General features: G+C 70.4%; 52 protein-coding genes (2 of these 52 only partly in view). 32 read left to right on the top strand and 20 right to left on the bottom strand.

Features of this window, described 5'->3' with window-relative positions:
- The 3 genes in view from ACZ6Z4_RS19720 to ACZ6Z4_RS19710 are tightly spaced (at most 46 nt apart) and all read left to right on the top strand, a layout consistent with a single transcriptional unit that may run on beyond the window.
- Nucleotides 1–767, top strand: the 3' end of a protein-coding gene (locus ACZ6Z4_RS19720) for a helix-turn-helix domain-containing protein (RefSeq protein WP_465566002.1). Its footprint begins 1630 nt before the window's first position; only the last 767 of its 2397 coding nucleotides appear in the window; its start codon lies beyond the left edge, outside the window; it ends in the stop codon at nucleotides 765–767.
- Between the two features lie 46 nt (nucleotides 768–813).
- On the top strand, nucleotides 814–3183 hold the full coding sequence (locus tag ACZ6Z4_RS19715) for a helix-turn-helix domain-containing protein (protein WP_465565999.1): 2370 nt from the start codon (nucleotides 814–816) through the stop codon (nucleotides 3181–3183).
- 39 nt (nucleotides 3184–3222) lie between these two features.
- Nucleotides 3223–5598: a helix-turn-helix domain-containing protein gene (locus ACZ6Z4_RS19710; protein WP_465565996.1), complete on the top strand. Its 2376-nt coding sequence runs from the start codon at nucleotides 3223–3225 to the stop codon at nucleotides 5596–5598.
- On the opposite strand, the gene ACZ6Z4_RS19705 is transcribed toward ACZ6Z4_RS19710, so the two are convergent.
- A complete protein-coding gene (locus ACZ6Z4_RS19705) occupies nucleotides 5584–6486 on the bottom strand; it encodes a LysR family transcriptional regulator (protein ID WP_465565993.1) in 903 nt (300 codons plus the stop codon). The genes ACZ6Z4_RS19710 and ACZ6Z4_RS19705 overlap by 15 nt on opposite strands.
- A 262-nt stretch (nucleotides 6487–6748) precedes the next feature.
- Here ACZ6Z4_RS19705 and ACZ6Z4_RS19700 point away from each other — a divergent pair, with 262 nt between their 5' ends.
- Complete coding sequence (locus ACZ6Z4_RS19700) at nucleotides 6749–7618, top strand: LysR family transcriptional regulator (RefSeq protein ID WP_465565991.1); 870 nt, start codon at nucleotides 6749–6751, stop codon at nucleotides 7616–7618.
- Here ACZ6Z4_RS19700 and ACZ6Z4_RS19695 read toward each other — a convergent pair.
- On the bottom strand, nucleotides 7611–8435 hold the full coding sequence (locus ACZ6Z4_RS19695) for an aldo/keto reductase (RefSeq protein WP_465565988.1): 825 nt from the start codon (nucleotides 8433–8435) through the stop codon (nucleotides 7611–7613). The two genes, ACZ6Z4_RS19700 and ACZ6Z4_RS19695, sit on opposite strands and share 8 nt — an antisense overlap.
- 62 nt (nucleotides 8436–8497) lie before the next feature.
- Nucleotides 8498–9583: a winged helix DNA-binding domain-containing protein gene (locus ACZ6Z4_RS19690; RefSeq protein WP_465565984.1), complete on the bottom strand. Its 1086-nt coding sequence runs from the start codon at nucleotides 9581–9583 to the stop codon at nucleotides 8498–8500.
- 44 nt (nucleotides 9584–9627) lie between these two features.
- Here ACZ6Z4_RS19690 and ACZ6Z4_RS19685 point away from each other — a divergent pair, with 44 nt between their 5' ends.
- A complete protein-coding gene (locus ACZ6Z4_RS19685; RefSeq protein ID WP_465565979.1) occupies nucleotides 9628–10677 on the top strand; it encodes a hypothetical protein in 1050 nt (349 codons plus the stop codon).
- On the opposite strand, the gene ACZ6Z4_RS19680 is transcribed toward ACZ6Z4_RS19685, so the two are convergent.
- Nucleotides 10575–11066, bottom strand: coding sequence for an RDD family protein (locus ACZ6Z4_RS19680; protein WP_465565976.1), 492 nt, complete (start codon nucleotides 11064–11066; stop codon nucleotides 10575–10577). The two genes, ACZ6Z4_RS19685 and ACZ6Z4_RS19680, sit on opposite strands and share 103 nt — an antisense overlap.
- A gap of 324 nt (nucleotides 11067–11390) precedes the next feature.
- Here ACZ6Z4_RS19680 and ACZ6Z4_RS19675 point away from each other — a divergent pair, with 324 nt between their 5' ends.
- Genes ACZ6Z4_RS19675 through ACZ6Z4_RS19660 form a run of 4 tightly spaced genes read left to right on the top strand, consistent with a single transcriptional unit; the run spans nucleotide 11391 to nucleotide 15381 of the window.
- Nucleotides 11391–12365 carry an ABC transporter ATP-binding protein gene (locus tag ACZ6Z4_RS19675; protein ID WP_465565973.1) on the top strand — a complete coding sequence of 325 codons (975 nt, stop codon included), beginning with the start codon at nucleotides 11391–11393 and terminating at the stop codon, nucleotides 12363–12365.
- Nucleotides 12362–13195, top strand: coding sequence for a hypothetical protein (locus ACZ6Z4_RS19670; RefSeq protein WP_465565968.1), 834 nt, complete (start codon nucleotides 12362–12364; stop codon nucleotides 13193–13195). The genes ACZ6Z4_RS19675 and ACZ6Z4_RS19670 overlap by 4 nt, the downstream gene beginning before the upstream one ends.
- Nucleotides 13196–13231: 36 nt before the next feature.
- Entirely contained in the window at nucleotides 13232–15196 is a 1965-nt protein-coding gene (locus tag ACZ6Z4_RS19665) for a hypothetical protein (protein WP_465565965.1), read from the top strand.
- Nucleotides 15196–15381 carry a hypothetical protein gene (locus ACZ6Z4_RS19660; protein WP_465565962.1) on the top strand — a complete coding sequence of 62 codons (186 nt, stop codon included), beginning with the start codon at nucleotides 15196–15198 and terminating at the stop codon, nucleotides 15379–15381. The genes ACZ6Z4_RS19665 and ACZ6Z4_RS19660 overlap by 1 nt, the downstream gene beginning before the upstream one ends.
- A gap of 149 nt (nucleotides 15382–15530) precedes the next feature.
- On the opposite strand, the gene ACZ6Z4_RS19655 is transcribed toward ACZ6Z4_RS19660, so the two are convergent.
- Nucleotides 15531–15671: a hypothetical protein gene (locus ACZ6Z4_RS19655; protein WP_363669738.1), complete on the bottom strand. Its 141-nt coding sequence runs from the start codon at nucleotides 15669–15671 to the stop codon at nucleotides 15531–15533.
- Between the two features lie 56 nt (nucleotides 15672–15727).
- Between ACZ6Z4_RS19655 and ACZ6Z4_RS19650 the strand changes: the two genes are divergently transcribed.
- From ACZ6Z4_RS19650 to ACZ6Z4_RS19620, 7 genes are all read left to right on the top strand, one after another.
- On the top strand, nucleotides 15728–15913 hold the full coding sequence (locus ACZ6Z4_RS19650) for a hypothetical protein (protein ID WP_077018662.1): 186 nt from the start codon (nucleotides 15728–15730) through the stop codon (nucleotides 15911–15913).
- A 92-nt stretch (nucleotides 15914–16005) separates the two neighbouring features.
- On the top strand, nucleotides 16006–17922 hold the full coding sequence (locus ACZ6Z4_RS19645) for a TOMM precursor leader peptide-binding protein (protein WP_465565957.1): 1917 nt from the start codon (nucleotides 16006–16008) through the stop codon (nucleotides 17920–17922).
- 85 nt (nucleotides 17923–18007) lie between these two features.
- Complete coding sequence (locus ACZ6Z4_RS19640) at nucleotides 18008–19624, top strand: SagB/ThcOx family dehydrogenase (protein ID WP_465565954.1); 1617 nt, start codon at nucleotides 18008–18010, stop codon at nucleotides 19622–19624.
- Entirely contained in the window at nucleotides 19621–22389 is a 2769-nt protein-coding gene (locus tag ACZ6Z4_RS19635) for a lantibiotic dehydratase (protein WP_465565951.1), read from the top strand. Before ACZ6Z4_RS19640 ends, ACZ6Z4_RS19635 begins: the two co-directional genes overlap by 4 nt.
- Nucleotides 22379–23431, top strand: a complete 1053-nt coding sequence (locus ACZ6Z4_RS19630) for a thiopeptide-type bacteriocin biosynthesis protein (RefSeq protein WP_465565948.1) — start codon at nucleotides 22379–22381, stop codon at nucleotides 23429–23431. Before ACZ6Z4_RS19635 ends, ACZ6Z4_RS19630 begins: the two co-directional genes overlap by 11 nt.
- Before the next feature lie 65 nt (nucleotides 23432–23496).
- Nucleotides 23497–24678: a hypothetical protein gene (locus tag ACZ6Z4_RS19625; protein WP_465565945.1), complete on the top strand. Its 1182-nt coding sequence runs from the start codon at nucleotides 23497–23499 to the stop codon at nucleotides 24676–24678.
- Nucleotides 24678–24941: a hypothetical protein gene (locus ACZ6Z4_RS19620; RefSeq protein WP_465565942.1), complete on the top strand. Its 264-nt coding sequence runs from the start codon at nucleotides 24678–24680 to the stop codon at nucleotides 24939–24941. Before ACZ6Z4_RS19625 ends, ACZ6Z4_RS19620 begins: the two co-directional genes overlap by 1 nt.
- Here ACZ6Z4_RS19620 and ACZ6Z4_RS19615 read toward each other — a convergent pair.
- The gene (locus tag ACZ6Z4_RS19615; protein WP_465565939.1) at nucleotides 24938–26134 is read right to left on the bottom strand and encodes a glycine C-acetyltransferase; all 1197 of its coding nucleotides are present in this window, start codon (nucleotides 26132–26134) and stop codon (nucleotides 24938–24940) included. The genes ACZ6Z4_RS19620 and ACZ6Z4_RS19615 overlap by 4 nt on opposite strands.
- Nucleotides 26134–27183: an L-threonine 3-dehydrogenase gene (gene tdh / locus ACZ6Z4_RS19610; RefSeq protein ID WP_465566788.1), complete on the bottom strand. Its 1050-nt coding sequence runs from the start codon at nucleotides 27181–27183 to the stop codon at nucleotides 26134–26136. Before tdh ends, ACZ6Z4_RS19615 begins: the two co-directional genes overlap by 1 nt.
- Nucleotides 27184–27289: 106 nt before the next feature.
- Here tdh and ACZ6Z4_RS19605 point away from each other — a divergent pair, with 106 nt between their 5' ends.
- The 5 genes from ACZ6Z4_RS19605 to ACZ6Z4_RS19585 all read left to right on the top strand — a co-directional run bounded on the left by ACZ6Z4_RS19605 (nucleotide 27290) and on the right by ACZ6Z4_RS19585 (nucleotide 32897).
- Nucleotides 27290–27913, top strand: coding sequence for a class E sortase (locus ACZ6Z4_RS19605; protein ID WP_465565936.1), 624 nt, complete (start codon nucleotides 27290–27292; stop codon nucleotides 27911–27913).
- 16 nt (nucleotides 27914–27929) lie between these two features.
- Entirely contained in the window at nucleotides 27930–28475 is a 546-nt protein-coding gene (pyrE, locus tag ACZ6Z4_RS19600; RefSeq protein WP_465565933.1) for an orotate phosphoribosyltransferase, read from the top strand.
- Between the two features lie 73 nt (nucleotides 28476–28548).
- Nucleotides 28549–29292, top strand: coding sequence for a LemA family protein (locus ACZ6Z4_RS19595; protein WP_465565930.1), 744 nt, complete (start codon nucleotides 28549–28551; stop codon nucleotides 29290–29292).
- A 200-nt stretch (nucleotides 29293–29492) separates the two neighbouring features.
- Nucleotides 29493–32483 (top strand): AfsR/SARP family transcriptional regulator, encoded by a 2991-nt coding sequence (locus ACZ6Z4_RS19590; RefSeq protein ID WP_465565927.1) that lies wholly within the window; start codon nucleotides 29493–29495, stop codon nucleotides 32481–32483.
- A 36-nt stretch (nucleotides 32484–32519) separates the two neighbouring features.
- The gene (locus tag ACZ6Z4_RS19585) at nucleotides 32520–32897 is read left to right on the top strand and encodes a hypothetical protein (RefSeq protein ID WP_465565924.1); all 378 of its coding nucleotides are present in this window, start codon (nucleotides 32520–32522) and stop codon (nucleotides 32895–32897) included.
- A gap of 9 nt (nucleotides 32898–32906) precedes the next feature.
- Here the strand turns inward: ACZ6Z4_RS19585 and ACZ6Z4_RS19580 are convergent, their stop codons facing one another.
- Nucleotides 32907–33623 carry a DedA family protein gene (locus ACZ6Z4_RS19580; RefSeq protein ID WP_363670566.1) on the bottom strand — a complete coding sequence of 239 codons (717 nt, stop codon included), beginning with the start codon at nucleotides 33621–33623 and terminating at the stop codon, nucleotides 32907–32909.
- A 27-nt stretch (nucleotides 33624–33650) separates the two neighbouring features.
- Here ACZ6Z4_RS19580 and ACZ6Z4_RS19575 point away from each other — a divergent pair, with 27 nt between their 5' ends.
- From ACZ6Z4_RS19575 to ACZ6Z4_RS19565, 3 genes are all read left to right on the top strand, one after another.
- Nucleotides 33651–34319 carry a TrmH family RNA methyltransferase gene (locus ACZ6Z4_RS19575; protein ID WP_465565921.1) on the top strand — a complete coding sequence of 223 codons (669 nt, stop codon included), beginning with the start codon at nucleotides 33651–33653 and terminating at the stop codon, nucleotides 34317–34319.
- Between the two features lies 1 nt (nucleotide 34320).
- Nucleotides 34321–35121, top strand: a complete 801-nt coding sequence (locus ACZ6Z4_RS19570) for an endo alpha-1,4 polygalactosaminidase (protein WP_465565918.1) — start codon at nucleotides 34321–34323, stop codon at nucleotides 35119–35121.
- 137 nt (nucleotides 35122–35258) lie between these two features.
- Complete coding sequence (locus tag ACZ6Z4_RS19565) at nucleotides 35259–35522, top strand: hypothetical protein (RefSeq protein ID WP_363669705.1); 264 nt, start codon at nucleotides 35259–35261, stop codon at nucleotides 35520–35522.
- Between the two features lie 135 nt (nucleotides 35523–35657).
- On the opposite strand, the gene ACZ6Z4_RS19560 is transcribed toward ACZ6Z4_RS19565, so the two are convergent.
- From ACZ6Z4_RS19560 to ACZ6Z4_RS19535, 6 genes are read right to left on the bottom strand one after another with little or no spacing between them, the layout of a single operon-like run.
- Nucleotides 35658–37397, bottom strand: coding sequence for an FAD-dependent oxidoreductase (locus ACZ6Z4_RS19560; protein WP_465565912.1), 1740 nt, complete (start codon nucleotides 37395–37397; stop codon nucleotides 35658–35660).
- Entirely contained in the window at nucleotides 37394–38266 is an 873-nt protein-coding gene (locus ACZ6Z4_RS19555) for an intradiol ring-cleavage dioxygenase (protein ID WP_465565909.1), read from the bottom strand. Before ACZ6Z4_RS19555 ends, ACZ6Z4_RS19560 begins: the two co-directional genes overlap by 4 nt.
- Nucleotides 38263–39468 (bottom strand): thiolase family protein, encoded by a 1206-nt coding sequence (locus tag ACZ6Z4_RS19550; RefSeq protein ID WP_465565906.1) that lies wholly within the window; start codon nucleotides 39466–39468, stop codon nucleotides 38263–38265. Before ACZ6Z4_RS19550 ends, ACZ6Z4_RS19555 begins: the two co-directional genes overlap by 4 nt.
- Nucleotides 39465–40523 carry a maleylacetate reductase gene (locus ACZ6Z4_RS19545; protein ID WP_465565903.1) on the bottom strand — a complete coding sequence of 353 codons (1059 nt, stop codon included), beginning with the start codon at nucleotides 40521–40523 and terminating at the stop codon, nucleotides 39465–39467. The genes ACZ6Z4_RS19550 and ACZ6Z4_RS19545 overlap by 4 nt, the downstream gene beginning before the upstream one ends.
- Entirely contained in the window at nucleotides 40516–41268 is a 753-nt protein-coding gene (locus ACZ6Z4_RS19540) for a CoA-transferase subunit beta (protein WP_465565900.1), read from the bottom strand. Before ACZ6Z4_RS19540 ends, ACZ6Z4_RS19545 begins: the two co-directional genes overlap by 8 nt.
- On the bottom strand, nucleotides 41261–42091 hold the full coding sequence (locus ACZ6Z4_RS19535; protein ID WP_465565897.1) for a CoA transferase subunit A: 831 nt from the start codon (nucleotides 42089–42091) through the stop codon (nucleotides 41261–41263). The genes ACZ6Z4_RS19540 and ACZ6Z4_RS19535 overlap by 8 nt, the downstream gene beginning before the upstream one ends.
- A gap of 60 nt (nucleotides 42092–42151) precedes the next feature.
- Between ACZ6Z4_RS19535 and ACZ6Z4_RS19530 the strand changes: the two genes are divergently transcribed.
- Nucleotides 42152–42934 (top strand): IclR family transcriptional regulator domain-containing protein, encoded by a 783-nt coding sequence (locus tag ACZ6Z4_RS19530; protein WP_465565894.1) that lies wholly within the window; start codon nucleotides 42152–42154, stop codon nucleotides 42932–42934.
- A 615-nt stretch (nucleotides 42935–43549) separates the two neighbouring features.
- Here the strand turns inward: ACZ6Z4_RS19530 and ACZ6Z4_RS19525 are convergent.
- Nucleotides 43550–44569 carry an SIS domain-containing protein gene (locus ACZ6Z4_RS19525; RefSeq protein ID WP_465565891.1) on the bottom strand — a complete coding sequence of 340 codons (1020 nt, stop codon included), beginning with the start codon at nucleotides 44567–44569 and terminating at the stop codon, nucleotides 43550–43552.
- A 140-nt stretch (nucleotides 44570–44709) separates the two neighbouring features.
- Between ACZ6Z4_RS19525 and ACZ6Z4_RS19520 the strand changes: the two genes are divergently transcribed.
- Complete coding sequence (locus tag ACZ6Z4_RS19520) at nucleotides 44710–45432, top strand: GntR family transcriptional regulator (RefSeq protein WP_363669685.1); 723 nt, start codon at nucleotides 44710–44712, stop codon at nucleotides 45430–45432.
- A 162-nt stretch (nucleotides 45433–45594) separates the two neighbouring features.
- Nucleotides 45595–46620 carry a class II fructose-bisphosphate aldolase gene (gene fbaA / locus ACZ6Z4_RS19515; RefSeq protein WP_363669683.1) on the top strand — a complete coding sequence of 342 codons (1026 nt, stop codon included), beginning with the start codon at nucleotides 45595–45597 and terminating at the stop codon, nucleotides 46618–46620.
- A gap of 81 nt (nucleotides 46621–46701) precedes the next feature.
- On the opposite strand, the gene ACZ6Z4_RS19510 is transcribed toward fbaA, so the two are convergent.
- Together ACZ6Z4_RS19510 and ACZ6Z4_RS19505 are read right to left on the bottom strand one after the other, a co-directional pair.
- A complete protein-coding gene (locus ACZ6Z4_RS19510) occupies nucleotides 46702–48054 on the bottom strand; it encodes a type IV toxin-antitoxin system AbiEi family antitoxin domain-containing protein (RefSeq protein WP_465565886.1) in 1353 nt (450 codons plus the stop codon).
- An 88-nt stretch (nucleotides 48055–48142) separates the two neighbouring features.
- A complete protein-coding gene (locus ACZ6Z4_RS19505) occupies nucleotides 48143–48592 on the bottom strand; it encodes an HNH endonuclease (RefSeq protein ID WP_465565883.1) in 450 nt (149 codons plus the stop codon).
- 145 nt (nucleotides 48593–48737) lie between these two features.
- Here ACZ6Z4_RS19505 and ACZ6Z4_RS19500 point away from each other — a divergent pair, with 145 nt between their 5' ends.
- From ACZ6Z4_RS19500 to ACZ6Z4_RS19490, 3 genes are all read left to right on the top strand, one after another.
- Nucleotides 48738–49145: a DUF3151 domain-containing protein gene (locus tag ACZ6Z4_RS19500; protein ID WP_465565880.1), complete on the top strand. Its 408-nt coding sequence runs from the start codon at nucleotides 48738–48740 to the stop codon at nucleotides 49143–49145.
- Between the two features lie 43 nt (nucleotides 49146–49188).
- A complete protein-coding gene (locus tag ACZ6Z4_RS19495) occupies nucleotides 49189–49926 on the top strand; it encodes a 2-phosphosulfolactate phosphatase (RefSeq protein WP_465565877.1) in 738 nt (245 codons plus the stop codon).
- A gap of 168 nt (nucleotides 49927–50094) precedes the next feature.
- The gene (locus tag ACZ6Z4_RS19490) at nucleotides 50095–51303 is read left to right on the top strand and encodes an MFS transporter (protein WP_465565874.1); all 1209 of its coding nucleotides are present in this window, start codon (nucleotides 50095–50097) and stop codon (nucleotides 51301–51303) included.
- On the opposite strand, the gene ACZ6Z4_RS19485 is transcribed toward ACZ6Z4_RS19490, so the two are convergent.
- Nucleotides 51300–51734 carry a hypothetical protein gene (locus ACZ6Z4_RS19485; RefSeq protein ID WP_465565869.1) on the bottom strand — a complete coding sequence of 145 codons (435 nt, stop codon included), beginning with the start codon at nucleotides 51732–51734 and terminating at the stop codon, nucleotides 51300–51302. The two genes, ACZ6Z4_RS19490 and ACZ6Z4_RS19485, sit on opposite strands and share 4 nt — an antisense overlap.
- A 60-nt stretch (nucleotides 51735–51794) precedes the next feature.
- The gene (locus ACZ6Z4_RS19480; protein WP_465565866.1) at nucleotides 51795–52613 is read right to left on the bottom strand and encodes an AraC family transcriptional regulator; all 819 of its coding nucleotides are present in this window, start codon (nucleotides 52611–52613) and stop codon (nucleotides 51795–51797) included.
- A gap of 57 nt (nucleotides 52614–52670) precedes the next feature.
- Here ACZ6Z4_RS19480 and ACZ6Z4_RS19475 point away from each other — a divergent pair, with 57 nt between their 5' ends.
- Together ACZ6Z4_RS19475 and ACZ6Z4_RS19470 are read left to right on the top strand one after the other, a co-directional pair.
- Nucleotides 52671–53159, top strand: coding sequence for a VOC family protein (locus tag ACZ6Z4_RS19475; protein ID WP_465565863.1), 489 nt, complete (start codon nucleotides 52671–52673; stop codon nucleotides 53157–53159).
- A 331-nt stretch (nucleotides 53160–53490) separates the two neighbouring features.
- Entirely contained in the window at nucleotides 53491–54783 is a 1293-nt protein-coding gene (locus ACZ6Z4_RS19470) for an adenylosuccinate synthase (RefSeq protein WP_465565859.1), read from the top strand.
- Nucleotides 54784–54826: 43 nt separating this feature from the next.
- Here ACZ6Z4_RS19470 and ACZ6Z4_RS19465 read toward each other — a convergent pair whose 3' ends face one another.
- On the bottom strand, nucleotides 54827–56042 hold the 3' portion of the coding sequence (locus ACZ6Z4_RS19465) for a protein kinase domain-containing protein (RefSeq protein ID WP_465565856.1). 866 nt of this gene lie beyond the right edge of the window; only the last 1216 of its 2082 coding nucleotides appear in the window; the start codon falls outside the window, past its right edge; it ends in the stop codon at nucleotides 54827–54829.

Raw genomic sequence — 56042 nt, 5'->3', positions numbered from 1 at the left:
ACCAGATGGGCTTCTCGTACAGCACTCTCGGTTTGTACGAGCAGGCCGTGCCGTGGCGGCTGCGCGCTCTTCCGATGGCTCGGGAGCTCGGTGACCCGTGGGCGCTGGCGGCAGTGCTGATCGATCTCGGCTACAACCTGGGCCGTTCCGGACGGGCGGCCGAGGGACTGCCGTACGCCGAGGAGGCGCTGACTCTGGTCGAGAAACACCCGGAGGCGAGCATGCTCAGGGTCGGTGCCCTGATCGGTTTCGGCGCGCTGAAGGGGTGGACGGGCGACCTCGACGGGCAGTGGGCGGCGTTCCAGGAGGCGATCGAGCGGATGCCAGCGAGGGGCGCTCCGAGAGCCGACGCCGTGCATCGCAACCTGATCGGGCACGCGCTGACCGAGAGCGGGAATCACCAGGCGGCGGTCGCGGTGCTGACCGACAACCTCGATCAGGTACGCCGGCTCGGCGCGGAGGTGGTCGAGTGCGACGCCCTGGAGGTGCTGGGCCTCACCTGGTTGGCAGTCGGTGATCACCTCAAAGCCCGCGAGGTCCTCGAGGCCGGGATCGCAGTCGCGGTGCGGTACCCGGCGGACCTGCGGGAAGGGCGGCTTCGGCACTATCTCGGTCGCGCGTTCGCCGGTCTCGGGCTGGTCGACGACGCCCGCGAGCAGTGGGAGCTGGCGCTGACGCAGTACCGGCGGGTCGCAGATTCCCGCGCCGAGGAGGTCTTGGAACTGCTTTCCGAGGTTCAGACGGCCAGCGAACAGTACGACGGCTGAACGCTCATCTCTCGGCCACCGCGCCAGGCCGCCGTACGATGCGCAGGTGCCCGCCCCTCTGGCCGCTTTGCTGCGCCAACTCCGCCGACGAGCCGGCCTCACCCAGGAGTCGCTGGCCGACCGCGCCGGGCTCAGCACGCGAGCCATCAGCGCCCTCGAAGGTGGTCGCCGTCAGTACCCCCGGCCCACCACCATCCGTCAGTTGGCCGAAGCGCTGGACCTCGATGAAGCCGACGCTCGCCGGCTGACGGAATCCGCCCGCCGCCCCAGTGCGGGCGATCGCGGTGTGTCGCGCCACCTCCCACCAGCGATCCCCGACTTCACCGGCCGCGTCACCGAGCTCGACGACCTCGTCACCCTCCTCCGCTCGCCGTACGCCGCCAGTCCCGGCATCGTCATCTCCTCCATCGGAGGTATGGCCGGCGTCGGCAAGACCACCCTCGCCGTGCAGGCCGCGCACCAGACCTTCGACGCTTTCCCCGACGGTCACCTCTACCTCAACCTCCGCGGAGGTGGTGACACGCCGCTCTCGACCACGGACGCACTCGACGCCCTGCTGCTGGCCCTCGGGCTGCCGCCGGCCGGTCCGTCGGCACAGGTCGAGATCACCGCCGCCCGCTACCGAACAGCGATGGCCGGCCGTCAGATCCTCTTGCTGCTGGACGATGTCGCGAGTGTGGAGCAGGTGACCAGCCTGATGCCCGGTACGCCGGGCGCGGTAGTCGTCCTCACCAGCCGGCACCCGCTGGCGTCCTTGCCGGGCGCCCGTCATCTCGGGCTGGAGATCCTGACCGAGGACGAGGCCCTCGAGCTCCTGACAGCGGTGATCGGCCGACCGCTGCTGACCAGCGAGGAGCCGACGGCCCGGGAAGTCGTACGCCGCTGCGGCCTGCTGCCGCTCGCGATCCGCATCGCCGGCGGCCGCGCGAAGACGGCCGGCTTGGAGAACCTGGCAGCCGGCCTGTCCGAGGACCGCGGTCGCCGGGAGGTCCTGACCGGTCCGGCAGCCGAGGTGGGCCGCAGCATCAGCCTGTCCCTCGACCACCTGATCCGCACCGCCCGTCCTGTCGAGGTCGCCGCGGCGGAGTCGTTCCCCGCGCTCGCCCTGTTCGACGGCGATCGTTTCCCCCTGCGCGCTGCGGCGAAGGTCCTGAACCGTTCGCTGGACGACACCGAGGACCTCCTTGAACGCCTGGTCGACGTACAGCTCCTGGAGACACCGCTGCCGCATCAGTACCGCATGCACGACCTCGTCCGGGAGACCGGCCGGGCCCTCGCCGCCGAGACGCTGTCCGAGGCGGAGATCGCGGACGTGGGTTCGCGCGAGCTGGCCTGCTACGTCTCGACGCTCTGGCGCTGGAACGAACTGCGCGGAGGTGCGGAGAGGTTCGGCTCGGCGACCGGTGTCGCCTGGTCGACCGGTGCCGAGGAGCTCGACGACGCAGAGCCGGCTTTGAGCTGGCTGGAGGCCGAGCTGCCCAACCTGGTGAGGCTGGCCCACGCCGGGGCGACCCGCGACCGTTCCGGTGACAGGCTCCTCACCGTCCGGCTGGCGTTGGGGATGCCGATCCTCGCGGTGGCTCTGGGGAGGTTCGCCGAGGCGAGGTCCGCGATCCTCGCGGTGACCGAGATTCCGGACGAGCTGCCGGAGGACCAAACCATCGGGCGGCTCTACTGGGCCGGCGTTCTGGCCAGCGGGATGGGACTCTACGAGGAGTCGGAGCCGTGGCTGCGACGGGCGTTGGCGGAGGCGCGCAGGCTGGGCTCGACGGTCGACATCGCGTGCTGCCTGGTCGACCTCGGCTACACCTTGGGATGCCTCGACCGGCCGGCCGAGGGAATACCGTACGGCGAGGAGGCGCTCGCGCTGGTCGTCGAAGCCGGTCTGACGGTCTACGAGGTCGGCACCAACGTCGCCGTCGGTTCACTGGCCGGGCGAGTCGGCGACTTGGAGCGCCAGCAGTCGGCGTTCGACCGTGCACTCGCCCTGATGCCCGAACGCTCGAAGCCCGGACCGGCGGCGATCCACACCTCGATGATCGGACGCTCCTACCGGGAGAGCGGCCGGTACGACGTCGCGGCCACAACGCTGCGCGCCAACATCGTCGCGACGCGGGACCAAGGGCTGGAGGTCCTCGAAGCCGACGCCCACGAGGAACTGGGATCGACCTTGCTGGCCGCGGGCGAGTTCATCGAAGCCGAACAGGTCCTCAGAGCCGGCCTGCAGATCGCCGTCCGCCACCCCACGGAGAACCGCGAAGCCCCGGCGCTCCACCTCCTCGGCCGGACGCTCGTCGCCCTCCACCGCGAAGCCGAGGCCGAGTCGATCTGGGAGCGTTCGATCCAGCTGTACGAGCGCCTCGGCGACCCGCGGTCCGAAGAGGTGCGGGAGTTGCTCTCCGGTCTTCGAGGCTGACGCTTGCCGCTTCAGCATGATGGATCGCAGGATGAGCCGGTGGATCCTCGTCCCGGTTTCGCTCGGTTTCTTCAGGAGTTCCGTGCTGCCGCCGGGCTGACCCAGGAGGCTCTTGCGGCGCGCTGCGGTCTCAGCGCGCAGGCCATCAGCGCGTTGGAGAACGGGCGTCGGCGCTACCCGCGGTCCTCGACCGTCGAACAGCTGGCTGATGCGTTAGGTCTTGGAGCAGAAGACCGTCTTCGGCTGGTCGAGGCTGCCCGGCGGCCCAAGGTTCCCGGCGCCGTTCGGGGTGCCGTACCGCGGGATCTGCCGCCTCCGGTCGGCGACTTCACCGGGCGGTCGGAGCAGGTGGGCGCGCTGCTGGACCTGGTCAGCGATCCTCTGGGGGCCGCGCCGGGGATCGTGCTCAGCGCGATCGGTGGGATGGGCGGGGTCGGCAAGACCGCTCTGGCTGTGCAGGTCGCGCACCTGGCCGCCGACGTGTTCCCCGACGGGCAGCTCTACCTGAATCTCCGCGGCGCGAGCGCGGACCCGATCAGCAGTGCCGCGGCGTTGAGTGCCCTGCTCGACAGGCTCGGACTGACGTCTGCGGCCTCGGACGACGTCAGCGTCTCGTCGGCGCGCTACCGGACGGCGTTGGCCGGCCGTCGGCTGTTGCTGCTGCTGGACGACGCGGCGAGCGTCGAGCAGATCCTCCCGCTGCTGCCTGGCACCCCTGGTGTGGTCGTTCTCGTCACCAGTCGCTCGCCGCTGACGACTTTGCCGGGTGCTCGACAGCTGACTCTCGACGTCCTGACCGAGGACGAAGCGCTGCAGTTGCTCGAGGAGATCGCCGGTGTGGAGCAGGTGCTCGCCGCCCCTGCGGCCGCGGTCGACGTCGTACGTCGCTGTGGCCTGCTGCCGTTGGCGATCCGGATCGCAGGTGCGCAGGCACGGTCCAGCTCGCTGCCGGAGCTGGCCGTTCGCCTGGCCGATGTGGAGGGCCGGTCCGATGTGCTGACCGGGCCGGATTCCGAAGTACGACGCAGCTTGTCCCTGACGCTGGATGGGTTGGCGCGCAGCCAGAGCCGAACGGATGCCGACGCCGCGGCCGCATTCCCCACGCTCGCTTTGTTCGACGGCGAACACTTTCCGCTGCGCGCGGCCGCGGCGGTTCTGGACCGGTCGCTGGACGACACCGAGGACCTGCTCGAACGACTGGTCGACTTCCACATCCTGGAGAGCCCGGGTCTCCATCAGTACCGCCTGCACGATCTCGTGCGGGAGATCGGCAGAGACACAGCCCGTACGACGCTCAGCGAGCGCGACCACGCGGAGCTCCGCCGACGAGAGCTGGCTTGCTACGCCGCTGTGCTCTGGCGCCGCGCGGAGCTGGCGGAGTCCACTGACCGGTACGGCGCCCGTTCCGGCCGCTGGGCCGAGGGTGCGGACGATCTGGTCGACCTCGATGCGATCGTCGGTTGGCTGGCGACCGAGTTCGCCAACGTCCGCAGGCTGATCGAACGAGCTGCGGCGGAGCCCGCCCTGTGGCTCCTCGCCGTACGGGCCGCGCTCGGCATGCCGATGCAGGCGGCCCAGGTGATGAGGTTCGCCGATGCCCGGGCGGCGCTGACCGCGGTGGCGTTGCTCCCGATCGAGCTGCCGGTTTCGATGGAGCTGGGCAGGCTGTACTCGACCGCGCTGATGTGTGGCTCGCTCGGGCTCGACGAGGAGGCGCTCGACTGGCTGTGGCGAGCGTTGCCGGTCGCGCGGGCGCAGGAGGACGCGGAGGATCTCGGACGGCTGCTGATCGACCTCGGGTTCGCCCTCGGCCGCCTCGGCCGCCTCGGCCGGCCGGTGGAGGGTCTGCCGTACGCCGAGGAGGGACTCGCGGTGGTCGCCGGGCTCGAGCGCACGCGCTTCAGGTCCGCCGCGTCGTTGACCGTGGGGGTGCTGGCCGGGCAGGTCGGCGATCTCGAGCGGCAGCGGACGGCGTTCGCCGAGGTGCTGACGCTCGCCGACCCGCCGGCGCCGGGGATCTACGCCGTCCACAAGTCGATGATGGCGCGGGCGCTGCGTGAGACCGGTCAGTACGAGGCCGCCGTCGAGCTGCTCCGGGCCAACCTGCTGGAGATCCAGGGGCTCGGGGTGGAGGTGATCGAGGTCGATGCCCTGGTCGAGCTCGGAGCGGCGTACCTCGCGATGGGGGACTTCGCTCAGGCTCTGAAGGTGCTCGAACCCGGTCTGGCGATCGCTGCGCGGCATCCGGCGGAGCATCGGGAGGCTCCGCTGCTGAAGCTTCTCGGCGAGGCGCTCGTCGCTGCCGGGAGAGTGGAGGAAGCGCGGGAGGCGTGGCGGCGGGCGGCGACGCTGTACGACCTCGAAGCGGATGCGCGGGCTGACGTCGTACGAGAGTTGCTGTCAGAGGTCGAGTGAGCCGGCGGTCTCCGCCAACGTCTTGAGGGTTGCGGTGATCAGCGGGTGATCCGCGCGCGCTCGCCGGGTCGCCGCCAATACTCGGCGGGTCGGGGTCGGCGGCTGAAGAGGCCGGATCGCCGCGAGCGTGGTGGGCGGCAGCGTGAGGCGCGGGACCAGCGAGACCCCCGCGTTCGCAGCGCACAGCGCCGCGACTGAGCGGAAATCGTCTGAGGTGTGGACGATGCGCGGCTGGAAGCCGGATTGTTCGCAGGCGAGGAGGACGACGTCTCGGATGGGGTTGCCTACCGAGGTCATCACCCAGTCGTCGGTGGCCAGGGCCGTCAGGTCGACCGGGTCCGGGGAGAGAGCAGCGGGGTGCGTCGGAGGGAGGACGGCGACGAACGGCTCGGCGTACAAAGGGGTGAGGGTGAGGCGGTCGTCGTGGGGGGAGCCTCGGTGTTCGACGGTGACGGCGAGGTCGACCTCGCCGTCGAGGAGTTGGGTCAGGGCCTGGTGGCCTTCGGCGTCCTGGATGACCAGGCGCAGGCCGGGGGTGGAGTCGCGGAGGCGGGCCAGGGTCGGTGCGACGAGGAGGCTGATGGCGGTGGCGAAGGCGGCGATGCGGAGTTCGCCGGTGGTGCCGTCGGCGTAGAGGCGCATGGCGTCCTCGGCGCGTTCGACCTCGGTGAGGATGGTGTCGGCGTGGGTGAGGAGGAGGCGGCCGGCCGATGTGATGGCGACGCGGCGGCCGCGGCGTTCGAGGAGTTCCTGGCCGACTTCGGACTCGAGGGCGGCGAGTTGTTGCGAGACGGCCGACGGGGTCAGGTGCAGGACCTCGGCGGCCGCCGTCACGGTGCCGTGGTCAGCAAGGGCCCGCAGTACTCGCAACCTGCGCACTTCGATCACGCCGATCAGCTTCGCACACGCTCTGCCGGGAGCGGCGGGCCCAGCGCAGCACCGCGCGCAGCGGGTGGCGGGGCTCGACCTCCACGTGCGGTACGACGGGGGCGTTGGGCAGGGCGGAGTCGGCTTCGCGGCGGACCTTCTCGATCACTGTCACTGGGAAGACGTACACGGTGGTTCCTTTCGTCTCTTCGACGGTAGGTACGACCGTGTTGATACGTCCAATGAAACCTTCCCGAAGAGTTGATGCGTAGGATGCATGAACATGGAGCTACGCCAGCTGCGGTCGTTCGTCGTCGTCGCCGAGGAGCTGAACGTCGGCCGGGCGGCGACCCGGCTGCACCTGACGCAGCCCTCGCTGAGTCGCCAGATCGCCGCGCTGGAAAGGGATCTCGGCGTCGAGCTGTTCGCCCGGGTGAAGAAACGGTTCGTGCTGACCGCGGCCGGCGCCGCGTTCCTCGACGACGCGCGCGACCTGCTCGACCGGGCAGCCGACGCGAGGAACACCGCCCAGCGCACCCAGCGCGGTGAGGTCGGGACGTTGCGGCTCCGCTTCGTGCAGTCGGCGACGTTCGAGGCCCTGCCGCGGTTGCTCGGCGCCTTCCGTACGGCGTACCCGGACGTCGTGCTCGACCTGGAGACGATGACGACGCTCCAGCAGACCGAGGCGTTGCGCGACGGCCGGATCGACGTCGGCCTGCTCCGCTTCCCGTACGACGAACCGCGGCTGCGCTCGCAGGTCGTCTCCGAGGACCGCCTGGTCGCCGCGCTCCCCGCCGCGCACCGGCTCGCGAAGCGGCGCAGGGTCGCGCTGAAGGACCTCGCCGAGGACGACTTCATCCTCTACACCCGCGCGACCGGCCCGTCGGTGCACGACGTGATCGTCGGCTACTGCCAGGCGGCCGGGTTCACGCCGCGGATCACCCAGCAGGGCGCCGACGTGCAGACGATCGTGTCGCTGGTGGCCGCCGGGCTCGGGGTGTCGTTGCTGATCGCACCGACCCCGCCGATCGACCCGGCGGCCGTCGTCTACCGCGAGCTGTCCGACGACCTGCCGCCGTGGCAGCTCTCGGTCGCCTGGGCTCCGGGCAACGAGTCACCCGTGCTGCGGCAGTTCCTTCAGTTGCTCAGTTGAAGACGTCGGGGTCGTCGCCGACCCGGACGCCGGTCTCGAGGTCGGCGATCGCGGCCATGTCCTCGTTGTCGAGCACGAAGTCGAACACGTCGATGTTCTCGGCGATCCGCTCCGGCGTCTTCGACTTCGGGATCACCACGTTGCCGAGCTGCAGGTGCCAGCGGATCATCACCTGCGCCGCGGACTTGCCGTGCTTGCCGCCGAGCTCCTTCAGCACCGGGTGCCCGATCAGCTCACCGGAGGCCAGCGGGCTCCAGGACTCGGTGGCGATGTCGTTCTCGGCGTGGAACGCGCGCAGCTCGTCCTGCGGCAGCGCCGGGTGCAGCTCGATCTGGTTCACCGTCGGGCGGACGTCGGTCTCGTCGAAGAGCCGCTGCAGCGCCGGGAGGTGGAAGTTCGAGACGCCGATCGCGCGCACCCGCTGGTCGGCGTACAGCTGCTCCATCGCCTTCCAGGTGTCGACGTACTTGTCCTGCTTCAGCGACTGCCAGTGGATCAGGTACAGGTCGACGGTCTCCAGGCCGAGCTTGCCGAGGCTCTTGTCGAACGCGCGCAGCGTCGAGTCGTAGCCCTGGTCGCTGTTCCACACCTTGGTGGTGACGAACAGCTCCTCGCGCGGTACGCCGGACTGCGCGATCGCGCGGCCGACACCTTCCTCGTTGCCGTAGATCGCGGCCGTGTCGATGTGCCGGTAGCCGGCCGCGAGAGCGGCCTCGACGACACCGGTGACGATCCCGTCCGGCACCTGCCAGACGCCCAGGCCCAGCTGGGGGATCTCGACGCCGTTGTCCAGAGTGATCGTGGGGACTGTGCTCATCTGCCTATTCCACTGGGCCGGAGGTCTCCAGCCCAGTCATCCGACGTGTGACAACAACCTCATCAACTGGCCGTAACCACCGTGTAGGTCTTCGCATCCGGCTCCAGGAAGCGCAGCAGCGCCTCACCTTCACGCTCCAGAGCGGTGATCGTGCGCTTCGCCGCCGGTTCGAACGGGGTCAGCGTGAGAGTTGCCACAGCGCGTTTCTTGTCGGCCGTCCACAGGCCCGCGACCTGCCCGTCGACGAGGTACGTCGCCTTCACCCGCAGGTTTTTCGTGAACACCGCCGGGCGATAGGCGTCGGCTATCACCCGCTCGCGCTTCGCGTACGCGAGCAGCAGGTTGTCGAACTCGGGCAGGAACCGCACCGGCGCAGGGGTTTCCGGGTCGGGCCGCGGAGCCGCCGGTACGTCGTACAGGGTGCGGCCGTTCTCGTCCTCGAAGCGTTCGAGGTCGGCGATCTCGAACAGCTTCTTGGCCGCAGGCAACCCCGACCAGGTCTGGAAGTCGGCCGGCGTCGCCGGCCCGAACGCGTCCAGATATCGGATGACCAGCTCTTCCGGTACGGCGGACAGCAGCGGTTTGCGGCCGATCCACTGGTCGGCGAGCGTGAAGCGCGAGTTCGCGGTCCAGCCCCAGCGGGTGTCGGCCGGGTACATGACGAGCGGCACCATCATCCGCGTGCAGAACCCGAGCGCGCGGTCGTTCACGTCGGGGAACTGCTGCTGCAGGGCGTCGCGTACCTCGGTGAACGTCAGTGGTTCCTTTGTCAGCAACTTCCGCGCCGCGGCGACGACCTTGTCGGGCTCCAAGCCCTCGCCGCGTTCCTTGAGCATCTTCAGCCCGGCTTCGAGGACGGGCGCCAGCGTCGTGCGGAAGCGGAGGTAGTCCGCGGCGGTCACGAGATGCAGGGTGCCGCGATAGAGCGACGCCCGCACGAGCTCCCGCGCCTCGACCGCCGCCGTCAGGTCGCCGTCGGCGAAGCCGTCGAGGCGAGTCCACAAGCCGACGTACGGGTGCTTGGCCTCCTGCCCCTGCATCCCGGCCAGCCGGCGCACGGCCTCCACCGGGCCGACATCAGCTCGCTCCAGCAACATCTGCCGAGCCAGGGTCGCCCGATTGATCGCCTGCGCACTCAGGACCGCCATGAAAACATCCTGCACGACCCCACCGACAGATGGTCTGATGAGCCGTGATCAAGACTCGCCTGCACGCCACACTCGAGCCGGTCAGGCCTGGCGACGAGCTGGTGGACGTGTCGCCCGGGCCGGACGGTGAGCTGATCGGCGTGTGGGCGAATGCCGACGACGTCGGCGTACTGCGGAGCACGCCACCCTTCGTTGCCGGCCGCCCGTACGTCGGGGACGTGATCGAGCGGCCGGTGGATCTCCGGGTCGTGCGGCACGCGCCGGAGTCGACCTTGCTGGCGGAGATCACCGGGTTCCGGCGGCCGTTCGTGACCGCGCAACCGATGCCGGGCGGGCAGGTGCTGGTGGTGAGCACGACGGCCGACTGGAGCGCGGACGGCGTCCGGCCGAACGCGACCTTGTACGACGCCGCCGGGCGGATTGTTGCCGAGCAGGTGTTCGGCGACGGGATCGCGCTGGTCCGGACGACGTCCTCGGGGCAGATCTGGGTCGGGTACTTCGCCGAGGGGATCGACGGCGATCCGGCCGCGGATCCCGACGTGATCACCTGGGGATCGCCGGGGGTGGAGCCGGTCGGGGCCGCCGGGCTGGTGCGCTTCGGCCCGGACCTGGAGCGACGCTGGGAGTTCTCCGGTCCGGTGCGGATTCAAGAGCTCGAGACCCTGACCGTCGAGGGAGAGACAGTCTGGGCGTCGTACGACAACGACTTCCCGGTGGTCCGGATCTCCGGCGACGAGGTGCAGACTTCGGCCAGCCTCGACGAAGGAGTGTTCGCGGTCGCCGTAGCGGGGGAGCGGGTCGCGCTGTTCCTCGAGCTGCCGGACCGCATCCAAGTCGGCCGTCTGGTCGCGCCGTCCGATGGTCCGACCGTGCCGCGGCTGGGGCTCGGCGAGGTGGAGATCGAACGCGAGTACGCCATCGATCTTCCCGAGAGGGCGCAGATGTTCGGATGCGGTCCCGACCTGCATGTTGTTGCAGGGCGGGACTGGTTTCAGCTCGACGGTTTGTGGGAGACCCGCGTCCCCGCGAGCTTGTCGGCGTACGTGCGCCGGTTGCGGAGGATCGCCGCGGCTTGGAGGCCGAGGGCAACGTAGGCAGCCGAGGCCAGGACGGCGCCTCGGCGGGTGTTGTCTGCTCGGAACTCCCAGACTGCTTGGTGGCCGAGCTCCCAGGGGACGGCGGTCTTCGCGACGGTGCGGAGGAGGGTCTGGCGATAGGTCGGATCTGCGCCCGATTCGTCACGGACGGTGAGACCCAATGCGCGTTTGCCGGGGGAGCCGCCGGTGGCTTCGGCGGCGGCGAGGGCGGCGCTCAGGGGGAGGGTGAGGCCGGCTGCGACGAGCACTCGGGCCTTGGCCGGGGACACGTCGGGGAGGGGGCGGTTGCGGTGGCGCTGCAGCGTGATCGCGGCGAGGGCGGCCAGCGGGACGGCCATGGCGGTGTAGTCGATGGCGGTGGCCAGGGCTCGGCGTGCGGTCGGCATGGGGTGAGGTTACGCGACCGGTGCCGGAAGGCCGCGCCACGCGGTCGACTGGACAAAAAGGCGTTACCACGAAGAGTGATTGTCAAATGATCATTTCAAGCGAATAGTCAAAGGCTACTGAAACACTCGGCATAGCCGAAAGTTGGTCCAGATTTCCCTTGCCTGCTTGACGATCTGTTGACAAACATGGGCAGAACGAAAGAAGTTCTCGCCGTCGGAGAAACGTTCTGTTAGCCTCGTGCCCGGCTGGGGAGCCTGAATTGGGTGCGATTTGTTGAATGATTTTCACCTGTTCAGGAATGAGACCCGAGAGGCAGGTTTCCCGTGCCCACCGAGACCGTTCAGCCACGCCCGGACAGCGTCGGCGCGGCCACCGCGACCGTCGAGGTCGCGGGGGTCCGGAAGCGCTTCGGCAAGGTCGAGGCCCTGCGCGGGGTGAGCCTGGAAGTGCTGCCCGGGCAGGTCTACGGCCTGCTCGGCCCGAACGGCGCCGGCAAGACGACGCTGCTGCGGATCCTGCTCGGCCTGGTCCGCCCGGACGACGGGACGGTCCGCGTCCTCGGCCGCCCACCCGGTACGCCGGAAGCGCTGCGCCAGGTCGGCGCTCTGATCGAGACCCCCGCGTTCGTCCCGCACCTGTCCGGCCGCACCAATCTCCAGGTGCTGGCTCGCGCCAAGGGCCTGCCCGACACCGAGGTCGACCGCGTCCTCGAGGTCGTCGAGCTGCACCAGCGCGGCAACGACCGCTTCACCGGGTACTCGCTCGGCATGGGCCAGCGCCTCGGCGTCGCCGCCGCGTTGCTCGGTGACCCGAAGCTGCTGATCCTCGACGAGCCGACCAACGGCCTCGACCCCGAAGGCGTTGCCTCGATGCGCGCGCTGGTCCGCTCGCTCGGAGCCGGCGGTACGACGGTGCTGTTCTCGTCGCACCAGCTCGGCGAGGTGCAGCAGATCTGCGACCGGGTGGTGGTGATCGACCGCGGCCTGGTGCTCGCCGACGACACCGTGACCGCGATCCGGGACCGGCCCGGCAGCGTCACGCTCGACGTGTGGGCGACGCCCGCCGACCAGGCCGCGCGCGTTCTCGCGGAGTACACAGGTCAAACGCCAGTTGAGGATGGAGACGCCGACGACCGGCACCTGCACCTCGCCTCGGCGCCGGACGACGTACCAGGTCTGATCCGCGCATTGGTTGCCGCAGGCATCGACATCCACGAGGTTCGGCGCGAGCGCCAGACCCTGGAGGGTGTCTTCTTCGCCCTGACCAGCCACGACGACGACCCGACGGAGGAGTCATGATCGACGCGGTCGCCGCCGAAAGCCTGCTGCTGCGCAAGCGGATGGCACCGGTCGTGATCGGGATCGCCTGGATCCTGATGGTGGTCGGGTTCGCCTTCGTCGTGCCGTACATCATCTACAGCGTTCTCGACCCGTCCGACGCCGGCCGCGCCGAGCTGCTCGACATCCTGCTGCCGAACGCGGTCGCGTCCACCTCGCTGAGCAGCTACCCGCTGTTCGGCGGCGCGATCATGCTGATCCTCGGAGTGCTGGTGACCGGTTCGGAGTACCGGTGGAACACCTGGACCGCCCGCTTCAGCCAGGGTCCGGGCCGGGTGCAGGTGCTGCTGGCCAAGTTCGTGGTCGCGGCGAGCGCCACCACCTTGATCGCGCTCGCGGCCGCGGCCGCGGCAATCGCTTCGTCAGCGATCATCGGCGCGGTCGAAGGCCGAGCCGCCGACTGGCCGTCGGTCGGCGCACTGCTCGGCTCGCTCGGTGCCGCAGCGCTGATCTCGGCCGCCTGGATGAGCGTCGGGGCCGCTCTCGGTGTCGTCTTCCGCGGTACGACGGTCGCGCTCGCCGCCGGTCTGCTCTGGACCCTCGGCCTGGAGAACGCGCTCTCCGGTCTGGCCGGGATCCTGCCCGGTCTCGAACCTGTCCGCTACGTCCTGCTCGGTTCGGCCAGCGGTTCGCTGGTCGGCGGCCTGGGCGCACCCACGCAAGGCGACGGCGGGACTCCCGGCGTCGTCGACTACCTGAACGTTCCCGCGGCCTGTCTCGTTCTGGTCGCCTACATCGCCGTGAGCACCACCGTCGCCGCCGTCCTGATCCGGCGTCGCGACATCAGCTGAGCCCCGTACCGCCTTCCTTCCGCCCGAGGAGCGACCGTGACCAACCCGCCCGATGAACTCGTCCGTCCGCGGATGCGCCAGGACGTCGCCTTCCTGGAGACCCTCGACGGGGTCTACGTCCGGGGTGCCGACGGCCCCTTCGTGATCCGCGGCGCCGGCGCGTACCGGTACCTGTCGGCGCTGCTGCCGCACCTCGACGGCAGCAAGGCGCTCGGTGAAATCGTTGCCGGGCTCCCCGAGGCGCACGTCGGGGCGGTGAAGTCGTTGCTCGGGACGCTGGCCTCGCGCGGGGTCGTGCTCGACGGCGTCGGCGCGGAGATCGCCGAGGAGGTGCGGGCGAGCTATCCGAGCCAGATCGCGCTGCTCGAGCACCACGGCGACGACGGGAGCGGGTTCGCGCGGGTCGCCGCAGCTCGGGTGGTGGTGATCGGCGCCGACGACGAGGCGACCGGGACGCTCGCGGCCGCGCTGAGCGCCAACGGGGTCGGCTCGGGAGCCGAGGGCTTCGTGAAGACCACGGCGGAGCCGGCCGACCTGGTGTGCTTGGTGGCGCTGGACGGACCGTCGCCGGAGCTGTTCGCCCTTGCTGAGCAGGCCCGAGAGACTGGTACGGCGTTCCTGCCGCTCGTACGGGTGGGTGATCAGCTGGTCGCCGGGCCCTGGCAGGGGTCGGTGTCGATCCAGTCGGCGCTGCTGCGGATGAGCGACAACGCGATCGCCGGTACGGCGGAGTTGTGGCAGGCCGCGGTCGCTGGTCCGTCGACGGCTCCGGCGCGGGCTGCGCTGCCTGGGGTGGCGGCGACGATGCTGCTGAACGTCGCGGGGTTCGAGATCTTCAAGCAGCTGTCCGGCGTGATGGCGTCGGATCTGGACGAGATGGTCGTGCTGGTCGATCCGGACCGGCTGACAGTGCACACCGAGCACGTGGTCGCGCATCCGGCGGTTGAGGTGCCCAGGGCCGCGACCCCGGGGGAGGCGGCCGACAGCGTGGAGACTGCTTACCGGCGGTTCGACTCGGTCGTCGCGGACTCCACAGGTTTGATGCGGCGGTTCGACGACGACGCCGTGCCGCAGATTCCGGTGAAGACGGCGGTGCTGCTCGCTCCTGCTGCAGATGCAGAGCCGCTGGTGTCGTTCGGCGTCGAGACGGTGCTGGAGGCTCGGCTGGCAGCGCTGGAGGCTGCGGCGATCCGCTACTCGCTCAACCTGCATCGGCGCTGTCAGCTGCTGCAGGAGCCGGCAGCTGATGCGGAGTACGTCGTACCGGAGCTGCTGGAGACCTGGCTGGGTGTCGGGCCGGCTCGACCGCACCAGGTCGCGGCGACCGAGGTAGGGACCGGTCGAGCCCTGGCGGTGGATCGGGCGGCGGTGCTGGCTGGGCCGCTGGACTGGAACGCTGCTGAGTTCGAGCCGGATCTCAGTGGGCTCGCTGCTGCGCCGACGAAGGCTGAGGCGGTCTCGCGTGCCCTGGTCGCGGCGGCTGGAGCAGCTGCTGTCGCTGCCGTGGCGCGCGGAGAGCTGCCGGTGTCGAGTGTTTCCGACGAGCTGATCGAGCAGGCGCTGGAGCCGCAGCAGTACCGGCGGTTGATGATCCTGGTGAACGAGCTGACGGCTGCTGGGGACCGAGTGTCCTTCCAGTGCGGTCGCGGTGCTGTGCCGGTCGCGGTGGTTGCTGTTGGCAACGTACGGATCGCGCGCTCGGGAGGCTCCTGGGTGGCAGCGGCCGAGGAAGCGCTGCTCTCGGTGGTCGGTGAGCGCCAGCTCGCCGGTACCTCGTTCGCACGCAAAGAACATCGCCTCGGCTTGGATGCCGATCTCAGTGGACTGAGGTCTGACGGTTCCGAGGTGCAGCCCACCGAGCTGACCCGTGCTGTCACTGATGAAGAGATCACTCAGCGGGCTGCCGTTGTCGATCTCACCCCACCCGACCTGATCGGCGTCACGGCCGTCGCCCGGGTGCTGCTCTTCCGCTCGTCCGCCCCCGTAGCGAAGGACTCGTGATGACCGATCTGACCGCCGAACTGCTCTCGCTGGAGAGCGCCACCTTCGAGGTGGAGGAGATCGCCGACGTCGGCATGGAGGCTGCGAGCTGGTGCAGCTCCAGCACCAGTACGTCGAGCTGCTCGTCGTGCAGCACGTCCAGCTGCTGCGGGTGCTCCAGCTGCAGTTGCAGCAGTACCAGCTGACCCAGGTACTGCCTCCCCACAGGTTCCGCCGCCCGGCCGGGCGGCGGCTCCCACCCGCCCAGGAAGGAGGTGAACACCATGGCGCTTCGCGAAGAGCTGCTCGTGCTCGAGACCGCGACGTTCGAGATCGAGGACATCATCGACCTCGGTCAGGACGCCGCCGGCTGGTGCAGCTCGAGCTGCTCGTGCTCCAGCTGCTCGTCCTGCAGCACGTCCAGCTGCTGCTCGACCAGCACCAGCACCGGGTGCGGCGGCGGCTGATCGCTGCCTGCCCGTCGTACCGGTTCCACCCGTTCCGCCCAGACGCGGCTGACCAGCCGCGCAGCAGAAAGAAAGGAAGACCGCCATGAGCACTCAGTCGCTCGGCCTCGAACTGCTCGACCTCGAGGCCGTCACCTTCGAGGTCGACGAGATCACCGACCCGTCGCTCGACCTCGCAGCCACCAGCTCGTCCTGCAGCTGCTCCAGCTGCTGCTCCTGCAGCACCTCGAGCTGCTGCTCGACGAGCACCAGCACCTCCAGCTGCGGCTGACGGTGTGCACGTGAGCTGAGTGCTGCGGACCAAGGGCCCTGGTCCGCAGCATGTTCACCCCCTCCCGCCCCGACCGTGAAGGAGCAGCACCAGTGACGACCTTGGAAGCCCACCCGCCCTCTCCCACGGCGGACCCTGCCGCCCTGGTCACAGCGGCCGGTACGGCGATCGCCGCACTGCTGCCGCCCGGCCCGGTCCTGACCCTGGACCTCGCGGTGCTCGGCCTGCCGGGCCAGGAAGACCGCACCACGATCGGGTCATCCGGAACCACCGTCAGCATCCGCCTCTATGCAGGCACCCTGGTGGTGGCAGCGACCCCGGGTGGCTCTGGCCCTTGTCCTACCTGTTTCGACCGCCGCTGGGTGGTCTGTCGACCTACCGTCGAGCGCCGCATCCTCGATCACCCGCACGGCGTCCTCACCACCGCGTCGACCATGCCCGGTCAGCACGCACTCGCCGTTGCCGCCACGCTCAGCCGGGTCGCCGGCGAGGCGAGTCCCGACGGCCCGGCGTACCCGGTGTGGGAGATCGACACCCGCACCGCCCGCGTCGAGCGCTACGGCCTGATCCGCGACTCCTCCTGCGACGCCTGCGCGCAGCCCGGCCCTGACACCGCCGACAACGCCTGCATCCAACTCGTCCGCACCCCCGCATCGAGCCCCGGCAGCGGCCGCTCCCGCAAGCCCGAAGACCTCGACCTCCCGATGGACGCCCTGGCCAACCCGGTCTGCGGCATGCTCGGCGGCCCCGCGATCCGCGCCTACCACGCCACCGCGACCGCCCCCGCGAGCGGCCACTTCGAGGTCCGCAGCAAGTACGGCCTGCACGAGATGTGGTGGAGTGGCCACGCCGAGAGCTACCGCCGCAGCGAGCTCCTGGGCGCTTTGGAAGGCTTGGAACGTGATGCCGGCCAGCGCCCACGCCGCGTCGACGTCGCGCTGCGCGCCACCCCCGCCGAGCTGACCGTCCCGTACGTCGAGATGGAGCAGTGCGGTCTCTACACCCCGGACTTCTACGTCGGGCACCCCGACAAGTATGTGCCCTGGGCAACCAATCCGAAGGTGCCCTGGGTCTGGGGCTGGTCGGTCCGCGACGACCGCGCGCTGTTGGTGCCGGAGCAGATCGTGTACTACCTCGACCACCGCGAGGACCACCGCAACACCGTGCAGGAGTGCTCGAACGGGTGCGCCTCCGGCAGTTCGGTGACCGAGGCGGTGCTGCACGGCCAGCTGGAGCTGATCGAGCGGGACGCCTTCCTGATCAGCTGGTACGGCGGCCTGACGCCGACCGAGATCGACCTGGACACCGTCTACAACCCGCTGGTCCGGCAGATGCGCGCGCACGTCGACCTGCTCGGCTACGACCTGCGCTGCTTCGACATCCGGGTCGACCTGCCGGTCCCGGCGGTCGGTGCGGTCGCCGTACGGCGTGACGGTGGGCGGGGCACGCTCTGCTTCGCCGGCGGCGCTTCGCTGGACCCGGCGGACGCCGTACGGGCTGCTGTCTGTGAGGTGGCCTCCTATGTGACCGGGTTCGAGGAGCGGGTGACGGAGAGCCTGGACGAGGTGCGGCCGATGGTGACCGACTACCGCAACGTCGGGGAGCTCGCGCACCACGCGCTGCTGTTCGGGATGCCGGAGATGGCCGAGCACGCGCAGCACTGGTTGCGGCAGAGCGAGGTGACGCCGCTGGACGAGGTCTTCGCCGACTGGACCACCGGGCGGGCGCCGGTCACCGACCTGCGGGAGCCGGTCGAGGAGATCGTCGCGCTGTTCGCCGAGCGCGGGATGGACACCGTCGTGGTCGACCAGACCACGCCGGAGCAGCTGGCGATGGGGCTGCGCACGGTGGCGACGATCGTGCCCGGGCTGATCCCGATCGACTTCGGCTGGCAGCGGCAGCGGGTGCTGACCATGCCGCGCACGCTCTGGGCGCCGTACGCCGGTGGCCGGACCTCCCAGCCGCTGACGCCCGAGCAGCTGCACCGGGTGCCGCACCCGTTCCCCTAGCCGCCCGGCGCCGAGAGCCGCCGGGGCCGGCAGGCCTAGCCCCCGCCGTACCCAGTCCACCGTCTTCCGTAGGAGTTGAGCGCAGGTGACCAGCCAGATCGACGCCGCTGCCGGGCCGAGCCGCCCCGCGGTCGCGATGGACTACGCACGCCGGATGTTCGAGCGGCAGCGGGTGCCCCTGCCACCGCTCGGCTTCCAGGTGGACTGGGGTGACCAGCCGTCGCGGCACAAGCTGTACCTGGACGCGCCGAAGCTGCCGCTGCCCGTCCCGTTCGCGCAGTTGCCGTCGCTGGAGGTGCAGGAAGCAGCGGCCCGCGCAGTAGGCCCAGCGGACGACCGGATGCCGTCGCTCGACCTGCTGGCCTCGGTACTCGGCTGCTACGGGCTGATCGACCGCCGTACCGGCTTGAACTGGAACGAGGACAGCGCTGCCAAGCTCAAGCCTGCAGCGCCGGTGTGGGCTCGACCAACGGCGTCTGGTGGGGGCATGTACCCAGCCGAGAGCTACCTGGTCGCCGGTGCCGGGGCGCCGCTGCGCACAGGTGTCTACCACTACGACACCGCTCACCACAGCCTCGATCGGCTCTCGTCAGCGAACCGCTGTGCCGACCTGGCGGCTGCGACCGGCGTAGCGGCCGGGCTGTATCTCGTGGCCACGTTGAAGTTCTGGAAGAACGCGTTCAAGTACAACTCGTTCAGCTACCACGTGGTGACCCAGGACGTGGGCGCGCTGCTCGCCTCCTGGCGGCTGGTCCTGGCTGCGGCCGGTCACGTGGTCGAGCCGGTCCTGTGGTTCGACGAGGCACCGATCAGTACGGCGCTCGCCGTCGACGGCCGCACCGAGGCGCCCTTCGTGGTGGTCCCGCTCGGCCCGGCAGTCACCAGCGAAGCCCAGCCAACGCAGCCACAGCATCTGAGGGTGTGGGAGAAGTCCGAACGCGTCCGTGACTTCGAGCTCGTTGAGCGCGTCCACGCCGCCACCCTGGTCGGCGACCAGCCCCGACCGGTTAAAGCAGCCGTCACCCCGCGGCCCATCACCGGCGAGACTGTCCAGCTGCCGACACCGGACCCAGCAGCGCAGGACCTGACCACCAGCCTCCGCACCAGGCGCTCCAGCTTCGGCCTCTTTTCCGCCTACCCGAAGCTCAGCACCGCCGACCTGGGCGCAGTCCTGGCGACCACCGCCCAGATGACCCGTGCTGGATCGGACATCGAGCCGGCGCCGAGACAGGACCCCTGGACTCGCCTCTGGGTGCTGCCGAACGCAGTGGAAGGCCTGGAGAAGCGTGCCTACGCCTACGACCCCGCAGCCCACCAGCTGATCCGCGCTGGTGAGTTCGACTACCGGGAGGTCCAGCGGCACTACGCGCTGACCAACTACAACCTCAGCGAGGTCGCCGCGGTAGTGGTGATCACCGGTCGGCTGGAGGCGCTGCTGGCGGCGTACGGCGCTCGTGGCTACCGGATGCTCAGCGTCGAGGTCGGCCAGCTCGCCCAGACCAGCTACCTCGCCGCCACCGCCCACGGGCTGGGCATCGGAGCGGTCCTGGGGATCGACAACCTGGCCGCCGACGAGTTCCTGGGGATCGAGGAGACCGACGAGCGCAGCATGCTCTTCCTCCTGCTCGGCCACGAACGCGCCGGCCGGGCCGGCTACGACCACGGCCTGCACCACCGCCCGGCGCAAGGAGACCACCGATGACCGACGTCCTCTCCACCCCCTACAACCCAGACACCGGTACGACGTCCGGCTGGCGGCTCGGCTCCGGCTTCCTGCTGCGGGTCGCCGGGCAGCCCGCCGAAGCAGTCGCCGTACTGCGGACGCCAGCTGCCGTCGACTGGACCGAGCAGGTGCTCGCCGCCGAGGCGGTCCGGGATTCGGTGGCCAGCGAGGTCAGGGAGGCGCTGGAAACCGAGCTGGCTACACGTGACCCGGAGGACCCCGAGCGGGTCGCGCTGATCAACCTGCGCCGGGACGCCTTCAACGGCAGGCGTCCGCGCCCGGCCACGGTGACCAGAGCCGAGCCGCTGCTGCCGGACGCTACCCGCGGCCTCACGCACCAGTGGATCGCGGCCATTGATCGGGTACGAGAGCTGTTCGACCAGGGCGTCGCCGTACTGGGTGAGGACCTGGCTGCAGCACGGGTCAGGGCACGGGAGCTGCTGGCCGACGACAAGCTGCGCAGCGCCGTACTGCTGCAGTCCGAGGTCCTCGAGAAGAACATGGACCGCTACCTCGACCCGAAGCGCAAGGTCGACAAGCACGGCCGTCAGGTCGAGCGGACCCTGCTGGAGCTGCTCTACCGGGCCGCGCTGAAGACCAGCCCGTTCAGCACGCTGACGTCGGTCGGCCTCGGCCGCTTCACCGGCACCGCGACGCGGCCGCGCCCGGAGCCGAGCTCGCTGGAGCAGCGATGCACGGTCCGGCTGAACATCGCCGTCCTGGCCCGGCTGGCGGCCGTCGTACTGGCTGATCCCACGCTGCGCTCCGGACTGCGGGTGAGCCTCGCTCCCGGTGCCAGCTCGGACGGCGAGACGATGCGCTACGTCCGCCGCCGGACCGCGGCCGGCAACGACCCCGACGCGGTTGTTGCCCTAGACAACGTTCACGAGAACCTGTTCTTCCTGCCCAGCGGCCCCGCGCTCGACGACGTCGTCGCGCTGACCCGCGACGACCGGCCGACGCTGGCCGAGCTGAGTCAGCAGATCGCCGCCAAGGCCGAGGGCCGCACAGCGGCCGAGGCCGACCAGCTGATCGGCCACCTGCTCCGGCTGGGCTTCCTGCTCGCGCCGGACCTGCAGATCGACCTGCGGGCGAGCGATCCGACCAAGGTGCTGCTGGCCGCGCTCACAGCGCAGGACCACCCGACCCTGCAGGAGCTGGCCGCGTCGCTGCGAGCCGCGGTCGACCTGGTCGACGCCTACCCCAGTACGCCGGCCCGCGGCCGCGCCGCGATCCTGAACGCGATCCGCGACCACGTCCGGGCCTGCTTCGAGCTGCTCGGCGCCTCCGACCAGCTCGTCCCCCGGACGGTGATCTACGAGGACACGACGATCACCGGCGACGGCCTCGAGGTCGACCGCGGGCTGTGGGAGCGCACGCTGCTGCCGGATCTCGCCGACCTCGCGGACCTGCTGCCCGCGTTCGACCTCAACGTGTCGAGACGCCTGACCACCAAGGGGTTCTTCAAGGCGCGCTACGGCATCGGCGGTGACTGCCAGGACGTGGTCCGGTTCTGCCACGAGTTCCAGCGCGACTTCTTCGACCCCTACACCCGCCGCTCGCTGCGCCGCCGCCAGTTCGACGACGACAACGCGTTCGTGCCGCAGGAGAACTGGTTCAAGCTGCCCGAGATCGTCGCGGTCGACAAGGCCCGCGAGGCCGCGTCGCTGCACCTGAAGGGCATCCCGACCAGCACCGAGGAGATCCGCCTCGGCCCGGGCTTCGTCGACGCCGTACGCCGGGAGCTGCCGCCGGGGCTCGCCCAGCCGTGGTCGTTCTTCGCCCAGCTCGCGGCCGGCGACCGGGAACCCGGCCGGCTGATCCTCAACCAGGCGTACGCCGGCCTGACGCTGATGTTCTCCCGCTTCGCGCACAGCCTCGACGACGGCGCGACCGGCCTGATCAGCGAGATCCTGCGCGACTACGCGCCCGACGGCGCCGTCCTGGCCGAGCTGCGCGGCGGCTACGAGACGACCAACCTGAACGTGCACCCGGCCGTCACGCAGTACGAGATCGTCTGTCCTGGTGACGCGAGCACCCGGCCGAAGGACGAGCAGATCGCGCTGGACGACCTCTACCTCGTGCACGACGCCGAGGCCGACCGGGTGCGGCTGAGGTCGACGCGGCTCGGCCGCGAGGTGGTGCCGGTCTACCTGGGCTTCCTGATGCCGATGGCGCTGCCGGAGATCCAGCAGATCCTGCTCTGCTTCTCGCCCAGCGGGATGGCGCAGATCGACCTGTGGGCAGGGACCGGCGACCCGATCCCCGTCGACGGCATCCAGGCGTACCCGCGGCTGGTGCTCGGCGACCTGGTGCTGCAGCGGCGGATGTGGAAGCTGAACACCGCGGTCTTCCCGTTCCGCGACCCGGCGCACTCCGACGCCGAGCACCTGCTGCGGGTCCGCCGATGGCGGCTCGACCACGGGCTCCCCACGCGGCTGTTCGCCCAGATCGACAACGCGGCGGCCAAGTCGCCGGCCGACGACGGCGCCGCTCCGGACACCCCGGAGACGCCCGGCGCCGAGCGCAAGGCCGGCCGCAAGCCGCTGCCGGTCGACTTCGACAGCTGGATGTCGCTGCAGCTGCTGGAACAACTGGCGCTGGGCGCCGCGTCCCGGATCGTCCTCACCGAGGCGAACCCGGACACCGACGAGCTCTGGCTGACCGACGAGCACGGCCGGCCGCACGTCTGCGAACTCTTGCTCGAGCTCTACGACACCGGGAGGGACTGCGATGACGAATGAGTGGGTGGCCCTGCACGTCTTCTACGCCAGTGACGCCAACCCGATCCTCGTCGAGGCGGTGCGGCCGCTGGTCGAGGAGCTGCGCGAGGAGGAGCTGATCGACCGCTGGTTCTTCATCAAGTACTGGATGGAGGGCCCGCACCTGCGGATCCGGTTCCGGCCGTCCCGGCCCGAGCTGCGCTCCGAGGTGACCCGGCGGGCGACGGCCGCGATCGAGGCGTTCCTGGCCCGCAGACCGGCGCTCTACGACACCGACGTCGAGGGGCTCGGTGACATCTACAAGAAGATGTACCTGGCCGAGTACGGCGAGGAGCGCTTCGTCGAGGAGTACGGCGAGGACGGCCAGATGCCGTTCCGGCCGAACAACAGCGTCGCGCTGATGGACTACGACCAGGAGTTCGACCGGTACGGCGGCCCGGTGGGCATGGAGATCGGCGAGTGGCACTTCGAGGCGTCCAGCGACCTGGTGGCCAAGCTGCTCGCCACCTCCAACACCCACGTCCGCCCGGTGCTGCTCGGCCTGGCGACGCAGCTGTCGCTGCTGACGGCGTACTCGTTCCTGGAGACCGACGAGGCGGTGCGGCAGTTCTTCCAGCGCTACCGGGGGTTCTGGGAGACGTCGTACCAGGAGCCGTCCGACGACTACCACGACTCGTTCGACAAGAGCTTCGCGCTGACCCGGGCGTCGCTGACCGAGCGGGTCGACCGGATCCGGACGATCAGCGCGGGGGAGACCGGGCAGCAGCTGTCCGGGATCGAGCGGACCTGGCTGGCGCACTGCCGGGAGCTGCGCGACAAGCTGGACGGGGAGGCCTCTCGGCTGTTGTTCCCCAGCCGGACCGGTGGCACTGAGCGGGAGCCGATCCTCGATCCAGCGGCCCGGGCAGCAGTGCTGCTGAGCTCGTACATCCACATGACCAACAACCGGCTCGGTGTGGCGATCCTGGACGAGATCTACCTGTCGTACCTGATCGAGCGGGCGCTGGAGCCGGGAGCGGAGCAGGAGCCCGCCGCGGTCGTCGCCGGCGCGGCCACGGTATGACCACCGTCCACGGGCCTGCCGCAGGTAGCTGGCTGGCCGATGCGCGGCCGGCCTTGCGGTCGAGTGTGCGTATTGGTCCGGGGCTGCTCAAGGGCCCGTCGGTCGTGCACATCATCGGCGACCGCGACACCCAGGCGTTCCTGCGCGTCGGTCCGCGGGAGGCGTTCCTGATGGCGCAGCTCGACGGCACCCGGTCGCTGGCCGACATCGGTGCCTCCTACGCGGAGCAGTTCGGCAAGCGGCTCGGACAGGCGCACTGGCAACAGCTGCTGGGGTTGCTGCACGCGCATGCGCTGATGGAACCGGCTGCCGCCGAGCAGCTGGACGCCGTACGGGAGAAGGCGGAGGTAGCGCGCCGTGCTGCCGGTAGGTCGCCGCTCCTGTGGCGACGGCCGCTACCTGGTGCGGCGGAGTTCGCCGTACGGCTGGCTGGACGCATCGGCTGGTTGCTGAACCCACTGGTCGCCGTACCGCTGGCACTGCTCGGTACGGCGGTCGCCGTGGCCGTGCTGCTCGACTGGGGCACGCTCTGGTCGGCGGTGACGGACTCACCCTCGCGCTGGGCCGCGACCGTGATCGGATTGACCGTCGGCTGGCTGGTGATCGCCGGGCACGAGCTGTTCCACGGCATCGCCTGCGTCCGGTACGGCGGCCGCCCGACCGAGATCGGGGTGATGTGGCGGTTCCCGATGATCGCGCCGTACTGCAAGGTCGACGACGTCGTCACCTTCCCGCGGCGCGGGCACCGGGTCGTCACCTCGTTCGCCGGGATCTACGTCAACCTGGTCGCGCTGATCCCGTTCGGCGCGCTCTGGTGGTGGGGGCCGCAGTCGGGCTGGTGGCACGGCCTGGCGGGTGCGCTGCTGCTGTTCGGTGTGGTCGCGGTGGTGGCGAACCTGGTCCCGGTGCTGAAGCTGGACGGCTACCACATGCTCGAGCACGCCACCGCGACGTCGAACCTGCAGGGGGAGTCGTTCCGGTTCGCCGGTGCGTTCCTGCGCCGTGGACCGACCGGCATCGCTCAGTACCCGCGCGGGGCCAAGCTGATCTACGCCGGGTACGCCGTACTGGCTACTGCGATCCTCGGGCCGGCCGTCGTGCTGCTGGTGCGCAGCTGGTACTTCAGCCTGGCGCACTGGTGGGGCCCTGGCGTTGCAGTCGCCGTATTGGTTGGTGAGGCCGTTGTCGTCGGCGGACTGCTGCGCTGGGCGATAGTCTGGAAGCGGAGAGCGACGGAGGCCGCCTGATGGAACTGCTGCAGACCCTGCTCGGTGTCCTGTTCGTACTGGGCCTCAGCTGCGGTGGCTGGCTGATCTGGGGCGTGAGCCAGAGCCGGCAGCGCAAGCACGAGCTGGCGATGGCCCGGGAGCGTGAGCTGACCAAGCGTGAGCAGCTGCGGATCGAGTCGGAGGAGCGCATCCAGGAGCGCGCCGACCGGATCTACCTGGACGCCGTCCGTGAGCACACCGGCCCGCCCTCGATCGAGGACGGGCCGGCGCCGAAGAGCTAGGCGGGCGCCTGAGGATAGGCCAGCGCAGCGCGAGCTTCGACGAACGCCGCGACCGCGCGCTCGACGTCTTCCGTGGAGTGCGCCGCGGACAGCTGCGTCCGGATCCGGGCCTTGCCGTGCGGAACCACCGGGTACGAGAACCCGATCACGTAGATCCCCAGCTCGAGCAGCTTGTCCGCCAACCGGCCCGCCTCGGCCGCGTCGCCGATCATCACCGGCGAGATCGGGTGATCACCCGGCAGCACGTCGAAACCCGCCTCGGTCATCTTGGACCGGAACAGCGCAGTGTTGGCAGCGAGCTTGTCGCGCAGGTCCGACGAGCCGCCGATCAGCTCCAGCGCCTTCAACGACGCGGCCGTCACCGACGGAGCGAGCGAGTTCGAGAACAGGTACGGACGCGAGCGCTGACGCAGCAGCTCGACGATCTCGGCGCGACCGGACACGTAACCACCGGAAGCCCCGCCGAGCGCCTTGCCGAGCGTCCCGGTGACGACGTCGACGCGGTCCTTCACGCCGAACAGCGACGGCGTACCGGCGCCGTCCGGCCCGACGAAGCCGACCGCGTGCGAGTCGTCGACCATCACCAGCGCGTCGTACCGCTCGGCCAGGTCGCAGATCTCGTCCAGCGGGGCGACGTACCCGTCCATCGAGAAGACGCCGTCGGTCGCGATCAGCCGGTAGCGCGCGTCGGCGGCGTCCTTCAGCTGGGCTTCCAGGTCGGCCATGTCGCGGTTCTTGTACCGGTACCGCTTGGCCTTCGACAGCCGGATGCCGTCGATGATGCTGGCGTGGTTGAGCTCGTCGGAGATCACCGCGTCCTCGGCACCGAGCAGCGTCTCGAACAGGCCGCCGTTGGCGTCGAAGCAGGAGCTGTAGAGGATCGTGTCGTCGGTCCCGAGGAAGTTGCTCAGGGCCCCTTCCAGGTCCTTGTGGATCTCCTGGGTGCCGCAGATGAAGCGCACCGAGGCCATCCCGAAGCCCCACTTGTCGAGCGCCTCGCGGGCGGCGGCGATCACCTCGGGGTGGTCGGCCAGGCCGAGGTAGTTGTTGGCGCAGAAGTTCAGCACCTGCTGGCCCGCGGTCGCGATGGCCGCGTTCTGCGGCGAGCTGATCACCCGCTCGGACTTGTAGAGCCCGGCGTCGCGGATCTCGCCGATGGTCGTGGTCAGGTCGTCGCGCATCCGGCCGAACATCAGTGCTTCTCCTCGTACGTCGGGGTGGTCCAGTCCATGATGACCTTGCCGCACTGCCCCTGCCGGGCGGTGTCGAAGGCCTGCTCGAAGTCGGCGTACCCGAACCGGTGGGTGATCACCGGGCCGAGGTCGAGCCCGCGCTCCAGCATCACCGACATCGAGTACCAGGTCTCGAACATCTCCCGGCCGTAGATGCCCTTGATGGTCAGCATGTTGAGCACCACCGTGCCCCAGTCGATGGCGATCTCGTCCGACGGCAGCCCGAGCATCGCGATCTTGCCGCCGTGGTTCATGTTGGCCAGCATGTCGCGCAGCGCGACCGGCTGACCGGACATCTCCATCCCGACGTCGAAGCCCTCGCGCATCCCGAGCTCGCGCTGGGCGTCGGCGATGCTCTCCTCGCCGACGTTCACCGCGCGGGTGACGCCGAGCTTGCGGGCCAGGTCGAGCCGGTAGTCGGACAGGTCGGTGATCACCACGTTCCGGGCGCCGGCGTGGATCGCGACCGCGGCGGCCATGATCCCGATCGGGCCGGCGCCGGTGATCAGCACGTCCTCGCCGACGACCGGGAACGACAGTGCGGTGTGCACGGCGTTGCCGAACGGGTCGAAGATCGCCGCCACGTCCAGGTCGACCGGGTCGCGGTGCACCCAGACGTTCATCGCGGGCAGTGCGACGTACTCCGCGAACGCGCCCGGGACGTGGACGCCGAGGCCGCGGGTCTTGATGCACAGGTGACGGCGCCCGGCCCGGCAGTTGCGGCAGCGGCCGCAGACCAGGTGACCTTCGCCGCTGACCACGTCACCGACTGCGACGTCGCGGACGCCGGCGCCGATCTCGACCACCTCACCGCAGAACTCGTGCCCGGTGACCATCGGGACCGGCACGTTCTTCTGCGCCCAGGCGTCCCAGTTCTGGATGTGCAGGTCGGTGCCGCACAGCCCGGTCCGGAGCACCTTGATCAGGACCTCGTCGGCCTCGATCCGCGGCTCCGGCACGTCCTGCAACCACAGGCCCGGCTCGTTCTTCGCCTTCACCAGCGCTTTCACTGCGTCCTCCTCGACGATCGCCGTCCACATCGTCGTCCCCGGCAACCACGTGCGTCCATCGACACGACGTACACAGGCTTTGCAGTCGATCTGCATACTGGTCGCCATGGGACGGGGGCTGGTCAGGGGTCTGGGGGTGCTGCTGCTGGTGGCCGGCCTCGGGGTGCTCGGGTGGGTCGGCTGGCAGTACTTCGGCACCGGGATCACGTCGAACCGTCAGATGGACCAGCTGGAGCAGGACCTGCGTCAGCGCTGGGACACCGATCAGGAGACAGCGCCTGCGCCCGGTACGCCGATCACGCTGCTGCGGATCCCGAAGTTCGGTGCGGACTGGGAGAAGCCGGTCGTCGAGGGCGTCGGCGAGGACGACCTGGCCCGCGGGATCGGGCACTACCCCGACACCGCGCTGCCGGGCGAGAACGGCAACTTCGCGATCGCCGGGCACCGGGTCACCCACGGCTCGCCGTTCCGCAAGCTGCTGGAGCTCCGCAAGGGCGACCAGGTGATCGTCGAGACCGCCGACGCCGTCTACACCTACGCGCTGGACGGCTCCCCGAAGGACCTGACCGTGAAACCCGCCGACACCTGGGTCCTCGACCCGGTCCCGGGCAAGCCCGGCGCCGCTCCGACGAAGCCGATGCTCACGCTCACCACGTGCCAGGACCTCTTCCACTCCCCGGACCGCTCGGTCGCCTTCGCCCACTTGGTGAGAACGGATCGAAAGCGCTGACTTAAGCTGTGGCCTCATGAGCTCAGATCGCGATGCCCTGCTGGACCAGGTGAAGAACAAGGCCGTCGTGCACGGGAAGGTGACGCTGGCCTCGGGCAAGGAAGCCGACTACTACGTCGACCTGCGCCGGGTCACCCTGGACGCCGAGGCGGCGCCGCTGATCGGCCCGCAGCTGCTGGAGCTTACCAAGGACCTCGAGTACGACGCCGTCGGCGGCCTGACCCTCGGCGCCGACCCGGTCGCGCTGTCGATGCTGCACGCCGCCGCCGCGCAGGGCCGCAAGCTGGACGCGTTCGTCGTCCGGAAGGCCGAGAAGGCCCACGGCCTCCAGCGCCGCGTCGAGGGCCCGGAGGTGAAGGGCCGCCGCGTCCTCGCCGTCGAGGACACCTCCACCACCGGCGGCTCGGTCCTCACCGCCGTCGAGGCGCTGCGCGAAGCCGGCGCCGAGGTCGTCGCCGTCGTCGTCATCGTCGACCGCGCCACCGGCGCCCAGGAGAAGGTCGAGGCCGAAGGCCTGGAGTACCGCTGGCTGTTCGGCCTGGACGACCTCGGCCTGAGCTGATCGGCGAATCCGCGGCACCGACCCACGGCGGCGTTAGAGTCCGAGGGAGTACCTCTACCTCGGGAGCAGGGAAATGACCGCAGTCATCATCGTGATCGTGGCGCTCGTCGTGATCCTGGCGATCGCGTTGATCGTCTCGTACAACCGGTTCGTGAAGCAGCGGAACCTGATTCAGGAGTCGTGGCGGCAGATCGACGTCGAGCTGCACCGGCGGTACGACCTGATCCCGAACCTGGTCGAGACCGTGCGGGCGTACGCCGCGCACGAGCGGCACGTGTTCGAGGAGGTCGCGCGGCTGCGGACCCAGGCGGTCGGGGCCGAGGGGGCGACGCCGGAGCAGCGGGCAGCGGCCGAGGGGCAGCTGTCGGGCGCGCTGCGGCAGATGATGATCTCGGTCGAGGCGTACCCGCAGCTGCAGTCGAACCAGAACTTCCTCGGGCTGCAGCGTGAGCTGACCGACACCGAGGACCGGATCGCGGCCGGGCGGCGGTTCTACAACGCCAACGTCGGCGACTACAACACCCGGATCGAGTCGTTCCCGTCGAACCTGATCGCCAACGGCTTCAAGTTCGAGAAGGCCGGCTACTTCGAGGTCAAGGACGAGAGCGTGCGCGCGGTCCCGCAGGTCTCGTTCGGGACGATCGGCTCGGTCGCCGGCGAGCAGGCCCCGCCGCAGATGCCGCAGGGAAACCAGTCCTCGGGCCAGATCCAGCCCCAGATGCCGGGCGGTCAGCAGCAGCTTCCGCCGCAGTCCGCCGGCCCGCCCGCCGGAGCCCCCGGCCCCCAGGACGGCCAGCCACCCTTCACCGGTTCCTAGACAAAATTCAGGCCCGGGGTGCGACGGCGATGAGTCCGTCACCCCCGGGCCTGCCCTCCCCCCGGTACCTGCCCCCAGACTGCCCGGCGCGCATACATCCGGCGTACATCGGGACGTACATCGTTTCCCGCGCAGCCTTCCCGGAGCGACCTCGGGATGCCACGATGGGGCGCGAACGGAACAGTTGAGAGGGCAGCCAAGTGGACAGTCTGAGGTACGAGATCCTCGGGCCTCTGCGGGTCGCGCACCTGCCGAACCAGCAGTTACGCGCGAGTAAGCCGCGTCAGCTGCTCGCCACCCTGCTCCTGCACCCGAACCGGTTCGTCTCCACCGACCTGATCGCCGACGCGCTCTGGGAGACCTCCCCGCCACGCTCCGCGACCGCCAACATCCGCACCTACGTGCGCGCGCTCAGAGCCGCGCTGCAGGACGCGGGCCTGCCCGCGCCGATCGACACCTCCGCGGCCGGCTACAGCATCGAGGTCGGCGTCGACGAGCTCGACTCCAGCATGTTCGAGTCGCTGCTCGCCGAGGGCGGCCACCTGCGCGACGCCGGTGACACCCGCCAGGCGATGCAGGTGCTGTCCCGCGCCTACGACCTGTGGCGCGGCCACCCGCTCTCCGACCTGGGCATCTCCTCGGCCTGGGAGGGCTCGATCGCCCGCCTGGAGGCGCAGCATCGCGGGCTGGTCGACAGTCTGCTCGACCTCCGTCTCCAGTACGGCGACCCGGCCGGCGCCGCCGTACTGCTGAGCGATCGCCTCACCGAGGACCCGTACGACGAGCAGCTGTGGCGCCGCCTCGTCGACACGCTCGTCGCCGCCGGCCGGACCAGCGAGGCGCGAGCGGCGTACACCAAGGCGGTCCGCACGCTCGCTGACGAGCTGGGCGTCGAGCCGGGCCCGGAGCTCGAAGCAGCCGGCTCCCGCGCCCAGAACAACCACACCGCGAACTGGCCGGACCCAGGCATCCCAGCAGCCCGTACGCCGAAGCAGGAGTCGGCCGAGCCGCCCGGTCCGATGTCCGCACCCGCTCTGACCGAGCCGCAGCGCCCGCCGTCGCAGTTGCCGCTCGACCTGCCCGACTTCAGCGGCCGCAGCGAGTACCTGGACCAGCTGCGCGACCTGGTCTGTGGCCGCGACCCGGTGCGCCCGCCGATCGCGGTGATCTCCGGAGCGCCCGGCACCGGCAAGAGCTCGCTGGCGGTCCGGCTGGGCCATCTGGTCCGGGAGTCCTTCCCCGACGGGCAGATCTACCTGGACATGCGCGGCGCCACCGACCCGCGCGACCCGGCCGGTGCGCTGACCGACCTGCTGCTCAGCCTGAACATGCCCGACTTCGCCGTACCGGCTGACCCGGACCGGCGGTCCGCGATGCTGCGCTCCGAGCTGGCCAGCCGTCGCGTGCTGATCATCCTGGACGACGTTGCGTCCGCCAGCCAGGTCGCTCCGCTCATGCCCGGCACCGGGGCTTCGGCGGTAGTGGTGACGAGCCGCAACCGGCTGATGGACCTGGCAGGTGCCGACCCGATCCCGCTGGACACGTTCGACGACGGTGAGGCCACCGAGCTGTTGCTGCGCGTCGCCGGCAACGGCCGGATCGACAGGGGTTCACCGGCCGCGGAGGAGATCCTGCTGGCCTGCGGCAACCTCCCGCTGGCGATCCGGATCGTGGCCAGCCGTCTGGCCCAGCGCCCTGACCTGAGCCCGAGCGAGCTGGCCCGGCGGCTCCGCGACGAGACGCACCGGCTGGACGAGCTGACCATCGGCGAGCTGGCCGTGCGGACGAGTGCTGACCTCAGCTACGACTCGCTGAGCCCGGAGGAGGCCCGGCTGTACCGGCTGATCGGCCACTTCGCCGTAGGTGAGTTCTCGGCGCGGGTGCTGGAGCCGGTGGCCAGCCCGGCCGTCGTACGGCGGAGCCTGGACAGGTTGATCGAGGTCAACCTGGTGCAGATCAGCTCGATCGACCCGACCGGCAAGGCTCGCTACCGGGTGCACGACCTGCTGCGGCTGCACGCGATCGGAGTCGGTGACGACGTCCAGAAGGCCGACGCGCTGAAGGACCTCGCCACGCTGCTCGACGCCTTGCTGGCCAAGGTACGGCGTGCAGCTGCGGCGCTGCCGTTCGGCTACTTCGGCAACCTCGACTACGAGGGCCCGCTGCTCTCACCGGACCCGCAGCCGTTCACCGACACGGATGCGATCGCCTGGTTCGACAGCGAGCGCAGCAGCTTCGTACCGGCTATCCGGGCCGCGGCCCAGAACGGTCTGCACGAGCACGCCTGGCGGCTGGCTGCCGCGTGGGGCCCGTACCTCGACATGCGGGCCGGCTTCGACGACTGGAACGAGTCGCACCAGCCGGGGCTGCTCAGCGCCATCGCCTGCGGCGACCGCCGCGGCGCCGCGATCCTGCACCGCAACCTCGGCCAGCTCGCGCTGTACCAGGACGACTGGGACGCGGCCTGGCAGCACCTGTCCACCGCAGCCGAGCTGTTCGCCGAGGTGAGGGACCGGTTCGGCGAGGGCATCGCGGCGGTCGGCGTCGGGACCTGGTTGCGTGAGCGCGGCCGTCCGGACGAGGGCCTGGAGCAGTACGAGAACGCGGTCCGCGCGTTCGTCGAGGTCGGGGACGCCAACGGCGAGGCGGTGGCGCGCAGCGCGGTCGCGTCGATCTGGCTGGCCCGCGACGACACGGTGACCGCCGGACGCTTCCTCGCCGAGGCGTTCCTGCTCGGCGTACGGCGGGGTGATCGGCACCGGGAGGCGAAGGTCCGCCGCCGGATCGCCACGCTGCGGGTCCGCCAGGACCGGCCCGACCAGGCCGTTCGCCAGTTGCAGGCCTCGCTGGCGATCTTCACCAAGATCGGCGACGACCACTGCGCGGCGTACGCGCGGGCCGATCTCGGGCGGGCGCTGGTCGCGGTCGGCGAGGACGCGGCGGCCCGCAGGATGCTGCTGGACGCGATCGAGATCGGGCACCGGCTCGGCGACCGCAGCGTCGAGGGCGAGGCGGCGTACCACCTCGGCCTGCTGCACGCGACGACCGGGAACGCCGACTTCGCGCGCCGCTACCTGCACCGCGCGGTACGCGCCTGGCAGCAGATCGGCAACGAGGCCCGGGTGACCCAGGCCCGCGAAGAAGTTCAAAAATTGAATGTACGGACGCTGTATGCGGGTGCGGAAGGCTGATCTCGCCACGGGGGGAGAAAGCTGATGGAGCGCCAGATGGCAGAGCGGGTGGCAAACCCGAGGGGGACGGAACCGGCCCTGGACTGGCAGTTGGAGCGGATCGGCTCCACGGCCTGGCAGGACTGGACGCTGAAGTTCCAGCGGATGGCGTTCGGTTACGCCAACGACAGCGGCTGGCACGACTCGGCCGACGCGCTGCAGTGGCTCGATCACCACGCCCTCCTGCGCGAGGGGGCGGCGCCACGGGGGGCGCTGGTCTGGTACCAGGCGGTGGACCGGATCCGGGTGGCCTGCTCACTCGGCTCCGGCCAGGTGATCGGGCCGCTGCCGTCCGGCGAGGTCGCGGTGGCCGCACTGATCACACTGAGCACGGACTACGTCTGGTCCGACCCGCACTTTCCGTTCGCCCACTAGGGGCGACGGTCACTCGTTGTTGATCTTCTCCATCACCGCGGTCCGCTCGGCCTCGGTGTCGTAGCGCTCGTCGTGGCCCTGGCCGTTGTCGTGCGCCTTGGCGCGGCGCTTGGCCAGCACGTACTCGACGATCATCGGGATGACCGAGACGAAGACCAGCAGGATCAGCGCCGACTCGAGGTGCTCGTGGATGAACTTGACCCGGCCGAGCGCGTGCCCGAGCAGCGTGACGCCGGTGCCCCACAGCACCGCGCCGATGCCGGTCCAGAAGAAGAACCGGCGCGGGTCCATCTTGCCGGCGCCCGCGGTGACGGTGATGAAGGTACGCACGATCGGCACGAACCGGGCCAGCACCAGCGCGCGCGGGCCGTACTTGTCGAAGAACGCGTGGGTGTCCTCGATGTACTTCGGTTTGAGGAACTTCGCGTTCGGGTTCTTGAACAGCGTCGTCCCGAGCGCGCGGCCGATGTAGTAGCCGGAGACGTTGCCCAGGAAGGCGGCGACGGTGAGCACCACGCAGGCCAGCCAGAGCGGGACGTCGATGGTGCCGAGCGCGACGAACAGGCCGACCGCGAACAGCAGCGAGTCACCGGGCAGGATCGGGAACAGCAGCCCGCACTCGATGAAGATCACCGCGGCGGTGCCCCACAGAGCCCAGTCGCCCAGCCAGTTCAGCAGGAACTCCGGGTCCATCCAGTTCGGCATGAGCATCGCCATCTGCATCATCACGCCGACAGGGTAGCGTCCCCACCTGTGCAAGAGGCTAATCGTGACAGTGCTGCTGACCTGGTCGGAGCCGATCTCGTCGGTCCCGCGGAGGTCGGGGTAGGACCTTGGGAGGGCGACCCGCCGGCCGATCCGCGGCTCGATCCGGAGCTGCTCGCCGGAGGCGACCGCCGCAACGTGGTCGACAAGTACCGGTACTGGCGGCTGGAGGCGATCGTCGAGGACCTGGACGCGCACCGGCACCCGTTCCACGTCGCGATCGAGAACTGGCAGCACGACCTGAACATCGGCTCGGTCGTCCGGACCGCGAACGCCTTCCTGGCCCGCGAGGTGCACATCGTCGGCAACCGGAAGTGGAACCGCCGCGGCGCGATGGTCACCGACCGCTACCAGCACGTCCGCCACCACCCGCAGCTCGCCGACCTGGCGGCGTACGCCGAGCAGCAGGGCCTGCCGGTGATCGGCATCGACAACCTGCCCGGCTCGGTGCCGCTGGAGACGTACCAGCTCCCCGAGGCCTGCGTCCTGCTGTTCGGTCAGGAAGGCCCCGGCCTGACCGAGGCCGCGCACGAGATCTGCACCGACGTGCTGAACATCGCCCAGTACGGCTCCACCCGTTCGATCAACGCCAGCGCGGCGGCGGCCATCGCGATGCACGCGTGGATCCGCCGTCACACCTTCGACCAGGAGCCGTGAGGTGCGGGCGTGGCTCGCCGTACTGCTGCTGTTGGTGACGGCGGGATGCTCCGGCACCGCTGACGATCCGGAGGCTGCTGTCACACCTCGTCCGAGCGGAGGGCTGTGGGTCCCGCAGCAGGGCACGGCGTGGCAGTGGCAGTTGTCCGGCGCGCTGGATCTGAGCGTCGACGTGCCGGTGTACGACGTCGACTACGAGAAGACGTCGGCCGCACAGGTGGCCGAGCTGCACGGCAAGGGCCGGCGGGTGATCTGCTACGTCAGCGTCGGCTCGTACGAGAACTTTCGGCCGGACCAGGCGCAGTTCCCGGCCGCCGTGCTGGGCAAGCCGCTCGATGGGTGGCCGGACGAGCGCTGGCTCGACGTCCGGCAGTGGGACCAGCTGAAGCCGTTGCTGGCCGCCCGGTTCGACCAGTGCCGGGCGAAGGGGTTCGATGCGGTCGAGCCGGACAACGTCGACGGCTACGTCAACGACACCGGCTTTCCGCTCAGCGCCGACGACCAGCTCACCTTCAACCGGCGGGTCGCCGCGCTGGCGCACGAACGCGGGATGGCGGTCGCGCTGAAGAACGACCTCGACCAGGTCGAGCAGCTGCAGCCGGACTTCGACTTCGCGGTCAACGAGGAGTGCATGCGGTACGACGAGTGCGACCTGCTGCGGCCGTTCGTCGCGGCGGGCAAGGCGGTGCTGCACGTCGAGTACGAGCGAGCGCCGGCCACGTTCTGCGCGAAGGCCCGGGAGCTGCGGTTCAGCTCGATGCGCAAACCGGTGGAGCTGGGAGCGGCGCGGCAATCCTGCTGAGCGTGTTTCGAGATCTGGCCGTAACTCTCGGCGCGCTGCGGCGTTGTTGGTGCATCAAGTCAGTCCCAACTCGGGCGGGGACGGCTCGTCACTGTGGCGTGCCGTACTGGGTGTGCGACGACGTGGGGGAGAAGACGGTGAGTTCTGGCCTGTACGCGCATCGACCGGAAGAACTGGACGAGATCGCGGTGGTTCCGCCTGCCCAGCGGGCAGCGATGCGGGAGACCGCGCAGATCTGGTCCGACCTGATCCACGAGCTCGCGACGGTGAAGGCGCTGACCGCGGCGGCGCTCGGCGCCTCCGACGACTCGGCGCGGGTCGCGATGCTGATGCTGATCGAGGCGGAGACCAACGAGGCGACCGCCCTGGCCCGGCAACTGCGAGCCGACCCGGCCGCCTGACTCGACCCACGCCTCGGCACCGGCGGGGACTTCGACCAGCTCGTCGCGGCGGCGTACGCCCGCGGTCTGAGAGACGAGCCCTGCCACTTCCCTCTCGAAGTGGCAGAGCCCGTCGTCGAAGCGCACAGCTGGAAGCTAGCGACCAAGGATCGCCGCGAACGCCGCCTGCAGAGCCTCGGTCGGATCGGCCGGTAGCTCGCTGGAACGGAAGGCGATGTGTGCGTCCGGCCGAACCACCAGGCAGCCGGTGTCCGGGATCTCGCGCAGCCGCGCCCAGTCGCCGTACAGGTCGTCGAGCTCGCGGCCGGGGCCGATCACGGCGGCCTCGATCGGCAGGCCGAGCGACTCCGAGACCGCCTGCGCGGCCTTCACCCACGACTCGCCGCCGATGCCGGTGAGCACGGTGAAGCGGCCCTTGCCGACCACGTCGAGCGTCGAGACCGTCTCGGAGCCGCGGGTCAGCCAGCAGTGCGGGATCCGCGCGCCCGGCCAGGTGGTCGGGTGGTAGTACAGCTCCGCGTCCCGCTCGTACGCCGGTTCGGGCGTCCCGTCCGGGACCACCGCCGACGACGCGTACCGCTGCCCGAGCTCGACCCCGTGCGCGTTGAACTCGTAGTCCTTCAGCTCGATCGCCTCGCGCAGTTCGTTGCGCTGGGCAACGCCTTCCGGAGTGTCGTCCTTGCGCGACTCGATGGTCCGCCCGGCCGGCGCGTCCGGCGTCATCCCGAGCGCCCGGAAGATCTGCCCGAACTGGGTGCGGCTCTTGTTCGCCCGCTCCACGATCTGCTGGGCGATCGGCACCCGCTCCTCGTCGTACGACGCCAGCAGCGTCGGCGCGGCCTGGCCCTTCAGCACCAGCGCGAGCTTCCAGGCCAGGTTGTACGCGTCCTGGATCGACGTGTTCGAGCCGAGCCCGTTGCTCGGCGGGTGCCGGTGGATCGCGTCGCCCATGCAGAACACCCGGCCGACCGACGCCTGCTCGGCGTACATGTGGTTGACGCTCCACACCGAGGTGCCCTTGAGCTTCACGTCGATCGTGTCGTCACCCACCAGGTTGTGCACGATCTCGGTCGCCATCGCCTCGTCGACGACCGGCGCCGGCTGGTTGATGTCGTAGCCCCAGACGATCAGCCACTCGTTCCACGGCCGGACCATCCGGATCAGCCCGGCGCCGATGCCACCGATCTGCGCGCCCGGCTGCAGCACCCAGTACAGGACGCTCGGCCGGTGCGCGACGTACTTGGACAGGTCGGCCTCGAAGACGATGTTCATCGAGCCCTCGATGTCCATCGCGCCGGCCATCGGCAGCCCGATGTCCTGCGCGACCTTGCTCCGGCCGCCGTCTGCGCCGATCAGGTACTTGGCGCGGATGTCGTACTCCGAACCGCTGAGCCGGTCGCGGACGTGCGCGGTGACGCCGTCCGCGTCCTGCTCCAGCGACAGGTACTCGGTGTCGAAGCGGACGCGGGCGCCGCGGCTGGCCGCCGTACTGACCAGGATCGGCTCGAACAGCGTCTGCGGCAGGTCGCACGGCAGTGTCGGCGAGGCCTCGGTGTAGTCGGCGAGCCGGCGTGGGTGCGTTCCCCAGGTCCGGATCCGGCCGATCTCCTCACCGGCGAGGCTGGTACAGAACGCGGTCTGGCCCATCAGCGCGTGCTCGGTGCCCTTGTCGATGACCTGGTCCTCGATGCCCATGTCGCGCATCAGCTCGACCGTGCGCTGGTTGGTGATGTGCGCCCGGGGCGTGCCCGCGGTCCAGCGGTACCGGTTCAGGACGACGTTGTCGATCCCGTACGACGACAGGAACAGCGACGCCGCGCCCCCGGCCGGGCCGCTGCCGACGATCAGGACGTCGGTCTCGAAGGAATCCGTCATCGGGTCTCCTCGGTGGTGGCCAGGACCAGGTCGTAGTGCACCGAGGCCCACGGCTGGTCGACCGCGCGGCCGTCCGGCGCCGTACCGGCCTCGTGCTGGGCGAACTCGGCGACCAGCGAGTCCTTGACGCCGAAGACGGCGTCGTTGGCCAGGTACTCGTCACCGGCGGCGAAGATGTGCGTGATCAGCCGGGCGAAACCGGGCGCGGTGACCATGAAGTGGATGTGTGCCGGCCGCATCGGGCCGCGGCCACCGGCCCGGAGCAGCTCGCCGACCGGGCCGTCGTCGGGGATCGGGTAGGCCACCGGGCGCACCGACCAGAACGAGTAGTTGCCTTCGGCATCGGTCGTGAAGTGGCCGCGGTTCTGCGGGACGCCGGCGTCCTTCTGGACGTCGTAGAAGCCGTCCTCGTCGGCCTGCCAGGTCTCCACCAGTGCACCGGCGACCGGCTGGCCCTTGGTGTCCAGGACCCGGCCGCTGACCAGGCAGGGCTCGCCCGGGGCGCCGTTGGCGATGTCGTCCCCGAGCTCGTACGCCGGGGAGCCCTCGACGAAGAACGGGCCGAACACGGTCGCGGCGGTGGCCTCCGGCGGGAGGTTGGTGTCCAGCCCGACGGTCAGCATCGACAGCCCGAGCACGTCGGCCAGCAGCACGAACTCCTGCCGGGTCGCAGTGGAGAGCTGCCCGGTCCGGGTCAGGAAGTCGATGCCGCGGAAGTACTCGTCCTCGGTCAGGTTCACCTCCTGCGCGAACGCGTGCAGGTGCCGCACCAGCGCACCCATCACTTCCTTGGTCCGCGGGTCGGGGCTGCCGTCGAAGCTCGCCACCACCTCATCGGTCAGGTTGTCGCTCATCTGCTCGCCTTTCATGCTTCGATCACCATCGCCAGTCCCTGGCCGACGCCGATGCACAGCGTCGCCAGGCCGTAGCCACCGCCGCGCCGGTGCAGCTCGTGCGCGAGGGTGGTGAGAATTCGGGTGCCGGAGCTGCCCAGCGGGTGCCCGAGCGCGATCGCGCCGCCGTTCACGTTGACCTTCGCGCGGTCCAGCTCGGGCCACTCGCCGAGGCAGGCCAGGCTCTGGGCGGCGTACGCCTCGTTGAGCTCGACCAGCTTCAGGTCGTCCCAGCCGATGCCGGCCTTGGCGAGCGCCTTGCGGGACGCCTCGACCGGGCCGATGCCGAAGTACTGCGGCTCGACGCCGTGCACCCCGCGGCTGACGATCCGGGCCAGCGGGTTGATCCCGAGCCGCTGCGCGGTCTGCTCGTCACCGATCAGTACGGCGGAAGCGCCGTCGTTCAGCGTGGAGGCGTTGCCCGCGGTGACCGTGCCGTGCTCGCGGAAGGCGGGCCTCAGCTTGGCCATGATCTCCGGCGTACCGCCCTCGCGGATCGACTCGTCGCGGGTCAGCGGCTGGGTCTTCGGCGGCAGGTACGGCGCCAGGTGCTCCCAGGGCACGATCTCGCCGTCGAACGTCCCGGCGGCCCAGGCCTTCGCGGCCTTCTCGTGCGACTCCAGCGCGAACAGGTCCTGCGCCTCGCGGGTGATCCCGTACTTCTCCGCGAGCTGCTCGGTCGCCTCGCCGAGCGACACCGTCCACTCCTTCGGCATCCGCGGGTTCACCAGCCGCCAGCCGAGCGAGGTCGACTCGGCCGTCATGCTGCCGTGCGGGAACGCGCGGTCGGGCTTCGGCAGCACCCAGGGCGCGCGGCTCATCGACTCGACGCCACCCGCGACGACCAGTCCGGCATCGCCGGTCTCGACCGCGCGGGCGGCCTGGATCGCGGCCTCGAGGCCGGAGCCGCAGAGGCGGTTGACCGTCGTACCGGGGACGCTGGTCGGGTAGCCCGCGAGCAGCGCGGCCATCCGGGCGACGTCGCGGTTCTCCTCACCGGCGCCGTTGGCGTTGCCGAGGAAGACGTCGTCGATCTCCGCGGGGTCGAGGCCGGGGTGCCTGACCAGCAACTCGCGCAGGGTGACCGCGGCCAGGTCGTCGGGGCGTCCGCCGGCGAGCGCGCCGCCGAGCTTGCCGACCGGGGTGCGGACAGCGTCGAAGAGGAAGGCGGCGGTCATGGTCGGTCTCCAGCCCAAGCGTGGACGAGCAGGTCGGTGAGTGTGGATTCGTCAACAGGCACAGGGTTTTCTGGGCGGCCGGCTGCGAATGTCCGGGCGGCTTCCCGGGCCTGTTCTTCGGTGAGGCCCAGGGCGCGGAGGCTGGTGGGAACACCTGTGGCGGTGAAGAAATCGTACAAGCCGGAGGCCAGATCCCCTGCCTGGATGGCAGATTCCAGCCGTGCTCCGGCGCGCGGCACAGCGGCCGCGTTGAGGTGTGCTACGTGCGGCAGGACCGCCGCGTGGGTCTCCGCGTGCGGGAGGCCGTAGCTGCCGCCGAGGAGGTGGCAGAGCTTGTGGTGCAGGCCGGTTCCGGCCGACGCGAGCGCCGAGCCGGCTAGGCTCGCGCCGTACAAGAGGTTGCCTCGGGCATCTAAATCGTGCGGGTCCTCGACGACGGCGAGCAGCCCGTCGTGGAGGGCGCGAGCGGCTTCGACGGCGAGCACCTCGGTGATCGGGTCGGCCTTCGGCGTCCAGGTGGCCTCGACGCAGTGGGCCAGGGCGTTGGCGACGCTGGCCGCGGTGACGGCGAGCGGGAGGCTGCTGCTGAGGACCGGGTCGTAGACGACGGTCCGGGGGAGTACGGCGAGGTCGGTGCCGGTGGTCTTGTGGCCGTCGGCGGTCTGGCCCCAGACCGGGGTCATCTCGGACCCGGCGTACGTGGTCGGTACGGCGAGGATCGGGAGGCCGGTGGTGAGCGCGATCGCCTTGGCCAGGCCGATCGCTGAGCCGCCGCCGATGGCCACGATCCCGTCGGCTGCGATCTCCTGAGCCTTGACACGCGCCGCGTCGGCGCGCTCGACCGGCACATGCTGGCGCACCTCGTCGATCCGCCCCGCGAACCGCTCACCCAGCCCCAGCTCGACGACATCCGCGGACTCCCGAGCCGACCCCGTGGCAATCACCAGCGCCCTGGAGACCCCAAGTAGCTTCACCTCACCGGCGACCTGATCCAAGGCCCCGGCCCCGAACACCACTCGGCTCGGAAGGCCTGTGTGCACAAAGGCCTCAGGCATCGATCGGCTCCCGGTTCCGCAGCTTCCTCAGTACGGTCAGCTCGTGCTCCGTCGGAGCCGGCACCTCTTCGATGCTGTCGGCAACCTTCAGCGGCCAGCCGGTCGCGGCGGTCGCCTGCTCGACGGTGACGCCGGGGTGCAGCCGGGTCAGCGTCAGCTCGTGGGTCACCGGGTCCGGCTCCAGTACGCCGTGGTCGGTGATCACCAGCGTCGGGCCGGTACCTGGTGCCTCGCGCTCCTGCCCGGTCGGCCCGTAGCCGACCGAGGAGACGAAGTCGACGGTCTCCACGAACGTCCGCGGCGACTGCTTGACGATGACGATCACCCGGCGCGCGGCGGCCGCGATCTCCGGCGCCCCACCGGCCCCGGGCAGCCGGACCTTCGGGTGCGCGTGGTCGCCGATCACCGTGGTGTTGATGTTGCCGAACCGGTCGATCTGCGCGGCGCCGAGGAACCCGACGTCGATCCGACCGGCACCGACCCAGAAGTTGAACATCTCCGGCACCGACACCACCGCGGTCGCGGTCGCGGCCAGGTCGTCGTCGCCGATCGACAGCGGCAGCCGGTGCGGCCGGGCGTCGATCGCGCCCGACTCGTAGACCAGCCGGCAGTTCGGTGCGTGCGTGTGCCGGGCCAGGTTCGCGGCCAGGTTCGGCGGGCCGACGCCGACCAGGCAGACGTCGCCGTCGTCCAGGGCCCGGGCGGCCGCGACGTTCATCATCTCGGCGCTGTCCCACTCAGGCATCGGCGTGCTCCTTCAGGTCGTTGTCCGCGGCCCAGGCCAGGAAGGCCTCCCGGTCCCGGGCGACGGTGTCCCAGCGCTGGTAGAAGTCGTTGTCGCGCACCGAGTAGCCGGCGGCGTACGACGGCCAGGCGCCGTTCGGCACCACACAGACCGCGCTCAGCACCCAGTTCGGCAGGATCACCGCGCCGGTCCGCTCGGGGAAGGTGTCGACGACCTCCTCGACGGTGACGATCGCGCGGTCCGCGGCCAGCACGGCCTCGCGCTGGACGCCGGTGATGCCCCAAAGCATCACGTTGCCGTCGCGGTCGGCGAGCTGCGCGTGGATCACGGTGACGTCGGGGTTGACCGCCTTCACCGCGGCCAGCTCCTCGCCGGTGAACGGGCAGGTGACCCGGGAGATGATGTCGCTCTGCTGCTCCAGGTCGGTGCCGCGGTAGCCGCGCAGTACGGCGAACGGCAGCCGCGCGGCGCCCGCGGAGTACGCGTTGGCGAGCCCGGCGTGGCTGTGCTCGGAGACGGTCAGCGGGTGCGGCCAGGCGTTCTCGACCGCGTCGCGCAGCCGGTGCAGCGAGCCGACGCCCGGGTTGCCGCCGTACGAGAAGACGAGCTTGTCGGCGACCCCGAGCCCGATCAGCTGGTCGTAGACCAGGTCCGGTGTCATCCGGACCAGGGTCAGGTGGCGGCGGCCCTGGCGGGCGATCTCGTGCGCGGCCGCGAACGGGATGAGGTGCGTGAAGCCCTCGAGCGCCACGGTGTCGCCGTCGTGCACGTGCGCGGCGACGGCTTCGGCCAGGGAGGTGATCGGTGCTGCTGGACTCGGCATGAAAGCTCCGCTAGGATTTCGCTCAGCGAAAAGTTCTTCTTTCAACGAAAAGGTTAGCCGATGGTTGGTGACGCGTCTACAGGCACGTTCCTGCAGGGGCTCGAGCGCGGGCTGGCGGTGATCCGCGCGTTCTCGGCGGACACGCCGTCGCTGACGCTCAGCGAGGTGGCGCGCGATGTCGGGATCACTCCGGCGACCGCGCGGCGGATCCTGCTGACGCTGGAGCAGCTCGGGTACGTGCGCAGCGACGGACGGCGGTTCACGCTCACACCTCGTGTCCTGGCGCTGGGCTGGGCTTACCTGTCCTCGCTGGATCTGGGTGACATCGCCGGTCCGTTCATGGAGGAGCTCAGCGCCCAGACCCGGGAGTCCTGCTCGATCGCGACGCTGGACCTGCCCGACATCGTGTACGTCGCTCGCGTGCCGACCCGGCGGATCATGACGGTCGCGCTCGGTGTCGGTGCGCGGCTGCCGGCGTACGCGACGTCGATGGGCCGGGTGCTGCTCGCCGGGCTCGCTGCTGACGAGTTGGCGGCCTACCTGGATTCGGTGGAGACCGAGCGGCTCACCGAGCACACGCTGACGGCGCCGGACGAGCTGCGGGAGGCTGTGGAGCGGGCGGGTGCTGACGGCTATGCGGTCGTGGACCAGGAGCTGGAGCTGGGGCTGCGGTCGATCGCCGTACCGATCCTGGACTCCAGAGGCCGGCCGGCTGCGGCGCTGAACGTGTCGGCCCATGCTTCGCGCAGTACGAAGGCTGCGCTGCTCACTGAGTCGCTGAAGCCTTTGCAGGAGTGTGCTGACCAGATCGGCACAGCGCTGCGACAACGAGGCCGGATCTAGGGCCTACCGCGGGCGGGGCGGCGGGCTTGTTGCTGGCGGGCGGGAGCTGCCAGCGGGAGCGCAGACACTTGTCCCGGCTGCGGACTCGCCGTCCGTCCGGGTCGCGTCGGCGTTCCTGCGCCGCCCCGCCGCCCGCCGCCCGCCGCCCGCCGCCCCGCCGTGCCGCCCCGCCGTGCCGCCGTGCCGCCCCGCCGTGCCGCCGCGCCGCCCCGCCGTGCCGCCGTGCCGCCGCGCCACCGCCGCGCCGCGCCGCCGCGCCACCGCCGCGCCGCGCCGCCCCGCCACCGCGCCGCCACCGCCCCGCCGCCCCGCCGCGCCGCGCCACCGCCGCGCCACCGCGCCACCGCGCCGCGCCACCGCCCCGCCGCGCCGCGCCACCGCCCCGCCGCGCCGCGCCACCGCCGCCCCGCCGCGCCGCGCCACCGCCGCGCCGCCGCGCCGCCCCGCCGCGCCACCGCGCCACCGCGCCGCGCCACCGCCCCGGCGGCAGCTGCGGACGCTGCGGATCGAGCCTGCTTGGTGCAGAAGACCCCAGGTGATTCCGGCCGGAGTGGCGGGAACTACCTGGGGTCTGCTCGGCCGGGTGTGTGCCGGCTTCAGCTCGTGGGCTGTGTTCTAGTCGGTCTGCGTGACCTTGCGGAGGCCGCGGGGGGCGTCGGGGTCGAGACCGAGCTGGCGGGCCAGGGCCTCGATGGCGCGCTGGGCGGGGATGACCAACGCCAGGGGAGCGAGGGTCTCGGGCAGGTCCGGACCGGCCAGGTTGACGTCGCACAGGGAGGCGAACTTGGGGTCGCCGCCGATGCCGAGGATCTTGCTGCCCTTCTCGCGGACGATGGAGGCGAGCTCGGTCATGCCGGGGAGAGCGGGGCCGTCGGCGGCGGCGACCAGAATGGTGACCAGGTCGGCGTCGACGACCGCGATCGGGCCGTGCTTGAGGTCGGCGTACGAGAGGCCCCGGACGGGCTGGAGGCAGGTTTCCTCCAGCTTGAGGGCTACCTCGAGGGTGGTGCCGAAGGTCAGGCCTCGGCCGGAGGAGAGGACGTCGTGGGCGCCGGCGAGGAGATCGGCGGCCGACTCGACGGAACCTTCGAGCATCTTGGCCGCGGCCTCGGGGACTCGGGCGATGTCGGCGTCGAGGGTGCCGGGCTTCTGGGCCAGGGCGTCGACGGCGACGGTGATCGCGGCGAGCTGGGTGGTGTAGGTCTTGGTCGCCGGGACGGCCAGCTCCTTGCCGGCCTGGGTGATGAGGGCTACGTCGGCCGTGGAGGCCAGCGGGCTGTCGGCGTCGTTGGTGATGCCGACCACGGCGGCGCCGTTGCGCTTGGCCCATTCGGCGGTGTCGACGATCTCCTGGGTGGCGCCGGACTGGCTGACCGCGACGACCAGCGAGTTCGACAGGTCGAGGTTGGCGCCGTACAGGGTCGCGACCGACGGGGCGGCCAGCGAGGCCTGGCGGCCGGCGTGGATCTCGGTCAGGTAGCGGCCGTAGACCCCGGCGTTGTCCGAGGAGCCCCGGGCGACGAAGATCACGTGCCGGCGCCCGGCGGCGAGCCGGGTCACGTCGTGCCGGCTGGGCAGCACGTGCTCGAACGTCGCGGCCAGTGCGGCCGGCTGCTCGGCGATCTCGCGTGCCATCTGGGTGGCAGAGGCGGGGACAGACACCACTGGGATCACTGGTCCTATCTGGTCTTAACAGGTATGCTGCGCACGATAGCAGTGAGCGGCCGCCCGGGGCACCCCCGTGCGATCGCCCAGGTCTGGAGGATCGAGATTCGATGGTGGCAACCAAGCGGGCCCAGGTCCGGTCGGTGCTCGAACGGCTGATCGACGTCGAGCTGCACCCCGGCGACCCGATCCCGTCGGAGCGGGCCCTGGTGGACAAGCTGAACGTCTCCCGGGTGACCGTCCGGCAGGCGATCAGCGACCTGGTCGAGTCCGGCGCGCTGGAACGCGTGCACGGCAAGGGGACCTTCGTCACCGGGCCGCAGGTCGACTCCCAGCTGCACCTGACCTCGTTCTCCCGGGAGATGCGGGCCCGTGGCCTGGAGCCCGGGACGGTGGTGCTGTCGGCCACCGAGATCGAGGCCTCCGACGAGACCGCGAAGGGGCTGCGGGTGCCGAAGGGCACCAAGGTGATCCGGGTCGAGCGGTTGCGCACCGCCGACGCGTCGCCGATGGCCTACGAGGTCGGCTACTACCCGTCGACGCTGTTCCCCGGCCTGCTCGGCCGCGAGCTCGGCACCCTGTACGACGTCTTCGCCAGCGAGTACGACGTCGTCGTCACCTCGGGTGAGCAGACCGTCCGGGCGGACAACGCCGACGGTCACGTCGCCCGGGTCCTCGGCGTGGCCCGGCGGGCACCCCTGCTGGTCCTCGAGCGGACCACGTTCGCCGGCCGCAAGGTCGTCGAGCTGTCCTGGTCGGCGTACCGCGCCGACCGCTACCGGCTGCACATGGCGCTCACCCCGCGCGGCCCCCGTACCGGGTCGTCCACCTGACAACTGGACCGATCCTGTTCCACCACTGGTCTGTTCCCCTGCTGTTTGCTCCCCGGTCACCCTGGCCGGCTCAGCAGGTGGCCCGCTGCGGACGACGAGGTCCGCGGCGGCGATACTGGAGCTCAACCCACATGAACTTTGCTGTGAGGAGTACCGCGAGACATGCCTATTGCCACCCCTGAGGTCTACGCCGAGATGCTGGACAAGGCCAAGCAGAACCGCTTCGCCTACCCGGCCATCAACGTCAGCTCGTCGCAGACGCTGACCGCCGCGATCCGTGGTTTCGCCGAGGCGGGCTCGGACGGCATCGTCCAGGTCTCCACCGGCGGTGCGGAGTACCTGTCCGGGTCGACGATCAAGAACATGGTCACCGGTTCGGTCGCGCTGGCGGCGTACGCGCACGAGGTCGCCAAGAACTACGGCGTGAACATCGCGCTGCACACCGACCACTGCCCGAAGGACAAGCTGGACGGTTTCGTCCGGCCGCTGCTGGAGATCTCCGCCGAGCGCGTCGCCCGCGGCGAGAACCCGCTGTTCCAGTCGCACATGTGGGACGGCTCGGCCGTGCCGCTGGACGAGAACCTGGAGATCGCCAAGGACCTGCTGGCCCGGGCGCACGCGGCCAAGATCGTGCTGGAGATCGAGGTGGGCGTCGTCGGTGGTGAGGAGGACGGCGTCGCGAACGAGATCAACGACAAGCTGTACACCACCGTCGAGGACGGCCTGGCCACGGTCGAGGCGCTCGGCACCGGCGAGAACGGCCGCTACCTGACCGCGCTCACCTTCGGCAACGTGCACGGCGTCTACAAGCCCGGCTCGGTCAAGCTGCGCCCGGAGATCCTGAAGGAGATCCAGGACGCGGTCGGCGCCAAGGTCGGCAAGGAGCGCCCGTTCGACCTGGTCTTCCACGGTGGGTCGGGCTCGACCCTGGAGGAGATCCGGGCCGCGGTCGACAACGGCGTGATCAAGATGAACGTCGACACCGACACGCAGTACGCGTTCACCCGTCCGGCCGCCGCGCACATGTTCAGCAACTACGACGGTGTGCTGAAGATCGACGGTGAGGTCGGCAACAAGAAGGCCTACGACCCGCGCGCCTGGGGCAAGGCCGCCGAGGCCGGCATGGCCCAGCGCGTCGCCGAGGCCTGCGAGAACCTGCGCTCGACCGGTACGTCGCTCAACGCCTGACAAGTAGCACCTGACGGACCCGTTGCCCTGGGCAGCGGGTCCGTTGTCGTTGGCCATGGTGTTTCTCCTGAGGGCTGGTGGTCAGTGGGGCGGGGAGCTGGGTCGGGGCGCGGGCGGGAGATCGGGCTGGCCCGGGACGGGGGCGGGAGGTCGGGCTGGCCGGGGACGGGGGCGGGAGGTCGGGCTGGCCCGGGACGGGGGCGGGAGATCGGGCTGGCCCGGGACAGGGGCGGGAGATCGGGCTGGCCCGGGACAGGGGGCAGGAGGCCGGGCTGGCTGGGACAGGGGCGGGGGAGGTCGGGCTGTTCCGCGCCGGGGACTCGGGGCGCGGGGGTTGCGCCGGCTCCGGGGGAAGAGCCGGACGGCGGTCGAGCGGTGGGCCTGGGCGAACGTCGCGCGGATGCGGTGCGCGACGGTCGCGGGGTCGTCCAGGTCGGGCCAGGCGATCCAGCAGGAGGCGGCGGGGGAGGGCTCGGCGAGCTGACCAGGTCGGGGTACGCCGAAGGCTCGGTCTGCCGCCTCGGCCAGGTAGGCAGCGAGGGCCGGGGAGCCGTCGTCGGTCGAGTCGGTCCAGTACGGGCGGTGGGGTTCGAACTCGACGACGGTGCGTTCGTCGGGGAACCAGAGCGAACAGGCGAGTTGGTCTGCGTCGACGCCTGGTGGGGGAGCTGGGGACGGCGTGGGGAGGCCTGCTTCGGCGAGGATGAGGCGCAGGCGGGACTCGGCGACCGAGGCTGACTCGGGGGTCGCCCGGGTGATGATCGTGCGGGCCTGGTCGACGCCTTCGGGGAGGTGGTCGGCGGCTTTGCGGAGCGCGCTGGGGGTGGTGAGGCCGGAGTACAGGCTGGCGTCGGCGACTGCCTGGGCGGGAGCCGGCGGGCAGGTTGCGGCGACCTCGACCACCGTGCGGGGAGGTGAGGTGACGCGCAGGCCGTTCCAGGAGATGACGCCGGGGCCGATCGGGCTTCGCACGTGCCGGACCACGTCGTCGCCGGAGGCTCGGCCGCGCCGGATGGCGTCGTCGCCGCCACCGGAGCCACCGGAGCCACCGGAGCCACCGGAGCCACCCGAGCGCCGGGTCGCGTCGGCCGTCCGGCCGCGGAGGACCTCAGGGACTTCGGCCAGTGTGAGATGCACCTTCGTCAGATCCAAGCCCCACAAGGGCAAACCGTGCAGGGCCGCGGCCGACTGGTGGCTCGCCGTCCGGCCCGACGACTCGCGCAAGAGCTGGAACGTCCGGCGGACGTGCAGGGTCTCGTCGGTGACCAGGGTCAGGTCGCGGAAGACGGCGTACCGGCCGGGGCGGACGCGGCGCCAGCCGCCGGTGCTGAGGAAGGAGTCGATGTCGGGGTCGGAGTAGCCGCAGGCGCGGGCGTCGGCGCGGGTGAAGACGCCGCCGCGGATCGCGCGGAGCACGGAGAGAGTTGGGTTCACACCTCAGAAGATGCCGCGATCAGCGCCGCCGGCGGCGGCCTTCACCCAAGCTGTGGACGACCCCGGAAAAGGGCATAAAAAAGGCCCGTCATGTCTCTATGACGAGCTCGGCGCGGGTCGGTACCCAGGGTTGCCACAGCAGGGGCATGTCGGCCTCGGACGGCGTCCGGTTGCCCTTCCGCTCGTTGCAGGCGGCATGGGCGGCGACCGCGTTCAGCCACTCCGTGCGGCCGCCCCTGGATCTGGGTTGGACATGGTCCATGGTGTCGGCGTTGTCCAGCCCGCAGTAGGCACACCGGAACCTGTCCCGCCGCAGCACGCCGTGCTTGCTGTACTTCATCCGGCCGGCCGCGTAGCGCCAGTGGGTGACCACGTAGCGCACCAGCCGCAGCACCCGTGGAACCGGAAAAGGGCCGATGGTCCGTTCGCCGTGCGCCTCTTCGACCACCGCCACCTCGCGCACCAGCATCCGGATGGCGTGCTGGATCGAGACGGTGTGCAGCGGTTCGTACGACGCGTTCAGGACGATGACACTCATCCGGTGCCTCCTCTCCGGCCGTAGCTGGGAACCACGGCGGTACGACGCAGGGTCTCAAGCATCCGTGGCCGGTACGTGAACGGTCAACGGATTTCGTCAGACGGTCACGTGCCGGGCCGGCTGCGTGATCGGCGAAGATGTGCCTATGGAATTGAACAATCTGCTGAGCGGTCCTCCCGAGACCCTACTCCCCGAGGACCCGGCCGCGGCGGAACTCGCCGCCGGACTCGCTCCGGTGGACGCGGCCGCCAAGTACCCGACCTCGTCGCTGGCCTGGTCCCAGCTGGCCGAGGCCGCCTTCGCGGACGGCCGCACCATCGAGGCCTACGCCTACGCCCGGACCGGTTACCACCGCGGGCTCGACCTGCTCCGCCGCAACGGCTGGAAGGGCCACGGCCCGGTCCCGTGGGAGCACGAGCCGAACCGCGGGTTCCTGCGCTGCCTGGCGGTGCTCGGCAAGGCGGCCGCGGTGATCGACGAGAAGGAGGAGGCCGAGCGCTGCGCCACCTTCCTGCGCGACTCGTCGCCGACCGCTGCCGACGTGCTGAGCTGAAACCTGCTTGTCCGGTGCTGAGCCGGCGGGAATGATCTCGCCGGTGAGCAGCCCTTACGCACAGACCGCGTACCGCGTCGGTTTCGACTGGGGATCGGCCGGTGCCGCCGCCGTACCCGGTGCCGTGGTCGCGGTCGTCGACGTCCTCTCGTTCACCACCTCGGTGACGGTCGCCGCCGACCGCGGCATCACCGTGCTCCCGTACCGCTGGCGCGACGGCAGTGCGATCGAGTACGCCGAGAAGCACGCGGCCGCGCTTGCTGTCGGCCGGTCGGAGGCGGGCGCGGACGGGATCAGCCTGTCCCCGGCAACCATCCGGCAGGCGACAGGTGTGGAGCGGCTCGTGCTGCCGTCGCCCAACGGCTCCACGATCTCCCAGCAGCTCGCGGACAGTGGGTCGACGGTGTTGGCGGTGTCACTGCGCAACGCAGCGGCTGCTGCGGAGTGGGCCGCAGCACAAGCAGTACAAGTCGTTGCCATCGCTGCAGGTGAGCGCTGGAAGGACGGGTCGCTGCGGCCTGCTGTGGAAGACCTGTGGGGTGCCGGCGCGTTCGTGGCGAGGCTGCAGGAGCTGGGAGTTGGGCCGCTGTCGCCGGAAGCGCGAGCGGCGGCCGCGGCGTACCGGGAGGTGGCTGGTGAGCTGCCGGAGCTGCTGCACGAGTGTGCGGGTGGGCAGGAGCTGATGCAGTACGGCTTCCCGCAGGACGTCGCGATCGCGGCGGAGGTCGGCAGCAGCCAGTCCGTTCCGATCCTGCGCGTTGGGGCCTTCGTAGTAGACTGAACCCGCTAGAACACCCTCATCGATGTTCTGCCCGGTGACATAGCCGGCAGGCGGCGTGCGTCCCCGCTTCCTGCCGAACATGGACGGTTGTAGGCGGCACTGACGGACCGAAAGAGCTGGACGCCCACGGTCAGATCACCGCCCCGCCGGGTAGCGAAAGGCTCACCCGTGCCGGCACTCACCGGACGGATCAGCACGCCCCGCACCAGCTACCGCAGCGTCCTCGCGACGCCGGGCGCGTGGAAGTTCTTCCTGGCCGCGGCTCCCGCGCGGATCGGCATCGCGATGACCGGCCTCGGCATCGTCTGGCTGGTGCACGGCTCCACCGGCTCGTACGCCGTGGCCGGCACCGTGACCGGCGGCTTCGCGGTCGCGGAAGCGCTCGCCGGGCCGCAGGTGGCCCGGCTGATCGACCGCTACGGCCAGACCCGCATGCTGCCGATCACCCTGCTGCTGCACGCGGCCGCGGTCGCCCTGCTGATCACTCTCACCATCACCCACCATCCCCAGAGCATCCTCGTCGCCGCCGGTGTGCTCGCCGGTGGCACGCTGCCCCAGGTCGGCGCGCAGACGTCAGCCCGTTGGGCTCATGCCCTCCGCGGCAAACCCGGACTCAACACCGCCTTCACCCTGGAGGCTCTGAGCACTGGTGTCGCCTTCATGGTCGGCCCAGCGCTCATCGGCACGGTCAGCTCGCTCACCTCACCTGTAGTGGGCTCAGCGCTGGCCACCAGCCTCCTGGTCGGTGGTGGCCTCTCGCTGGCGCTGCAACGCGGTACTGCTCCACCGACCGCGGTCAAACAGGTCCGCGACAGCTCAGCACGCCTTCTGCACAAGGGGTTTCTGGCGCTGGTCGCAGTCAGCGTCGGCATGGGATTGTTCTTCGGAAGCATGCAGGTGTCCGTCACCGCCTTCGCGGTCGGCGACGGCAGCCCGTCGCTCGCCGGTCCGCTCTACGCGATCACCAGCCTGGCCAGTCTCGTCGCGGGCCTCATTTACGGCGCCAGGCAGTGGCCGATGCAGCCCGCGAAACAGTTCGTCCTGGCACTGACCACGCTGACCGTGACCTCGATCCCGCTGCTTTTGGCCGACAGCCCGTTGGCCCTGGGGTTGGCGCTGGCCCTTCCAGGCTTGGCGATCGCACCGATCCAGACGCTCTCAGCGGTGCTCACCGAGCAGGAGGTCGCGCCGAGAGTTCTCACGCAGGCTTTCACCTGGCTGAACTCCGGGGGCGCTGCCGGAGTCGCCCTCGGTGCGGCCTTCGCCGGCCAGGTCGTCGACGCTCACTCTCCGCGCCACGGCTTCGCGCTCGCCCTCGCGGCGGCGGTCACGGCGACGCTGTTCGGGGCGTCAGTCAGGCGACGAGTCCACAATTAAATCGATTTGGCTTCGAGATGATCGGCGAGATCTCTCAAAGTGTCTGCCCACTTAGTCAAATCCGACTCTGTCACTAGAGGGCCGCGGAATACTTCCTCGTCGTCGGCGGCTCTCAGTAGTGCCGCTCCTCGGCCAAGTATATTGAACCAGATCCCGTGCGCGGCCAGGTGCCTTTTCTCGATCGCTGCAGCGCACTGGTTGAGGAAATCTTCCTCCTCGCCCTTCGATCTCAGATGCTTGAGGATATCAGGCATCTTCTTCTTCCGGATCGCGTCTACGCGACTCATTCCGTGCTCCTGCGCGAGGATCCTCAAGTTGGTCTCAAGGCGGGATCCTTCGAGTATGAGCCGGCCAATCTGCTCGTTCGGTGGCTTCGCGTCGAGGTATTTAATGAATTCTTCGAGGTCTTCATCGCCCGTAATGTGTGCCACTAGCACCCCTTTCGCTGAAGAGACATTAGATCTGTCTCGCCTAAAAGTCGATCGGTTTCGTCAGCGATAGGTGATCTGCCGCTCGGCAGTGGTCCGTGCGGCGTAGTCGGTCGGGGTCAGGCCGATGTGGTCCTTGAACTCGCGGGTGAAGTGGGCCTGGTCGAAGTAGCCGAGCGCGACGGCCAGGTCGGCGAGCTCGGTGACCTGGCCGCGGGCGAGCAGCTCGGCGCCGTCGTGCAGGCGGTAGCGGCGCAGCACCCACTTCGGGCCGACGCCGACGTAGCGGCGGAAGAGGCGTTGCAGCGTGCGGATCGGTACGCCGAACCGCTCGGTGATCTGGTCGACCCGGGTGATCGAGCGGTCCTCGGCCATCGCGGCGACGATCTCCCGGACCAGCGCGTACGACGGGTCGTCGGCGACCAGGTGGTCGGCCAGGTACGCCTCGACCACGGCGCGCCGGCGTACGTCGGTCTCGGCGGCGAACATCAGGTCGGCGAGCCGGTCGGCGTCCGGGAACACGTCGGTCAGCGGCAGCACCTGGTCGCGGAACGACGCGACGTCGCGCCCGGTCAGCGCGCCGAAGCCGCCGGCCCAGAACTTGACCCCGAACGCCCGGCCGCGGCCGGTCAGCTCGCGCTCGAACTTGCGGGTGCAGACCCCGTTCAGGAACGCGCCGCCGGGCTGCTCGAAGGTGACGTTCACGCTCGGGTAGGGCAGCACCTCGGCGACGTACGGCGTACCGAGGTCCCACTCGACGATCCAGTACCACTCGACGAAGCGGCCGACCGTGGGACCGGGCGCGAGCCGGGTCAGCGAGCGGTGCCGGGCCTGCTCCTGCGGGTGCAGGATGCCCTTCTCGCTGTCCGGGGGCTGCGTCACGCTGGCTGTCGCTTTCTTCCAAGACCGGGCGGGCCGGTACGGCGTTGACTGAACGTCATGACGACGAACACGGTAAACCCCGTCCCCGACGGTTATCACTCGCTCACGCCGTACCTGGCCGTCGACAACGGGCCGAAGGCGATCGAGTTCTACACCGAGGTCTTCGGCGCCGAGGTGGTCAGCCGGCAGGACATGTCCGACGGCCGGCTCGGACAGGCCGAGCTGCGGTTCGGGAATTCGATGCTGCAGCTCAGCGACCAGATGCCGCAGATCGGGCTGCGGGCACCGAACGGCGAGTGGGTGCACTCGTCGCTGGTGCACTACGTGCCGGACGTCGACGCGACCTTCGCGCGAGCGGTCGCGGCCGGGGCGACGCAGGTCGAGCCGGTGTCGACGTTCATGACCGGCGACCGGTACGGCACGGTGATCGACCCGTTCGGGCACCGGTGGGCGATCCTGACCAAGGTCGAGGACGTCTCGCCGGAGGAGGCCGACCGGCGGGTGAAGGAGTGGCTGGCGTCGAACCCGGAAGGACTGGACGCCTAGGGCAACAGAAGCCTCGAGGACATGAGACTGTCCCGGACATGAGGAAGCGGCCCGCCGGAACCGTCCCCTGCGGCAGTTTCGGCGGGCCGCTGACTAAGAGTGTGCACGTGATCACCGAAAATCGCAAGCCCGTCCCGAGGCCGACGTCACTGACGCGGAAAGCTCTGCACGGACCCGGGGTCCGGTAGGCTTCGGTCGTAAGAGCCTGGAACGCCTGCCGGATGAATGTCTGGTGAACGCGTCCGGGCTTCACCATTTCCTTAGGGATACAGTCAGCGGCCGGCCATCGGCGGCGAAGCCGCCGGTCGACGCGTTGAAGAGGAGGGCTGAGATGCCCGCAATCGTGCTCGTCGGCGCCCAGTGGGGCGATGAGGGCAAAGGCAAGGCGACCGATCTGCTCGGCAACACCGGGACCGCGATCGACTACGTGGTGAAGTTCAACGGCGGCAACAACGCCGGCCACACCGTTGTCATCGGCACCGAGAAGTACGCGCTGCACCTGCTGCCCAGCGGAATCCTGACCCCGGGCGTGACGCCGGTGATCGGCAACGGCGTCGTGGTCGACCTGAGCGTCCTGTTCGAGGAGCTGGACGCGCTCCAGGCCCGCGGGGTCGACACCAGCCGGCTGGTGGTGAGCGCGAACGCGCACGTCATCCCGCCGTACAACCGGACGCTGGACAAGGTGACCGAGCGGTTCCTCGGCAGCCGCCGGATCGGCACCACCGGCCGCGGCATCGGGCCGACGTACGCCGACAAGATGAACCGGATCGGGATCCGGATCCAGGACCTGTACGACGAGAAGATCCTCGAGCAGAAGATCACCGGCGCGCTGGAGCAGAAGAACCAGCTGCTGGTGAAGGTCTACAACCGGCGCGCGGTCGAGATCTCCGAGGTCCTCGACGAGCTGCTCGGGTACGCCGAGCGGCTGCGCCCGATGGTCGCCGACACGAGTCTGCTGCTCGGCAAGGCGCTGGACGCCGGCAAGACGGTGCTGATGGAGGCCGGGCAGGCGACGCTGCTCGACGTCGACCACGGGACGTACCCGTTCGTCACGTCGTCGAGCGCGATCTCCGCGGGCGCCTGCACCGGCGCGGGCATCCCGCCGACCCGGATCGACCGGGTGATGGCGGTCGTCAAGGCCTACACCACGCGGGTCGGCGAGGGGCCGTTCCCGACCGAGCTGCTGGACGCCGACGGTGAGTGGCTGCGCCAGCAGGGCTTCGAGTTCGGGACGACGACCGGGCGGCCGCGGCGCTGCGGCTGGTACGACGCGGTGATCGCGCGGTACGCCGCCCGGGTCAACGGCGTCACCGACTTCGTGCTGACCAAGCTGGACACGCTGACCGGGCGCGAGAAGATCCCGGTCTGCGTCGCGTACGACGTGAACGGCGTCCGGCACGACGAGATGCCGATGACGCAGACCGACTTCCACCACGCGAAGCCGGTCTACGAGGAGCTCGACGGCTGGAGCGAGGACATCACCGGCTGCCGCAGCTTCGACGACCTGCCGAAGAACGCGCAGACCTACATCCGCACGGTCGAGGCGATGAGTGGCGCGCCGATCTCGGCGGTCGGTGTCGGGCCGGAGCGCTCGCAGATCGTGATGCTGGACGACCGGATCTGATCCGTTAGAACAAGGCGCTCCCCAGCTGCTGGGGAGCGCCTTTCTAGTTGATGAACGGCAGGTCGCGGATGACCGGGAGCTGGCGCAGGTCGCCGAGCGTGGGGCTGGGCAGCTGCGGGAGCTCGAAGGCGTTCGCGAGCGGGGTCCAGTTCGTGCCGCTCTGGTAGCCGCGGAGGGCCAGTACGCCGGCCACGACCAGCAGGGCGACCGTGACGAGCGTGCTGAGCCAGGCCGGGCGGAACATCGTCCGCAGACCGGCCCTGGCGCCGCGGCGCAGTGACGAACCGCCCGGGCCGCCCCAGGCGCTCATCAGGCCGAACACCGCGCCGACGGCGATGCTGATCGGAGCGAGCAGCGGCCACTCGAAGCCCTTGGCCATGGCGATCACCAGCGTGGTGATGCCGCCGACGGTGAAGCCGACGATCAGCGGCAGCAGCGCGGCGGGGAGTGAGACGAGCGCGGCGCTGGTGAGGTGCACCGGGCTGGCGGCGACGGCGACCAGGCCGTCGGACTTGCCGCGGTAGCCGCGAGCCTCCCGGCGGCGCAGCAGCGCCGTACTGGACTTGTCGACCATGCGGGCGAGCACTGTCAGCGCGGCAGCGACCAGCATGCCGAGGACTGGCAGTACGGCGATGAGCGCGGCCAACGCGAGCAGGAGCGCGAAGAGCAGGCCGCCGCGGGAGGCGGGCGGGAGCGGCGGGCCTGACGGGCGCTGCTCGAGTGCTCGGTTCTGCTTCTGGACAGGTTGGTGCTGCTGCTGGGGGACCGGGTAGTTGGAGGGTGGGGCGTAGTTCGGCCCGGTCGCCGGGCCGCCGAGCCCGCCGGGAGCCGACTGGTACGGGAGCGGCATCGCTGCTGGAGCTGCGGCGCCGGGGACCGGGCTGTACGTCGCCGGGTGGACCGGGACGGCTGCTGCTTTGGCGGCGAGGCGGGCGGCCTTCTGCTCGGCGGCGACGTCGCGGAGCTTGTCGCGGAGAGGGGCGAAGGCTGAGAGCGGTGGGATGACCGCGGGGACGAGCTGAGCGACAGCGGCCGGGTCGGAGGGGTCTTCGCCGGGCATGAGGCGAGTGCCGTCGGGCATCACGCGGGTTCCGTCCGGCAGTAGCTGCGTGCCGTCGGCCCTGACGTGCGTGCCGTCCGGGAGCACCCGGGTGCCGTCAGCAAGTACCTGCGTGCCGTCGCCCAGCACCTGCGTGCCTGCTTCTGCTGCCGACATCACCGTGGTCGGCGGGTGCAGCTGGATGGTCTCCGGCGCCGTC

The organism is Kribbella sp. NPDC104740 (assembly GCF_055583505.1).
This window is presented reverse-complemented; position numbering and strand designations above follow the sequence as displayed.

What these genes read in the sequence shown, in the direction of transcription:
- ACZ6Z4_RS19630 (WP_465565948.1), top strand. Translation starts at nt 22,379, where the DNA reads ATGACGAATGAGTGGGTGGCCCTGCACGTCTTCTACGCCAGTGACGCC.
- ACZ6Z4_RS19680 (WP_465565976.1), bottom strand. Translation starts at nt 11,066, where the DNA reads ATGCCGACCGCACGCCGAGCCCTGGCCACCGCCATCGACTACACCGCC.
- ACZ6Z4_RS19615 (WP_465565939.1), bottom strand. Translation starts at nt 26,134, where the DNA reads ATGTTCGGCCGGATGCGCGACGACCTGACCACGACCATCGGCGAGATC.
- pyrE (WP_465565933.1), top strand. Translation starts at nt 27,930, where the DNA reads ATGAGCTCAGATCGCGATGCCCTGCTGGACCAGGTGAAGAACAAGGCC.
- ACZ6Z4_RS19695 (WP_465565988.1), bottom strand. Translation starts at nt 8,435, where the DNA reads ATGAGCACAGTCCCCACGATCACTCTGGACAACGGCGTCGAGATCCCC.
- ACZ6Z4_RS19475 (WP_465565863.1), top strand. Translation starts at nt 52,671, where the DNA reads ATGACGACGAACACGGTAAACCCCGTCCCCGACGGTTATCACTCGCTC.
- fbaA (WP_363669683.1), top strand. Translation starts at nt 45,595, where the DNA reads ATGCCTATTGCCACCCCTGAGGTCTACGCCGAGATGCTGGACAAGGCC.
- ACZ6Z4_RS19470 (WP_465565859.1), top strand. Translation starts at nt 53,491, where the DNA reads ATGCCCGCAATCGTGCTCGTCGGCGCCCAGTGGGGCGATGAGGGCAAA.
- ACZ6Z4_RS19585 (WP_465565924.1), top strand. Translation starts at nt 32,520, where the DNA reads ATGGCAGAGCGGGTGGCAAACCCGAGGGGGACGGAACCGGCCCTGGAC.
- ACZ6Z4_RS19550 (WP_465565906.1), bottom strand. Translation starts at nt 39,468, where the DNA reads ATGACCGCCGCCTTCCTCTTCGACGCTGTCCGCACCCCGGTCGGCAAG.
- ACZ6Z4_RS19650 (WP_077018662.1), top strand. Translation starts at nt 15,728, where the DNA reads ATGAGCACTCAGTCGCTCGGCCTCGAACTGCTCGACCTCGAGGCCGTC.
- ACZ6Z4_RS19595 (WP_465565930.1), top strand. Translation starts at nt 28,549, where the DNA reads ATGACCGCAGTCATCATCGTGATCGTGGCGCTCGTCGTGATCCTGGCG.
- ACZ6Z4_RS19635 (WP_465565951.1), top strand. Translation starts at nt 19,621, where the DNA reads ATGACCGACGTCCTCTCCACCCCCTACAACCCAGACACCGGTACGACG.
- ACZ6Z4_RS19555 (WP_465565909.1), bottom strand. Translation starts at nt 38,266, where the DNA reads ATGAAAGGCGAGCAGATGAGCGACAACCTGACCGATGAGGTGGTGGCG.
- ACZ6Z4_RS19535 (WP_465565897.1), bottom strand. Translation starts at nt 42,091, where the DNA reads ATGCCGAGTCCAGCAGCACCGATCACCTCCCTGGCCGAAGCCGTCGCC.
- ACZ6Z4_RS19525 (WP_465565891.1), bottom strand. Translation starts at nt 44,569, where the DNA reads ATGGCACGCGAGATCGCCGAGCAGCCGGCCGCACTGGCCGCGACGTTC.
- ACZ6Z4_RS19560 (WP_465565912.1), bottom strand. Translation starts at nt 37,397, where the DNA reads ATGACGGATTCCTTCGAGACCGACGTCCTGATCGTCGGCAGCGGCCCG.
- ACZ6Z4_RS19545 (WP_465565903.1), bottom strand. Translation starts at nt 40,523, where the DNA reads ATGCCTGAGGCCTTTGTGCACACAGGCCTTCCGAGCCGAGTGGTGTTC.
- ACZ6Z4_RS19505 (WP_465565883.1), bottom strand. Translation starts at nt 48,592, where the DNA reads ATGAGTGTCATCGTCCTGAACGCGTCGTACGAACCGCTGCACACCGTC.
- ACZ6Z4_RS19500 (WP_465565880.1), top strand. Translation starts at nt 48,738, where the DNA reads ATGGAATTGAACAATCTGCTGAGCGGTCCTCCCGAGACCCTACTCCCC.
- ACZ6Z4_RS19605 (WP_465565936.1), top strand. Translation starts at nt 27,290, where the DNA reads ATGGGACGGGGGCTGGTCAGGGGTCTGGGGGTGCTGCTGCTGGTGGCC.
- ACZ6Z4_RS19660 (WP_465565962.1), top strand. Translation starts at nt 15,196, where the DNA reads ATGACCGATCTGACCGCCGAACTGCTCTCGCTGGAGAGCGCCACCTTC.
- ACZ6Z4_RS19520 (WP_363669685.1), top strand. Translation starts at nt 44,710, where the DNA reads ATGGTGGCAACCAAGCGGGCCCAGGTCCGGTCGGTGCTCGAACGGCTG.
- ACZ6Z4_RS19540 (WP_465565900.1), bottom strand. Translation starts at nt 41,268, where the DNA reads ATGCCTGAGTGGGACAGCGCCGAGATGATGAACGTCGCGGCCGCCCGG.
- ACZ6Z4_RS19580 (WP_363670566.1), bottom strand. Translation starts at nt 33,623, where the DNA reads ATGATGCAGATGGCGATGCTCATGCCGAACTGGATGGACCCGGAGTTC.
- ACZ6Z4_RS19670 (WP_465565968.1), top strand. Translation starts at nt 12,362, where the DNA reads ATGATCGACGCGGTCGCCGCCGAAAGCCTGCTGCTGCGCAAGCGGATG.
- ACZ6Z4_RS19620 (WP_465565942.1), top strand. Translation starts at nt 24,678, where the DNA reads ATGGAACTGCTGCAGACCCTGCTCGGTGTCCTGTTCGTACTGGGCCTC.
- ACZ6Z4_RS19700 (WP_465565991.1), top strand. Translation starts at nt 6,749, where the DNA reads ATGGAGCTACGCCAGCTGCGGTCGTTCGTCGTCGTCGCCGAGGAGCTG.
- ACZ6Z4_RS19530 (WP_465565894.1), top strand. Translation starts at nt 42,152, where the DNA reads ATGGTTGGTGACGCGTCTACAGGCACGTTCCTGCAGGGGCTCGAGCGC.
- ACZ6Z4_RS19690 (WP_465565984.1), bottom strand. Translation starts at nt 9,583, where the DNA reads ATGGCGGTCCTGAGTGCGCAGGCGATCAATCGGGCGACCCTGGCTCGG.